At 34.8% G+C, this 57,671-nt stretch carries 58 protein-coding genes, 1 tRNA gene and 1 pseudogene (2 of these 60 running past the window's edge); 19 read left to right on the top strand and 41 right to left on the bottom strand.

All coding sequences use genetic code 11. The features are described 5' to 3' along the window. Window positions 1-278, bottom strand: the 5' portion of a protein-coding gene (locus E7Z81_RS04225; protein ID WP_292744655.1) for an FprA family A-type flavoprotein. It extends 946 nt beyond the left edge of the window; only the first 278 of its 1,224 coding nucleotides appear in the window; it begins with the start codon at window positions 276-278; its stop codon lies off the left edge, out of view. A 66-nt stretch (window positions 279-344) separates the two neighbouring features. On the opposite strand from E7Z81_RS04225, the gene E7Z81_RS04220 reads away from it, so the two are divergent. Then, complete coding sequence (locus E7Z81_RS04220) at window positions 345-1,010, top strand: histidinol phosphate phosphatase domain-containing protein (RefSeq protein WP_292744653.1); 666 nt, start codon at window positions 345-347, stop codon at window positions 1,008-1,010. A 153-nt stretch (window positions 1,011-1,163) separates the two neighbouring features. Then, entirely contained in the window at window positions 1,164-4,007 is a 2,844-nt protein-coding gene (locus tag E7Z81_RS04215) for an Ig-like domain repeat protein (protein WP_292744651.1), read from the top strand. A gap of 46 nt (window positions 4,008-4,053) precedes the next feature. On the opposite strand, the gene E7Z81_RS04210 is transcribed toward E7Z81_RS04215, so the two are convergent. The 4 genes from E7Z81_RS04210 to E7Z81_RS04195 form a co-directional block, all read right to left on the bottom strand. Then, the gene (locus E7Z81_RS04210) at window positions 4,054-4,719 is read right to left on the bottom strand and encodes a 2,5-diamino-6-(ribosylamino)-4(3H)-pyrimidinone 5'-phosphate reductase (RefSeq protein ID WP_292744649.1); all 666 of its coding nucleotides are present in this window, start codon (window positions 4,717-4,719) and stop codon (window positions 4,054-4,056) included. A 4-nt stretch (window positions 4,720-4,723) separates the two neighbouring features. Beyond that, window positions 4,724-5,740, bottom strand: coding sequence for a glycosyltransferase 4 family protein (locus E7Z81_RS04205; protein WP_292744647.1), 1,017 nt, complete (start codon window positions 5,738-5,740; stop codon window positions 4,724-4,726). A 547-nt stretch (window positions 5,741-6,287) separates the two neighbouring features. Then, window positions 6,288-7,430, bottom strand: a complete 1,143-nt coding sequence (locus E7Z81_RS04200) for a transposase (RefSeq protein WP_292744645.1) — start codon at window positions 7,428-7,430, stop codon at window positions 6,288-6,290. Between the two features lie 753 nt (window positions 7,431-8,183). Further along, a complete protein-coding gene (locus tag E7Z81_RS04195; RefSeq protein WP_292744643.1) occupies window positions 8,184-9,011 on the bottom strand; it encodes a DUF4013 domain-containing protein in 828 nt (275 codons plus the stop codon). 249 nt (window positions 9,012-9,260) lie between these two features. On the opposite strand from E7Z81_RS04195, the gene E7Z81_RS04190 reads away from it, so the two are divergent. Both E7Z81_RS04190 and E7Z81_RS04185 read left to right on the top strand, forming a co-directional pair. Further along, window positions 9,261-9,962 carry a hypothetical protein gene (locus E7Z81_RS04190; protein WP_292744641.1) on the top strand — a complete coding sequence of 234 codons (702 nt, stop codon included), beginning with the start codon at window positions 9,261-9,263 and terminating at the stop codon, window positions 9,960-9,962. A gap of 29 nt (window positions 9,963-9,991) precedes the next feature. Further along, a complete protein-coding gene (locus tag E7Z81_RS04185; RefSeq protein WP_292744639.1) occupies window positions 9,992-11,956 on the top strand; it encodes a phage holin family protein in 1,965 nt (654 codons plus the stop codon). Between the two features lie 49 nt (window positions 11,957-12,005). Here E7Z81_RS04185 and E7Z81_RS04180 read toward each other — a convergent pair whose 3' ends face one another. Beyond that, window positions 12,006-12,416: a hypothetical protein gene (locus E7Z81_RS04180; protein ID WP_292744637.1), complete on the bottom strand. Its 411-nt coding sequence runs from the start codon at window positions 12,414-12,416 to the stop codon at window positions 12,006-12,008. A 450-nt stretch (window positions 12,417-12,866) separates the two neighbouring features. Here E7Z81_RS04180 and E7Z81_RS04175 point away from each other — a divergent pair, with 450 nt between their 5' ends. Next, window positions 12,867-14,006, top strand: coding sequence for a transposase (locus E7Z81_RS04175; RefSeq protein ID WP_292744635.1), 1,140 nt, complete (start codon window positions 12,867-12,869; stop codon window positions 14,004-14,006). A gap of 46 nt (window positions 14,007-14,052) precedes the next feature. On the opposite strand, the gene E7Z81_RS04170 is transcribed toward E7Z81_RS04175, so the two are convergent. After that, window positions 14,053-14,385 (bottom strand): hypothetical protein, encoded by a 333-nt coding sequence (locus E7Z81_RS04170; protein ID WP_292744633.1) that lies wholly within the window; start codon window positions 14,383-14,385, stop codon window positions 14,053-14,055. Between the two features lie 960 nt (window positions 14,386-15,345). Here E7Z81_RS04170 and E7Z81_RS04165 point away from each other — a divergent pair. Further along, a complete protein-coding gene (locus tag E7Z81_RS04165; protein ID WP_292744631.1) occupies window positions 15,346-16,869 on the top strand; it encodes an MFS transporter in 1,524 nt (507 codons plus the stop codon). Window positions 16,870-17,054: 185 nt separating this feature from the next. Here E7Z81_RS04165 and E7Z81_RS04160 read toward each other — a convergent pair whose 3' ends face one another. The 5 genes from E7Z81_RS04160 to metG form a co-directional block, all read right to left on the bottom strand. Further along, window positions 17,055-17,507: a DUF308 domain-containing protein gene (locus tag E7Z81_RS04160; protein WP_292744629.1), complete on the bottom strand. Its 453-nt coding sequence runs from the start codon at window positions 17,505-17,507 to the stop codon at window positions 17,055-17,057. Window positions 17,508-17,977: 470 nt separating this feature from the next. Next, the gene (locus E7Z81_RS04155) at window positions 17,978-18,136 is read right to left on the bottom strand and encodes a hypothetical protein (protein ID WP_292744627.1); all 159 of its coding nucleotides are present in this window, start codon (window positions 18,134-18,136) and stop codon (window positions 17,978-17,980) included. A gap of 615 nt (window positions 18,137-18,751) precedes the next feature. Next, a complete protein-coding gene (locus E7Z81_RS04150; RefSeq protein WP_292744625.1) occupies window positions 18,752-19,216 on the bottom strand; it encodes a hypothetical protein in 465 nt (154 codons plus the stop codon). Between the two features lie 7 nt (window positions 19,217-19,223). Then, on the bottom strand, window positions 19,224-20,801 hold the full coding sequence (locus E7Z81_RS04145; protein ID WP_292744623.1) for a DUF530 domain-containing protein: 1,578 nt from the start codon (window positions 20,799-20,801) through the stop codon (window positions 19,224-19,226). A gap of 11 nt (window positions 20,802-20,812) precedes the next feature. Beyond that, window positions 20,813-22,801, bottom strand: coding sequence for a methionine--tRNA ligase (gene metG / locus E7Z81_RS04140; RefSeq protein ID WP_292744621.1), 1,989 nt, complete (start codon window positions 22,799-22,801; stop codon window positions 20,813-20,815). A 202-nt stretch (window positions 22,802-23,003) separates the two neighbouring features. Between metG and priL the strand changes: the two genes are divergently transcribed. Next, complete coding sequence (gene priL / locus E7Z81_RS04135; RefSeq protein WP_292744619.1) at window positions 23,004-24,338, top strand: DNA primase large subunit PriL; 1,335 nt, start codon at window positions 23,004-23,006, stop codon at window positions 24,336-24,338. Between the two features lie 67 nt (window positions 24,339-24,405). On the opposite strand, the gene E7Z81_RS04130 is transcribed toward priL, so the two are convergent. From E7Z81_RS04130 to E7Z81_RS04120, 3 genes are all read right to left on the bottom strand, one after another. Beyond that, complete coding sequence (locus tag E7Z81_RS04130; RefSeq protein ID WP_292744617.1) at window positions 24,406-24,603, bottom strand: zinc ribbon domain-containing protein; 198 nt, start codon at window positions 24,601-24,603, stop codon at window positions 24,406-24,408. Further along, window positions 24,603-25,145, bottom strand: a complete 543-nt coding sequence (locus E7Z81_RS04125; protein ID WP_292744615.1) for a hypothetical protein — start codon at window positions 25,143-25,145, stop codon at window positions 24,603-24,605. Before E7Z81_RS04125 ends, E7Z81_RS04130 begins: the two co-directional genes overlap by 1 nt. 72 nt (window positions 25,146-25,217) lie before the next feature. Further along, window positions 25,218-25,733: a hypothetical protein gene (locus tag E7Z81_RS04120; RefSeq protein WP_292744613.1), complete on the bottom strand. Its 516-nt coding sequence runs from the start codon at window positions 25,731-25,733 to the stop codon at window positions 25,218-25,220. An 87-nt stretch (window positions 25,734-25,820) separates the two neighbouring features. Here E7Z81_RS04120 and priS point away from each other — a divergent pair, with 87 nt between their 5' ends. Further along, window positions 25,821-26,798, top strand: coding sequence for a DNA primase catalytic subunit PriS (gene priS / locus E7Z81_RS04115; protein ID WP_292744611.1), 978 nt, complete (start codon window positions 25,821-25,823; stop codon window positions 26,796-26,798). Between the two features lies 1 nt (window position 26,799). Continuing rightward, complete coding sequence (locus E7Z81_RS04110; RefSeq protein ID WP_292744609.1) at window positions 26,800-27,057, top strand: hypothetical protein; 258 nt, start codon at window positions 26,800-26,802, stop codon at window positions 27,055-27,057. A 2-nt stretch (window positions 27,058-27,059) separates the two neighbouring features. Here E7Z81_RS04110 and E7Z81_RS04105 read toward each other — a convergent pair whose 3' ends face one another. Then, window positions 27,060-27,632 carry a thymidylate kinase gene (locus E7Z81_RS04105; RefSeq protein WP_292744608.1) on the bottom strand — a complete coding sequence of 191 codons (573 nt, stop codon included), beginning with the start codon at window positions 27,630-27,632 and terminating at the stop codon, window positions 27,060-27,062. Between the two features lie 14 nt (window positions 27,633-27,646). Beyond that, a complete protein-coding gene (cofH, locus tag E7Z81_RS04100) occupies window positions 27,647-28,789 on the bottom strand; it encodes a 5-amino-6-(D-ribitylamino)uracil--L-tyrosine 4-hydroxyphenyl transferase CofH (protein ID WP_292744606.1) in 1,143 nt (380 codons plus the stop codon). A gap of 183 nt (window positions 28,790-28,972) precedes the next feature. On the opposite strand from cofH, the gene comD reads away from it, so the two are divergent. The 3 genes from comD (at window position 28,973) to E7Z81_RS04085 (ending at window position 30,434) form a co-directional block, all read left to right on the top strand. Beyond that, window positions 28,973-29,464 carry a sulfopyruvate decarboxylase subunit alpha gene (gene comD, locus E7Z81_RS04095; RefSeq protein ID WP_292744604.1) on the top strand — a complete coding sequence of 164 codons (492 nt, stop codon included), beginning with the start codon at window positions 28,973-28,975 and terminating at the stop codon, window positions 29,462-29,464. 4 nt (window positions 29,465-29,468) lie between these two features. Continuing rightward, on the top strand, window positions 29,469-30,008 hold the full coding sequence (comE, locus tag E7Z81_RS04090) for a sulfopyruvate decarboxylase subunit beta (RefSeq protein ID WP_292744602.1): 540 nt from the start codon (window positions 29,469-29,471) through the stop codon (window positions 30,006-30,008). Between the two features lie 150 nt (window positions 30,009-30,158). After that, entirely contained in the window at window positions 30,159-30,434 is a 276-nt protein-coding gene (locus E7Z81_RS04085) for a helix-turn-helix domain-containing protein (RefSeq protein ID WP_292744600.1), read from the top strand. Between the two features lie 71 nt (window positions 30,435-30,505). Here E7Z81_RS04085 and hdrA read toward each other — a convergent pair whose 3' ends face one another. The 7 genes from hdrA to E7Z81_RS04050 all read right to left on the bottom strand — a co-directional run bounded on the left by hdrA (window position 30,506) and on the right by E7Z81_RS04050 (window position 37,843). After that, a complete protein-coding gene (gene hdrA, locus E7Z81_RS04080; RefSeq protein ID WP_292744598.1) occupies window positions 30,506-32,815 on the bottom strand; it encodes a ferredoxin:CoB-CoM heterodisulfide reductase subunit HdrA in 2,310 nt (769 codons plus the stop codon). Then, window positions 32,812-33,753, bottom strand: a complete 942-nt coding sequence (hdrB, locus tag E7Z81_RS04075; protein ID WP_292744596.1) for a ferredoxin:CoB-CoM heterodisulfide reductase subunit HdrB — start codon at window positions 33,751-33,753, stop codon at window positions 32,812-32,814. Before hdrB ends, hdrA begins: the two co-directional genes overlap by 4 nt. Beyond that, complete coding sequence (hdrC, locus tag E7Z81_RS04070) at window positions 33,750-34,352, bottom strand: ferredoxin:CoB-CoM heterodisulfide reductase subunit HdrC (RefSeq protein ID WP_292744594.1); 603 nt, start codon at window positions 34,350-34,352, stop codon at window positions 33,750-33,752. The genes hdrB and hdrC overlap by 4 nt, the downstream gene beginning before the upstream one ends. 14 nt (window positions 34,353-34,366) lie before the next feature. Beyond that, window positions 34,367-35,620: a methanogenesis marker 16 metalloprotein gene (locus E7Z81_RS04065; protein ID WP_292744592.1), complete on the bottom strand. Its 1,254-nt coding sequence runs from the start codon at window positions 35,618-35,620 to the stop codon at window positions 34,367-34,369. 11 nt (window positions 35,621-35,631) lie between these two features. Then, a complete protein-coding gene (gene comA, locus E7Z81_RS04060) occupies window positions 35,632-36,402 on the bottom strand; it encodes a phosphosulfolactate synthase (RefSeq protein ID WP_292744590.1) in 771 nt (256 codons plus the stop codon). Between the two features lie 117 nt (window positions 36,403-36,519). After that, entirely contained in the window at window positions 36,520-36,804 is a 285-nt protein-coding gene (locus E7Z81_RS04055; RefSeq protein ID WP_292744588.1) for a UPF0058 family protein, read from the bottom strand. A gap of 322 nt (window positions 36,805-37,126) precedes the next feature. Further along, a complete protein-coding gene (locus E7Z81_RS04050; protein WP_292744586.1) occupies window positions 37,127-37,843 on the bottom strand; it encodes a UPF0280 family protein in 717 nt (238 codons plus the stop codon). Between the two features lie 45 nt (window positions 37,844-37,888). Here E7Z81_RS04050 and E7Z81_RS04045 point away from each other — a divergent pair, with 45 nt between their 5' ends. After that, window positions 37,889-39,265 (top strand): 2,3-diphosphoglycerate synthetase, encoded by a 1,377-nt coding sequence (locus E7Z81_RS04045; protein WP_292744584.1) that lies wholly within the window; start codon window positions 37,889-37,891, stop codon window positions 39,263-39,265. Window positions 39,266-39,389: 124 nt separating this feature from the next. Here the strand turns inward: E7Z81_RS04045 and E7Z81_RS04040 are convergent, their stop codons facing one another. Further along, a complete protein-coding gene (locus tag E7Z81_RS04040) occupies window positions 39,390-39,653 on the bottom strand; it encodes a transcriptional regulator (protein ID WP_292744582.1) in 264 nt (87 codons plus the stop codon). Window positions 39,654-39,781: 128 nt separating this feature from the next. On the opposite strand from E7Z81_RS04040, the gene mtxX reads away from it, so the two are divergent. From mtxX to E7Z81_RS04025, 3 genes are read left to right on the top strand one after another with little or no spacing between them, the layout of a single operon-like run. After that, window positions 39,782-40,495: a methanogenesis marker protein Mmp4/MtxX gene (gene mtxX / locus E7Z81_RS04035; protein ID WP_292744580.1), complete on the top strand. Its 714-nt coding sequence runs from the start codon at window positions 39,782-39,784 to the stop codon at window positions 40,493-40,495. 52 nt (window positions 40,496-40,547) lie between these two features. Next, window positions 40,548-41,312 (top strand): polyprenyl diphosphate synthase, encoded by a 765-nt coding sequence (gene uppS, locus E7Z81_RS04030; RefSeq protein ID WP_292744578.1) that lies wholly within the window; start codon window positions 40,548-40,550, stop codon window positions 41,310-41,312. 4 nt (window positions 41,313-41,316) lie between these two features. Then, window positions 41,317-42,078, top strand: coding sequence for a TatD family hydrolase (locus E7Z81_RS04025; RefSeq protein WP_292744576.1), 762 nt, complete (start codon window positions 41,317-41,319; stop codon window positions 42,076-42,078). Here the strand turns inward: E7Z81_RS04025 and E7Z81_RS04020 are convergent. The 5 genes from E7Z81_RS04020 to E7Z81_RS04000 form a co-directional block, all read right to left on the bottom strand. Continuing rightward, on the bottom strand, window positions 42,075-42,443 hold the full coding sequence (locus E7Z81_RS04020; RefSeq protein WP_292744574.1) for a hypothetical protein: 369 nt from the start codon (window positions 42,441-42,443) through the stop codon (window positions 42,075-42,077). The two genes, E7Z81_RS04025 and E7Z81_RS04020, sit on opposite strands and share 4 nt — an antisense overlap. Beyond that, window positions 42,444-42,668: a hypothetical protein gene (locus tag E7Z81_RS04015; protein WP_292744572.1), complete on the bottom strand. Its 225-nt coding sequence runs from the start codon at window positions 42,666-42,668 to the stop codon at window positions 42,444-42,446. A 94-nt stretch (window positions 42,669-42,762) separates the two neighbouring features. Next, window positions 42,763-43,146: a carboxymuconolactone decarboxylase family protein gene (locus tag E7Z81_RS04010; protein WP_292744570.1), complete on the bottom strand. Its 384-nt coding sequence runs from the start codon at window positions 43,144-43,146 to the stop codon at window positions 42,763-42,765. A gap of 16 nt (window positions 43,147-43,162) precedes the next feature. Beyond that, window positions 43,163-43,660 (bottom strand): hypothetical protein, encoded by a 498-nt coding sequence (locus E7Z81_RS04005; RefSeq protein ID WP_292744568.1) that lies wholly within the window; start codon window positions 43,658-43,660, stop codon window positions 43,163-43,165. Then, complete coding sequence (locus E7Z81_RS04000; protein ID WP_292744566.1) at window positions 43,657-44,052, bottom strand: hypothetical protein; 396 nt, start codon at window positions 44,050-44,052, stop codon at window positions 43,657-43,659. The genes E7Z81_RS04005 and E7Z81_RS04000 overlap by 4 nt, the downstream gene beginning before the upstream one ends. Window positions 44,053-44,150: 98 nt before the next feature. Here E7Z81_RS04000 and cobM point away from each other — a divergent pair, with 98 nt between their 5' ends. After that, the gene (gene cobM / locus E7Z81_RS03995; RefSeq protein WP_292744564.1) at window positions 44,151-44,903 is read left to right on the top strand and encodes a precorrin-4 C(11)-methyltransferase; all 753 of its coding nucleotides are present in this window, start codon (window positions 44,151-44,153) and stop codon (window positions 44,901-44,903) included. Window positions 44,904-44,976: 73 nt separating this feature from the next. On the opposite strand, the gene E7Z81_RS03990 is transcribed toward cobM, so the two are convergent. From E7Z81_RS03990 to hypA, 10 genes are all read right to left on the bottom strand, one after another. After that, window positions 44,977-45,099, bottom strand: a complete 123-nt coding sequence (locus tag E7Z81_RS03990; protein WP_292744562.1) for a hypothetical protein — start codon at window positions 45,097-45,099, stop codon at window positions 44,977-44,979. A 161-nt stretch (window positions 45,100-45,260) separates the two neighbouring features. Then, entirely contained in the window at window positions 45,261-45,770 is a 510-nt protein-coding gene (locus E7Z81_RS03985) for a transposase (protein ID WP_292744560.1), read from the bottom strand. A 370-nt stretch (window positions 45,771-46,140) separates the two neighbouring features. Next, a complete protein-coding gene (locus E7Z81_RS03980; RefSeq protein WP_292744558.1) occupies window positions 46,141-47,085 on the bottom strand; it encodes a methionine synthase in 945 nt (314 codons plus the stop codon). Next, complete coding sequence (locus E7Z81_RS03975) at window positions 47,082-47,396, bottom strand: DUF1894 domain-containing protein (protein ID WP_292603436.1); 315 nt, start codon at window positions 47,394-47,396, stop codon at window positions 47,082-47,084. Before E7Z81_RS03975 ends, E7Z81_RS03980 begins: the two co-directional genes overlap by 4 nt. Beyond that, window positions 47,397-47,855, bottom strand: a complete 459-nt coding sequence (locus E7Z81_RS03970; protein WP_292744556.1) for a DUF1890 domain-containing protein — start codon at window positions 47,853-47,855, stop codon at window positions 47,397-47,399. 13 nt (window positions 47,856-47,868) lie between these two features. Further along, on the bottom strand, window positions 47,869-48,951 hold the full coding sequence (locus E7Z81_RS03965) for a hypothetical protein (RefSeq protein ID WP_292744554.1): 1,083 nt from the start codon (window positions 48,949-48,951) through the stop codon (window positions 47,869-47,871). A 39-nt stretch (window positions 48,952-48,990) separates the two neighbouring features. Further along, window positions 48,991-49,063, bottom strand: a tRNA-Ala gene (locus tag E7Z81_RS03960). Between the two features lie 55 nt (window positions 49,064-49,118). Further along, on the bottom strand, window positions 49,119-50,159 hold the full coding sequence (locus E7Z81_RS03955; protein ID WP_292744552.1) for a DUF354 domain-containing protein: 1,041 nt from the start codon (window positions 50,157-50,159) through the stop codon (window positions 49,119-49,121). Between the two features lie 11 nt (window positions 50,160-50,170). Further along, the gene (gene hypB / locus E7Z81_RS03950; RefSeq protein ID WP_292744550.1) at window positions 50,171-50,824 is read right to left on the bottom strand and encodes a hydrogenase nickel incorporation protein HypB; all 654 of its coding nucleotides are present in this window, start codon (window positions 50,822-50,824) and stop codon (window positions 50,171-50,173) included. Between the two features lie 17 nt (window positions 50,825-50,841). After that, window positions 50,842-51,219, bottom strand: a complete 378-nt coding sequence (gene hypA, locus E7Z81_RS03945; RefSeq protein WP_292744548.1) for a hydrogenase maturation nickel metallochaperone HypA — start codon at window positions 51,217-51,219, stop codon at window positions 50,842-50,844. A gap of 189 nt (window positions 51,220-51,408) precedes the next feature. Here hypA and E7Z81_RS03940 point away from each other — a divergent pair, with 189 nt between their 5' ends. Next, entirely contained in the window at window positions 51,409-52,557 is a 1,149-nt protein-coding gene (locus E7Z81_RS03940; protein WP_292744545.1) for an aldo/keto reductase, read from the top strand. Between the two features lie 299 nt (window positions 52,558-52,856). Here E7Z81_RS03940 and E7Z81_RS03935 read toward each other — a convergent pair. Continuing rightward, window positions 52,857-55,427, bottom strand: a pseudogene (locus tag E7Z81_RS03935) (DEAD/DEAH box helicase); the annotation flags it as partial. A 323-nt stretch (window positions 55,428-55,750) separates the two neighbouring features. On the opposite strand from E7Z81_RS03935, the gene E7Z81_RS03930 reads away from it, so the two are divergent. Beyond that, on the top strand, window positions 55,751-57,671 hold the 5' portion of the coding sequence (locus tag E7Z81_RS03930) for a DEAD/DEAH box helicase (protein WP_292744540.1). 548 nt of this gene lie beyond the right edge of the window; the window shows 1,921 of its 2,469 coding nt (coding positions 1-1,921); it begins with the start codon at window positions 55,751-55,753; the stop codon falls past the right edge of the window.

Raw genomic sequence — 57,671 nt, 5'->3', positions numbered from 1 at the left:
AAGAAAGTGGAATGGTCCATTTCTGAGTGGTTTTGAACGAATACATCAATCTTGAATTCTTTTCCTTCCTGTTCAAATGCGTCATGCACTCTTGCATCGAACTGTTCAAACATTCCTCTGTAAACATTATCGATTAATACAGTTTTTTCTTCACCAAATACAAGGTATGCGTTGTATGTGGTACCTGGAATTCCATATCCATGGAAAGTTCTGCTGTGCCAATGGATTACACCAACCCAATAGACACCGTCTGCCATTTTTACAGCTTTTGCTTTCATAATTATAACCTCAAAATAATTTAAGTTATATAAATATATATTCTACGTATTATATAAATTATTAATATGAACAAAAGAATCGATTTACATATGCACAGTCTCTTCAGTGACGGGGAACTTCTGCCGTCAGAACTTGCAAGAAGAGCGTTAAAACTGAATCATGAAGCTATAGCGATTACCGACCATGTTGACTGGTCCAATGTTGATACAATTCCAGCAATTCAGGATGCAATCGATGACATCAATGCAAACTGGGACATTACTGTTGTATTGGGTGCTGAGGTAACCCATGCCCCATGCGAATCCATTGACGGAATTGCTGCAAGGGCAAAGGAATTAGGTGCAAAGATTGTAGTTGTCCACGGTGAGACATTGAATGAACCGGTAACTCCCGGAACAAATCGTGCTGCAGTTGAATCAGAACATGTTGATATTTTAGGCCATCCGGGCCTCATTACAAAAGAGGAAGCTGAAATAGCTTTGGAAAATGATATCTATCTGGAGATTTCAGCACGTAAAGGTCACTGCCTCGGTAACGGTCATGTTGCAAACATTGCCCGTGAGGTTGGAAACAAACTGCTGGTTGACACCGATACACACTCTCCGGACGATTTGATTACCTTTGAAAAATCATATGAAATAGCTTTAGGTGCAGGCCTTACACATGATGAAGCAATGAAGGCCATTGTTGACAATCCCCGTGAATTGTTAAAATCCAAAGGAATTTTTTAAACCACACCCATACAAAGTCTTATCCAAATGTGGCGTCAAGTCACAATTTTTTTAATTTTAGTTTTTTATTGCCGAAACAATCTTTTTTTAAAAAATGTTAAATAAAGCAAAAAACAAAAATAGTTATCGTTTATAAACATTTGGTGTTAATATATGAAATTTAAAAAAATATTCATTTTTATATGTTTAATCATTTGCCTATTCAGCATTGCAAGCGTTTGCGCAAGTGATGCTAATCAAACGGCAGTTGCAAGTGATGAACTTAATCAAGAATTAAACTTAGTCAATGCAGACACATCATCTGCATCACCCAACAACATTAATCATGATGATTGCCTTAAAGTATCATCTGAAAACTATACAAATGCTGGTGAAAATAAGAAAAGCACGGTTATAGTTGCATCTGATTTGACTACAGATTATAAAAAAGGAGATACTTTAACAGTGACTTTAAAAGACAGCGATAACAATCCAATCAGCGGCGCTGTTTTATCTGTTGAATTGAACGGAGCTGAAAGATATACTACAAATGCAAACGGACAAATTAAAGTACCTACAGTCAATTTAAATGCAAAAACATATGACGTGAGCATTAATTTTGCGGGAAATGATAACTACACACAGTCATCCGCTGCAGTAAAGATTACTGTAAACAGAATAGATTCCTTTTTGAGAAATGTTGGAGATCTGACCATGGACAGTGACAGCAAAGCAGAATTCACTGTTGGAATCGAAGGAGCAACAGGTATTACAGCTAAAATTGATGATTCAGACATTGAAGTAAACGGCCTTACAGTTTCAATTCCTCAGCTTGATGCGGGAACACATACCCTGACCGTTACAACCATTCCTGATGAAAATCACAATGCAGTTTCCAAAACAACAACAATAACAGTAGAAAAAGCTGAATGTTCAATCACTGTTAATGATGTAAGCATGTACTATAACGGAACTTCAAGGGTGAAAGTATCACCTCACGGAGCTGTCAGGGTTACCGCTAAAATTGATGACAAATTCGTTAATGTCGATGAGAACAATGAAATTTTAATTTCAGGCCTGAATGCCGGAACCCACACTTTAACTGTAACTGCAGTTCCTGATGACAACCACGTATCCGTTACAAAAACAGCTACAATAACAGTTAGCAAAATCGATTCAGTAATTGGCGTTGATAATATTAATGTAAAATACGGAAGCGATTCAAACATAACCGTGCAAACTTCCGGAGCAAAAGGATTCACTGCAAAAATTGACGGAGAAACTGCAGAAATAGTTGGAAATGTAGTGATTATTCCAAAACTTGATGTAGGAACCCATACATTAACAGTTACAACAATTCCTGATTCCAATCACAATCCGGTAACTAAATCATCTACAATAACCGTTATTAAAAATGATTATCTAAGCGATATACGTGATGTTACCTTAAGATACGGTGATTCATACAACATGACCGTGAACACAAACGGTCCTAAGTTCACCGCAAAAATTGACGGTAAATCTGTTGAAGTAAGCGGAAATAAAATAATATTTCCTAAATTGGATGTTGGAACCCATACTTTAACTGTAACTACAGTTAAGGATGCTAATCATGACAGCATGACAAAAACAGCTACAATACTTATCAATAAAGCCAAAACCAAAGTAATAACCGCCAATTTAAATGGAACCGAAGGTAAAGCAATGACATTGATTGCCGGAACCGGAAGTGTTGATCAGGTCAGCGAAGGAGTTATTATTTTCTATGAAGGAGAGACAAAAATAGGTGAGGCAAATGTGGACAAAGGTATTGCAAGATTATCCTACACTCCATCAAAAGCCGGAGTTTATTCCCTTTTAGTTGTTTACGCAGGAACATCAAGATTTGAATCTTCAAGTGCTACAATGAAATTAACAGTTTTCGAAAAATCTGATGACGATAATGAATCCTCAAATATCAAATATTCACTCATTGTTCCATCCGGCAATTCCACAATCGAGATTAATATGTCCAGCGATGCCACAGGTACCCTCACATTGATTATTGAAGGCGTTGAATATAAAGCTGATGTGGTAAACGGAATCTGTAAAATTCCACTAAAGGATTTGGATGATGGAAATTATACATATACACTAACCTACACTGGAGACAGCAAGTACAAATCATTCAACGATATCGGTACTTTAACTGTGAATAAAACTAAATCCACTACCAATAAAACAACTTCCAAAACTGAAATTAAATTCCCACAAATTGGCACAATTTCAGCTGGAAACAGCCTGAAATTCGATTTACCTGATGATGCAACAGGAAACATTACATTAACAGTCAATGGTGAAACCTATGTCTATCCTCTTGATGAAAATGGAAAAGCTATTGTTAAAATACCTAATATAAATGCTGAAACCAGCCCATATACAATAACATACTCAGGAGACGACAAATATAATTCATTTACAAGAAGCGGAACATTAAAATCCACTCCTACATATGAGCCTAAAATAATTGCAGGTAACGTTAATGTCATTTACTCCAGCGGTTCATACTATACCATTAAGGTTTACGGAACTGACGGAAAACTTAAAAACGGCGCAACCGTCAAAATTACCGGTAAGATATCAAAAACACTAACCACAAAAAACGGCGCTGCAACATTCAAAATAACACAAGTTCCTGGAACCTATAAAATCAAAATTACCTCATTAGGCAAGACCGTTACAAAAACAATAACAGTAAAACATGTTGTCAGCCTTAAAAAGGTAACTGTTAAAAAATCCGCTAAAAAACTTGTACTGCAGGCAACCTTAAGTAAAATAAATGGAAAATACCTCAGCAAAAAAACAGTGACCTTTAAATTCAACGGTAAAGCATACAAGGCAAAAACAGATTCCAAAGGTATTGCAAAGGTAACAATCAAATCAAGTGTTCTTAAAAAGCTTAAAGTAGGTAAAAAAGTAACCTATCAGGCTACATACCTCAAGGACACCGTTAAAAATACAGCACAAATTAAAAAATAGAAGAATTATTATTCTTCTCTTTCTTTTTTTATTAAAAAAATAATTATTATAAAACTTTATATTTTAAAATCAGATCTTTTCCTAATGTAAATGAATCAACCAGCTCCAGTTTAACTGATTCATCCATTGTATCAAAGCCTTCACCGTCAAAGAATGTCTTGGCGTTTGCCCCTCCGACAACCATCGGAGCAATACATATATTTATCTCATCAATTAGACCTGATTTAATCATGGAAAAGTTTAAAGTTGATCCTCCCTCAAGCATTAGCTTTTCAATTCCTTCCTCATGCAGATAACTCATTAGGGATGTCAAATCCACCCTTTCATCACCGCTCCATAAGAATTTAACGCCACGTTGTTTAAAGGTTTCATACTTATCTGTTTTTATCAGTTCATCCTTGTATTCATTGGCACATGCTATGATGGTTTTTGCATCGCTGTTTGTTATTCTTGCATTTGCGGGAGTCCTGCATTTGCTGTCCACTACTACACGGACAGGATTGTCTTCAGGATTGGCATTGATTTTGTGAACTGTAAGCCTTGGGTCATCAGCTAGAACAGTGCCTATTCCAACCATTATGGCATCGCAGTCCTTTCTGATTTCATGAACCCTTTTAAGGTCTTCCTCACCGGAAATATTTGAGCTTCCGGTGGCTGTTGCGATTTTACCGTCCAGTGTCATTGCCGCATTCAATATTACATATGGCCTCATGTTATCATCCTATATGATAGAACATTTCCTTAATCTGTAAGAAATTGATCAGTGTCTTGTTTTCAAGCATTCCAGGCATTGTCAAAGCTACGATAATACCCAGTATTCCAAATACTATACCTATTGCCCAGATTATTTTTACCGCATTCTTTTCGGCAATTGGTTTTCTTAAAATCAGCCTTATTAATGATTTGAATCCCACATCAGGCCTTACCAGTTTACCTTCATCATTAATTTGGGTAGGCTTTTGCTGGGAACGGTTCATGACACCTGCGGAATAGAATTTCAGTGCCGCATCGATGATATTAGGCATCAGTACAATAATAGCTATTAATTTTACCCTTCCGATAAATGCAATACATACAATTGCCGCTCCGATAATAAGTGTACCGGTATCCCCCGGAAATATTTTAGCAGGATATCTGTTGAAGTACAGGAATGCAAGGAGCGCTCCGAGCATACTCATGGATATGATTGTAACATCGTATTTTCCCAAAATGATACATGCTATTGTCAGTGATGCCATTGAAATAACACCCAGACCTGATTCGATTCCGTTCAAACCTGCAAGCATGTTGGTCAGGTTGGATCCGATTGACAGTGCAATAGGTATTGTAATGAGATATAATATACCCACATTAGGTGGTGCCGCCCACATAAGTGGCAGACCTGCAATGAAAAGCAAAAAGAACTTGGACTTTGATGAAAGCGCAAGCAAGTCATCCAGAATACCTATCATTCCAACAAGAAGTATTACAACAAGCACTATGACCAGCGGAAATGCCAGAATGTCGTGCATGTAAATTCCGGAAAACATTCCAATGACAAATCCGAATATGATACCGAATCCACCCATTTCAGCAACAACAGGTTTCCAGGATTTATGGATATCTTTTCCAACAATATCAGCATCCTCCATCTTCTGAATAATTTTCGGCATGAATAATCTGGTCATTGAAAAAGACAGTAATCCACAGATTATTGCTATTACATATAAAGGAAGTTGTGGTAAAATCATCATATTTAAATATATAATGCTCATTATTAAAAAAAGTAATTATTTAATATTTTATATATTATCTTCCTTAAAAAAATTTAATTAATGAAATTAGTAAAATCAATGCCTACAACATGATTTAATCATGCTTGAACAGGTAGACATTGAACTAAAACTATTTATTCAAATATCAGAATTTAAGTACCCAAAAGTGGACATAAACTCTAATAGTAATATGAAATAAATCATATATAAAGTTTATTATTTTATAATAAAATGTAGGAAGTGTCAATTATAAATAAACAAACCCAAACATAGCCCCATTAAGCTATCGCAAAACAATCATTATAATATTGAATATTCCTACAATTTAAAGGCAAAATCAATTATGACATCGGATTAATTATAAATAATCCATATGATGAATAATGCTAAACACCACGTGATAATGGTGTATATGAGTATTACTATCCGAAATTTCTTTCGGTTACTCATAATGATTCCCCCATTCGATTGAACCACCCCATCCTATAGAGGATGGGGATTCCTGAATTATTTTCACTTAATAAGGTTAATTTAAGTATTTTATCAGGCCATCCCCGTTGAACCAGCGGTTTAGAATATTAATTGCTGCGTTTGTGTCCCTATCAAGTATTTTTCCGCATTTTGGACATTTCCAGTTGCGTTTTTTGACTTTTAACTCTTTGTTTATGTGTCCGCAGTGGTGGCATGTTCTGCTTGTGTTGTGTGGTTTTACGAATTGTACACCGTCTGCTCCGGGTTTGTAGAGTTGGAATTTGTCTTTTAATCTTTTTATGAATCGCGATAGAGGAAATATCATGTTTTCCTCCCCTCCAATTAAAATCTTGATAGTAGAGTAGTTTTCTTCAAAGACTATTGTATCATATTTTTTGACTAGATTGTAGGTTAATTTTTCAATGTAGTCATTTAATTGGTTTGTTCTTTTGTTGTACCATTTTTGTAGTCTTTTTTCTAGTTTTTTCCATCGCCTGCTCATGTTTCTGCATTTGGACATTAATCTGTTGATGTGCTTGATCATTTGGTTATCATGGTCAACATCAAAGAATTCCTTTTGTCCTTCGCTTGTGACTAGCCATCCGTTTTTGTTGGAATTGATATCACATCCAATGTGCTCTCCGGTTAATGGTAGTTGTTCTGGTGCATCAGTTTCAATGTTGAATGATGCATAGTGGTTCAATCCATCATAATATACTGTGATGTTGTTGAATTTAGTGTCTGGACTGTTTAATAAATCCAGGTATTCTACGCTTGTGCTGAAGGTTACTTTTCCGTGTTTTCTTAAAGTTAGTGTGTTTTTTTCTACTGGTCTTTTGTCTTTACGGATAGTTTGTCTGAAGCTAGGTCGTGTTTTCTTTTTAGAGTGAAATTTTGGAGGATTATGCCTTTTGCTTTTAAAACTGTTTTTAAACGCTTTATGCAAATCATCACGTGCCTGTTGAAGACTGGTGGACTCTGTTTCCTTCAGGTATGGTAACTCTTTTTTAGATTCGTTTAAAAATTGATTTAACTCATTTTTAGTTGGAATTTTATTACAATCACCATATTTGGCTTTATATTTATTTAAAAGTTCATTATGGGTTTTACGAGTACAACCATAGTTTTGTTTAAACATGACTTCTTGTTCGGGAGTTACATGAAGCTTAACAACCACACCTCGAATATACTCATCCATAAATCTCATTCCTCCAGTCCAATATATATAATATTTTTATTTCATTATCTAAAAAAAATGAAAAAACATCTACTCTTTTTTAAAACAACAATTAAAATCACATTTAATTGAATAATATCTCATTTATAATTACCCATATATAAAAAATAAGAGAGAGCATTTGAAAAGTAATCGAATAACGAATTCAGAGCAATTTTTCAAAACCAAAACAATTTTTCATAATCAAAGCAATTATTTAATAATCCAATAACAAAAAAGTATACTGAATAAAAATTCATGTCATAAAATAGCCTCAAAAAAACGCAAATAAAATAAAACACAATAAAATTAATTAAAAAAGACAGTACACCCAATAGTGCAATTCATCCACAACTTGCAGAAGTTGTGGTATTCTTGCATTTTAAAGATAAATAGTTTTGCCAAGAGGAGAGTTCATTAAAATCAATGTTTTAAATCCCATCATAGGCAATATTATTCTGTTCAAAATAAATATCACCCCCTTTTGGATCAAGAGTTTGATTAGCTATAAATTTGAGTTTTATAATATAAATATTTTTTATTTAGTTCATACTGAAGTAAAAATTGTTTTTAGATTAAAATAAAGAGTTATATAATAATATTATATAAAAAAACAATTATAAACTAAAAAAAAACAGACACAATATGAAAAAGAAATTATTTATTCTATTTTTAAGAATTGAAATTCAAATCCACAATTTAAAAAAAAAGAAAAAATAATATAGCTTAAAAATATTAAGCTATATCAGAATATAATAATCCGATAGCTCTTTGACCAAATAATACAAGGTACGGAGTTATTATAACTGAAAGAATTGATAAAATCGGTACATAGCTAAATATAGCTGATAAAATTACATTAATAACACCAACAACGATTATAACCAATAGTATTAATGCTATTACTTTACCTATACCAATTCTTCTTATGTCTTTTGCAGATTCATAGATGTTTAAAGCTTCACCTAAACTGCCGGTATTTGCTAATCTTGCCTGTGCCATGGTTTCAAGGAATGAAAAGATTATAAATACTATTATGGCAACTGTCATAGTGATAGCTAAAGAAACTATTAATTGGGATAATGCCTGAGCTATTAAGTCATATGCAAAACTTGAAGAATATCCTGATGCAACACTTAAAATCTGTTTAACAATTTCATCAATAACCGCCCAGATATTGCCGTAGATATTTGTCATCAATCCTACAATTGCAACAATTATAGCTGGAATTAAATAGTAAACGATTGTAGTGGCGAAACTGTAAAATCCTGTGATGAAATTTTCCCACCAGTCAAATGCAGGAACTTCATCATTTTGTTCAATACCTGATTTAATAACACTGATTGAATAACCGGACATTACCCATCCGATTAACATTGCAAGTACAACTGCCATTCCACCCCACATGAAACATTCAGGGATTAAAAATCCAAATACATATACTGCTGATCCCATTGTGGCAAAAAATGCTGCCAATATTGAAAGGATAACATATATTAACAATATTTTCACATCTTTGGATGGAAATACAAATGCATCCTTAATTATTTCTATTATATCCATATTTACACTCCATAAACTTTTATTAATACTCTCTTAAGAGTTATTAATTATTTATAAAAAAAGTAATATTTAAAAGTTATTTACAAAAAACAGGAATGCGTTAAAACAAATGAAGAATCCTGATTATTTTCATCTATAATATATACTATTAAATACAAACTTTATACATAAGTGTAATTGTTAAACTGAAAATGAAATTTTGGTTGCAAGTTAACTTAGTACTGACTAAAAGATAATGAGGGTGTGTTAATGGATAATAAAAAAATAATTATAATAGCAATAATAATTTTAATAATTGCCGCAGGCATTATTTTTGTAATGTTAACCACCGTAAATTATGAAAAAATTGAAATAACACCAAATGGGACAACCATAGATGTTCCAGCCAACCAGACCAAATATAAAGGCGAATTTGAAAGTGCTAAAGTTTGGAATTGGGACAATGGAATACTTGTTACATATAACAGCAATGCTGATGACAGTCTCATCAAAGTATCCGAACTGGGTTTCAATACACTGAATGAACTGATAAAAAAAGGAGAAAAACAGGATATTGACGGATTTACAGGTTATGTTATAAATGCTGAGGAACTGGTGAACAACCCAATATTCAAAGCCGTTAAAGGAGATTTCAACGGCAAGTTCTACTGCCTATCCCTAACCAATGAAACAACACACGACAGCATTATAATCTGCTGCAACAACAAGGACATTGCTGTGCATATGGCAAAATCAGTACAGTACAAAAACGTTTATCCCAACAAAACAAAATTAGACAATACCATTTCCACAGTTAAAAATGTAACTGGAGATTTGCAGTCAAAGGCAAGTGATTTTGTAAACAATACCAATTTAAGCAGTATCAAATCAACAGTTGAAAATAAAACAGGAATAAGTTTAGATGATGCCAAATCTATAATTGAGGAATACACCGGAAAATTGCCCATTTAAATTAAGATAATTAAGGAACCGTGATTGACATGGAAATTATTAAGGAAAAACAAACCCCGAAAAAAAGCTTGAAAAGAAGCTTAATCGTATTTATCGGAAATATCATAGGAATATATTTGATAAGTATTTTAGGATTAGGAGTTGAAATCAGCCACTCTGGTGACATACTGCTATTAGTGCTGTTCATCGGTTTGGTTAATGCAATACTCTGGCCGATTTTAACAAGAATAGCCATGCCGTTTTTGGTTTTAACCTTCGGTGTAGGAACACTGATATTGAACGGACTCCTGCTTCAGATTTTCGCACCTATGTTTGGAATAGAAATTAAAGGCGCAGCACTTATTCTCGCCCCATTGGGAATGGCAGCCGTTACAACAATACTCTCCTCATTAATAACAATTGAGGATGACAGTTCATATTACAGGGCTGTTTTAAATGATGCGGAAAAGAAAAGAAAATCAGATGTAAAGAATTATCCGGGAGTGATAATTGTTGAAATTGACGGACTTGCTTATGAAGTTTTACGTGAAGCGGTCGACAGAGGCGAAATGCCTACCATGAAAAAAATGATTGAAAGCAACGATTACAATCTCAGAATGTGGGAAACTGATCTGTCTTCCCAGACCGGTGCAAGCCAGGCAGGAATTCTTCACGGAAACAATGAAGGCATTGTTGCATTCAGATGGATTGAAAAGAGCAACGGCAATCAGATGATGCAATGTTCCGGAATCACCAAAGTGCCTGAATTAGAACAGAGAATCTCTAATGGTGACGGATTGCTTGTGGACAACGGAGCAAGCAGATCAAATTTATTCTCAGGAGATACCGACAACGTCATATTTACATTCAGTAAGATAATGGACTTCGGTAAACTCTACAATAAGGCATGGTATTCAGTATTCTCCAATCCGAGCAACTTTGCACGTATTGTAGCTCTGTTTCTTGCAGATATAGTTCGTGAAATCTGGTCACAGTTCACACATTCCGTGAAAAATGTCAGGCCAAGAATAAGACGTGGAATAATGTACATTCCAACAAGAGCGGCTACAAATGTATTCATGAGAGAAATCAACACTTCCACCTTAATCGGAGACATGATGGTCGGTGATGTTGATGTTGCATACTCAACATATCTCGGTTATGATGAAATAGCTCACCACTCAGGAGTAAGGGACAGTGACGCATGGATTGCATTAAGGGAAATGGACAAACAGATTAAGCATTTAACCGATGCGAATAAGTACAGTCCTAGGGATTATCAGTTCGTGATTCAGTCAGACCACGGTCAGACAAACGGTGCTACATTTACCCAGAGATACGGCCAGACCTTTGAGGACTTTGTAAAATCACTTCTTCCGGATGACATGACCATGTTTGCAAAAATGACATCAAATGATGATCACTTTGTAGGTGACTACACTCCATTTTCTAGAAAAAACAAGAAAATAGAAAAAGAGAAAAAAGAAGCACAGGAATTAAGTGACTCCGAAGTCATTGTACTGGCTTCAGGTAACCTTGCTATGATTTATCTGACACAATGGAGCAAAAGGTTAACATATGAGGAACTTAACAGCTATTTCCCTGAGCTCATACCGGGCATTGTAAACAACGAGTATGTCGGTTTTATCTTAGTAAAATCCCAGAAACACGGAGACCTTGCCATTGGTAAAAACGGAACATACTACCTTGACAGCGATAAAATTGAAGGTGAAAACCCTCTTGAAGGATTTGGAGACAATATCGCAAGACATCTGAAAAGAACAAGTTCATTCGAACATACTCCTGATATCCTTGTAAACAGTTTCTATGATGAGGAAGCTGATGAGGTATGTGCTTTTGAAGAACTGGTCGGAAGCCATGGAGGAGCAGGTGGAGATCAATCCAAACCATTCATATTGTACCCTTCAAGCTGGAAGGTCAGCGATGATGATATCATCGGTGCAGAAAACATCTATAAGCTGATTAAAGAGAATTTAGCTGAATTAAAAAAATAAGATTTAAAAAAGCCAAGAATAGAAAAATATATGGGAAAACTTCCATATTCTATTCTTTACTATTTTTAATTAATGATTCCAACTCATCCAAACGTTCATTCAATTCTTTTTCTCGTTTTTGGTTATGTCTCAATAGAATTGCGGCAGTCAATGTTGCAGTACCTACACCTGATATGACATATCCTCCCCAAACTAAAATCATACTTGTCAATTTACCCATGCCAGAGTCACCAAGCACTGCATAACCGTTACTTGTAAATGCATTTGAAACCATTACAGCGGCATTTAAAGGGTCAGCACCCTCTGCAAATAATGTGACAAGAAAACTGAAAAATACTATGGCAAATAACAGTATGATTGTAATTCCAAGGCCATTTGTCTCCGTATATTTTCTGAATTTGGTGAAATATACCAAAATAAAATATACATAAACAATTACGTGAATAAAGAAAATCGGCATATCATAAGCTCAACATTTAAAACAAGCCATACTATTGATTCATAAGGCACCAGAAGGAAAAACATTATTTTATCTTTATAATGCAAGAATACCACGACCTCTTTAGGTCGTGGATGAATTGCACTGTTGTGTGTACTATCTTTTTTTAATAACTTTTATCATTTTTATTTATTTTGTGTTTTTATGGATGTTATTTTTTTTCAGTATACATTTTTTTATGTTGATTGTAATATTGTTTTGAGTGTGAAAAATTGTTCTGAGTGCGTTACTTGATTACTTTCCAAATGCTCTTACTCTTTTTTTATATATAACTAATTTACAAAGAATATGTTGTGCAATATTAATTGTGGGTTTAAAAAAAGAGTCAAAAAGAAAAAAAAATTTCTTTTAGTTTCTTTTTTTTAGATTATGAATAATCAATAATGTAAACTGAGAAGAGGATGTGGATTTATGGGTGATTTTATTCGAGGATTGATTGTTAAACTTCATGTAACTCCCGAACAAGAAGTAGAATTTAAAAAGAACTATGGTTGTACTCGTAAAACATATAATGAACTTTTAAGCAAATACAAAGCCGAACATGGTGAGGATTCTACTGAAATTCCAACTCAAAAAGAATTAAATCAATTCTTAAAAGAAACTAAAAAAGAATTACCCTACCTAAACGATACAGAGTCCACCAGTCTTCAGCAGGCACGTGATGATTTGCATAAATCTTTTAAAAATTGTCATAAAAGCAAAAGGCATAATCCTCCAGTTTATCATTCTAAAAAGAAAACACGACCTAGCTTCAGACAAACCGTGCGAAAAGATAAAAGACCAGTAGAAAACAACACACTAACATTAAGAAAACATGGAAAAGTAACATTCAGCACAAGCATAGAATATCTGGATTTACTAAACCACCCAGACACTAAATTCAACAGCATAACAGTATACTATGATGGATTAAATCACTATGCATCATTCAACATAGAAACAAATCCACCAGAACATCTAGAATTAACTGAAAAATACATTGGGTGTGATATTAATTCCAATAAAAATGGATGGTTAGTCACAAGCGAAATGCAGAAGGAATTTTTTGATGTTGATCATGAAAACCAAATGATCAAACACATCAACAAATTAATGTCACGATGCAGAAAAGGAAGCAGGCGATGGAAAAAACTACAAAAAAGACTACTAAAATGGTACAATAAAAGAACAAACAAACTAAAAGACTATATTGAAAAATTAACCTTTCAACTAGTTCAAGAATACGATACCATAGTCTTTGAAAAAAACTACTCAACTATCAAAATTTTAATTGGGGGAGAGCAGAATATGATATTTCCACTATCAAGATTCATACAAAGACTAAAAGACAAATTCCTACTCTACAAACCCGAAGCAGACGGTGTACAATTCGTAAAAAGCCATAACACAAGCAGGACATGTCACCACTGCGGACACATAAAAAAAGAGTTAAAAGTCAAAACACGCAAATGGAAATGCACAAACTGCGGAAAAACACATGATAGAGACATAAACGCCGCAATTAATATACTAAACCGCTGGTTCAACGGGGATAGCCTGAAAAAACATTAAAATTAACCAATCAAATGAAAAAAAAATTCAGGAATCCCCACCCTCTTTAAGGGTGGGGTGGTTCAATGTTCCAAGAACCATAATCCAAAGTTAAAGCAACATATACTGATATAAGAATTTGTAAAACAGCAATCGGAATATAATCATTTCCGTCAAATATCAGGATGTACAATATGAAAACAAAGAAAATCAGCATCATGACCAAATAATAAACCTGTTTCAATGTTTCAAGTTCCTGTTCTGGGAAATATTCCCTCGGATTTAAAATTCTACTGTTACTATTAATTAATTTATTATGAATAATCTTTCCAACTGCAAAAAGCACCCCAAACACTAAAATTGGAATAATCAATTCACAGGCCATCTCAAAAATTTCCATGAAACTACTTTTATCAATTCTTATATTTTAATCTTTAATGTTTTCATATTTCCATTGATATATATGTACAGTTCAAATTAAGAATAATTTTCAAATCTGTGCAGTTAAAGTGGAAAATGAATTCATTAAAATCATAGTTAGGGGAATATTTTTTTGTTTTAATTAACAGTATTTTTAATATTATAAAGTCAAATTTTACACTGACATATCAATTTTACATCAGCTTTCATTTCCGGTTTGAATTATTCAATAAGGCCAAAGAGTGCAGAAGGATAATAATTTATATATTAAAACAGTTATAAATTAAATATAGATACCAAAAAAGTTTATTTAATCTTTATAGTAAGGATTATGAAAAATGAGGTTGAATTTAAAAGAAATATTTCCAAATAGGGAACAATAACAATACCTGAGGGAGGCCATATAATATGATGGAAAATATGATAATGAACTTTATTAGGATATTCATAATTGTTTTTATAATTTATGCCGTTTTTAAAGGCTTAAAAACAGTTTTAAAAATAGCAATAGTCCTATTTATCATTTCTTTAATATTAGGATTTTTAGGATTCTAAATCCTACTTCCTAAACTTTTTTTTCAATTATACTTCATGAATTCATCATTAAATACTTAATAGAATAACAAAATTAAAAATCTCATTTTTATATAAACCGACTAATAATACAAAACCCTTTTTAATTGATTTTTTAACCTTGATTCAAAACAAACGTCAAATCTTATTTCAAAATATAAACCCCTTGAATTTTTATATCATTCACAATTCAGAAAAAATATGGAATATAAACATGAAAAATAAGTCTTAAAACATTAATTGTTCAAAAGATTAACACAAAAACTATATTAAAAAGCAAGAGTAAATAATAATAACAAGAGATGAAATTTAATGAAATATCTCTAAAATTACTTATTATTAAATTGAAAAATATGGAGGATAATAAATGAATGAAACAGTTAAGGAAGCTTCATGGATGGCACTAATAGTTATAGCCTTAGCTTCCTTTATTATAGCTTTGGACGCTACATTCATGAATGTGAGTATTTCTCAGGTTGTTGCTGATTTGAATACTGATGTGAGTACCATTCAAATGATCATGTCATTTTATACTCTCATTACTGCTGCATTCATGCTGCTCAGTGCAAAGCTTCAGGACATAGTCGGTAAAAAGAAACTGTTCTTAATCGGTACTGCACTTTACGGTCTCGGTACCTTTACTGCATCAGTAAGTACAAGTTCTACAATGTTATTTATCGGATGGTCAGTAATTGAAGGAGTTGCCGGAGCATTAATGTTACCTGCTACCGTTTCTCTAATAAGCGGAACATATTCAGGCGAAAAACGTACAGTTGCTTTGGCAATTGTAGGTGTAATGGGTGCAGTTGCAGCAGCTATAGGCCCTCTCTTCGGAGGTATAATGACAACATTCCTCTCCTGGAGATACGGATTTGCAACCGAATTAATAATCGTTTTCATAATTTTAGTATTCAGAAATAAAATACCTGATTTCACACCTACTGAATCCAGAAAAGATTTGGATACTACTGGTGCTATAATTTCATTTATAGGTCTTGTATTGTTGGTTCTAGGTATTTTATCATTATCCAAAGATTTCACAACCAGCATAATTGTAATTGTTTTAGGATTAGTTGCATTAGTAATCTTTGCATTATTTGAAACCAGAAGAAAAAGAAACGGCGATGTGCCATTACTTGATATAGACTTATTCAAAGACAGAAATTTAAGAACTGGAACTATTATTTTGTTATTAAGTTACCTTTCAATGGGAGGGGCATTATTTGCAATATCCCTGTATCTGCAAAGCGTATTGCAGTTAAATGCATTTGATACAGGTCTTACCACACTTCCAATGACTATAGGTCTGCTTATTTTTGCAATTTTGGCTCCAAGTTTAACCGGAAAATTGAACCACAAGATAATCATAGCAATTGGATGTATAATGGCAATTATCGGATGTCTGATTTTAAGCTATCAATTCAGACTGGACACCTCAATAATGACTTTAATGCCTGGACTCTTTGTTTTAGGAGCCGGACTTGGTTTTATCATGGCATTATGTACTGATATTTCATTATCCAATGTTCCTGCGGAAAGTCAGAACAACGCATCCGGTGTTAATTCAACCGGTCAGTCATTAGGTGAATCAATGGGTACAGCAATTATCGGAATAATTCTAATTCTTGGTGTAATGGGTGGTATTTCTCATGCAGTAGATGTATATGCACCGGATCACTCAGGAGACGAACACTTCCAACAAGTTGTCATTGATCAGTTCCAAAAAGTAAATAATATAAACGACCTTAAATCAGACCATACTGTTGTTGAAATTGTTAACATTATAATTCAGGATACTATGGCATTCGTAATGCAGATTACAGCTGTAATAATGGGCATAGTATTCTTGTTAACGTTACGGCTGCAGAATGCAAATATTAAAAAACAATGAGAAATCATCTCTCATTTACTTTCTTTTTTTTTAAATTTTCTTTTTGGTTTTTTTATTGCAATTTTTAGCTATTATAAAAAAAGTATTAATCAACGATTAATTTTACCAACTCAATTTTTACTAAAAAAAAGTATAAATTTAAAAAATAAAAAATAAAAGCAATCGTAAAGATTGCTTATCGACTTCTATTCAAGATATAAACTTACACCTTTGACAATTAAACTTACTCCAATAAGGATTGCAGCAAATAATGGCTGATCGATTGAAAGTCCTCCAAGAGCACATGAAATAATACCGAATATTATTATCAAGATAGAAGCAATTTTTGACATTTGTGGACCTGAGAAAAGGCCAACAATACCTGCTAAAATCAGTAGGATACCGATTACATAGAACTGCAATGAGAAAAGAATCGCCAATGCGGCAATGTTAAATGTAAATGCAGCCCCAACTATAATAGCAAGAATACCAATAATAATATTGAATGCTGTAAATCCGCTTAATATCAATACAATACCAAGGAATATTAAACTTAATCCGATAAGAACAGTCAATGCTAATGTACTAAAAACAGGACAAATTATAAAAATTAATCCTAAAATTATGGATAATATTCCTGCTGCCTGATTTCTTTCCATGTTTTTTCCTCCCTTAAATTAATTACCCACTTTTTCAAGTGAAACTTGAAAAAAGCAAAATGCTTTTTACATTAATTATTATCTTTTTTAGAGTATTTAATTATTATTACAAAATGACTCTCAAAAAGCACAATATCAGATATTAATTTTTAGTACTTATTAATGAGCATTGTAAAAAAAAATAAGGTTTGTAGATGAATTTTCCATCTACCTAACAGTAATTTTTGCAGTTACAGATTTTGATTTGTAATACTTACTTCCTGCATACTTGATGGTTGCGGTGAACTTACCTTTTTTAGTCAATTTGGTAATTTTAAAGGTAACCTTACCCTGGAATTAGTTTTACATAGTATATCTTACCTTTGACTTTCAAGGTAACTTTAGTAATGCCATAAACATCCCAATAGTGACAGTCAGGTATTTGCCTCCATTGTAAACAGTATTTACATTAGCTGCTTTAATCTGTACAGTCAAATTAGATATGTTCCAACAGCACTTATAAAATCATCTTCAATTGCTGTATACTGATTTTTATATGCATCATATGTGCCATTAACAATATTCACCACACATGAAATGTCAGTCTGATAATTTTTATTGTAGTTTTGAGTGTTTTCAAAAAAGTTCAATTTAATGTCTTATTGCAGAGAAAAACTCCACAATATTCCATACAGACATTAAATAATTTCATCTCTCAGAAGTTTACTGAAAAGTAAATTTCTATGTAATAATTTATGGAATGTCCTATATAAACTTGATTATTTTTTTAAAAAGGCAATTAAATAATGATATCTAAGGGAAAAAGCCTCCACGAAATCATTAATGATTTCAAATGACTATCATTGATATTTTGATAATATTTAATTGCCTAAACTGGAGGTGAAACTGAGATATTATCTTCAATCAACAATAACATTAATAGCTTTAATTACTGAAACAAAATTAAAACTATATGTTGCAATCATGAAGATAATTAACTCCACCTTTCTCACCTCCAAGAGATGAAATGAGGGAACACCGTAGAAGCGTATGGAAAAACTGCTACAATTAGCAAATAAATATCTGTTAAATTTAACAAAAATCATATTTATCTACCCCCTAATAATATTAAAGGCTTTTTAACTACGAATATATTATTTAATATAGAATTTAAAGCTTGTTGAAGTCAATTAGTAAAATTGTAATGATTAAAACATAATATATAATCTTTACTGTGAAAAAAATAGAATATGATTAAATCACAATTATTTTTTATTTAATATATAATAAACGCTTCTTAAAGGAATATTCAGTTTATCTGAAATTTCTTTTGCAGATAAGCCTTCATCTTTAAGGTTTTTAACATCTTCATGATTATTTTTACGTTTTCTGTTATCAAAATTAGCATTGCATTTTCTAAGCAAATAATAAACACGATTAAGGGTGATGTCTAACTTTTCGGATATTTCTTTTGGTTTCAAACCCTGGTTTGACAATTCAAGAACTTCAAACTCGGCCCCATTGGTCTTTGATTTGGCACCCCAGTTATATTCCTTAACCACTTCAATATCCAATTGGCTTAATGCATCGATATATGTCTGGGAAGTTCTATTATAAACGCTTGGAGAACAGGTGATCTCATTTAAATTAGGGTATTTCTCTATCAGCTCAACAATCATTGATGATGATAGGGCCTTTGTTATATGAATTGTGGTTAAATCTTCATCCATATAATCACTATTTCTTAATTAAATCCAGGAATTTCTTGGACTTATCGCTTTTCGGATTTCTGATCTGTTCAATATGTTTAATTTCCTTTTTAACACGGGATTCATTGATATTGAATGCATTACTGATTTCTTCAAGTTCAATATCTGAGTTCTGGTGTATCAGTGCAGCTCCAAGAGCGGTATAATTGAATTTGATGTTTGAATTGCGGGACTGCTTTTCGAATTTGAACTTTTCATAAAGAAGCAAATCCATTTCAGGAACAGGAATAATCTTAAGGTCTGTGAAACTGGTGAGTGTTTCTATTACCTTTTTGTAGGTTGTCTGAAATACTTTTCTCTGCTCACGGTCAAGCTCTACACGTATATACGGGAAAGGACCTGTTGTGATTTTACGGGCATTGTTTGATGTGGTCATATAATATCTGAAAATATCCCACATTATAATAGCTGATGCGATGTTTTTTAAGTTGTTGTTATATATTGACTCCCTGATTTTCAAATCACGACTCAAAGACCTTTTGATGTTGCCGAACCGGTCTACATAATTCAATTTCTGAAGTTCTTTCTGTATTTTGGATTGTCTCCAGGCATCTATTGCATTGAGGTCATACTTGTCTAAAAAATCAGGAGTTTCATTTTCATACTTTGCATTGATTTCAAAGTATTTGTTCATTCGCTTGAAGTCAGCCAGTCTTCTTTTCAATATGTCATCTTTTATTTCATGGATGATTGACTCTGCATACTTTACGTATGCAAGTGCAAGAGCTGTTCTTGCATGCTTGTCGTCGATTATTGCAGGTTTAGTTCTATGGAACCTTAAAGCTTCTATCCTTACATTTCGACCATAAATCCGCCTTAATTCCTCTTCATAATTGTTGACATGCTCTGAGCCAAGTGAAACGTTTTTTCTGATTAGGCGATTGTTCTTATCCCTGAATCTGATGACAAGAGAAATTGTCTTTACGACACCTTTACGCTCCTGTTTGAGCATGTTTAAAACCTGCTTAAATGAATCACGACCATAATTAGACAATCCACTCATCAGAACCATGTAATTTCCTGACAACGGCAGGAACGGAATGATATCAATACGGTGAGTTGCCTCCTTGTTGATTTTGAATGTAAATCCTTTGCTTGAGCATGTGCATGTTGCATCCCTTTTTCTGTACTCTTCAATGGAGTATTTCTTATAGCAGTTGTTGCACTTTACATATCCGAACTGCTCAAGGTTTCCAATGGCGATTTTATGTGAATCGATTGCGGATTTGACTCTGTCAAGAATATTCTTTTTGGAGTTTGCCTTCATTCTGAAAATCTGGTTGTGACGGCTGTTTTCACCAACTTCTTCAAGAGATACTTCGTTTACTGCTTTTGTTCCGTATCTGTTTAAGGATGTGAAAGGGGTGGTGTATCCCTGTGCATCCATGTCGTCTTTCAATCTTTGAAGATAGTCCAATCTGTCAACTAGCTTAAAATAAAGATTTTTGAAATTGTCAAAATCTTCAATCTTATCCAAACTAATTGAATCATTTGCAATTTCTTTCAGGTAGTTCTCGGCTTTATTTACCAGGACAGATTCTTCCATTTAAATCAAATTTATTGAATTCTTTCACCGACTTCAGCATTTTCATCCGGTGAGAGCAATGCTCCTGATGCACCGGTTGCCAAAATCATTCCTTCGGATAATGTTCCGAATAGTTTTGCAGGCTGAAGGTTAGCTACAACACATACTTTTCTTCCGATTAGCTCTTCAGCATCATAGAATTTAGCAAGTCCTGCAACGATTTGTCTAGGTTTTTCTTCACCCAAGTCCACTTGCAGTTTTAATAATTTATCGGATTTTTCGATTTTTTCCGCTTCTTTAACTTCACCTATTTTTATTACAAATTCGTCAAATTGATCTATTGTTACTAAATCACTCATAGTTTCATCCTCATTTTCTTTTAAGTTTTCTTTTAGTTTAGCTTTTTGAGCTTCTATTTCTTTATCTTCAATCTTTTTGAATAATGGTTTTGCCTTGTTTATTTCATGGCCTGTAGGCAATGCAACTTTTGCATCTTCCCAATTATCCAAGCTTCCAAGATTCATTATTTCAGCTATTTTATCCGCTTTTGTTGGAAGGAACGGTTTTAACATGTAGGCCAATGTTTTTGCCAATTGATTGGATAAGTATAGGCAGTTTGCGGCTTTGACTTTGTCTTCCTTAACTGCTTTCCATGGTTCAGCGTCGTTGAAATACTTGTTTCCTTTTTTAGCTACCTTAAATATTTCAAGCAATGCTTCTCTGAATTCATAGTTTGCAATGTATTGGCCGGCTTTGTCAGGCAGTTCTTCTATTGCAAGTCTGAATTCTTCATCCTCTTCAGTAGGATTTGCGTATTCCGGGATTTTGCTGTCGAACTGCTTTTTGGTGAAAACAAATGTCCTGTGCAGGAAGTTTCCGATTACATCTGCAAGTTCATCGTTGTTTCTTCTCTGGAAATCATCCCATGAAAAGTCTGAATCCTTGTTTAGAGGAGCGTTAATTGTCAGGTAATATCTGAGCAAATCAGGTTCATAGTCTTTTACGAAATCAGCTATCCATATAACCCAATTTTTACTTGTTGACATCTTTTCGCCTTCCAGTGACAGGAATTCCCCTGCATAAATCATGTCAGGGAGTTTGCATCCGTATGCTTTAAGAAGTCCCGGCCAGAATATTGAGTGGTGGTAGATGATGTCCTTACCGATAAAGTGAACGACATAGTCATTCCAGTATTCCTCCCATTTACTGCCGGATTGCTTTGACCATTGTGATGCAGATGAGATATAACCCAGGAATGCTTCAATCCAAACGTACAATACTTTACCTTTCGCTTCATCCAACGGTACCGGAATACCCCAATCCATATCACGGGTTAAAATCCAGTCGGTAAGTCCTTCTTCAAGCCAGTTGGACGCATAGTTTTTAACGTTTGCAGGCAGGTTTTCGTTATTGTTAATGTAGTCTTTTAACTCATCTTCAAATTCGGACAATTTGAATGCATATTGGAAAGTGTCCTTGATTATAGGAGTTGTTCCGCATGTGATACAGTGTGGCTCGTCAAGTTCTGTAGGATTCAGTGCCTTACCACATTTTTCACAGTGATCTCCTCTAGCTTCGGAACCGCATACAGGACATAATCCTTCAACATACCTGTCCGGAAGGAACTTGTTACAGTTCGGACAGTATAACTGCTGGATGTCCTCCCTGTAGATATATCCGTCATCGTATAACTTTTTAAAGAAATTCTTAGCAATTTCATAGTGAGCTTCATCAGTAGTTCTTGTGAAATTATCCAAAGAGATGTTCATTGATTCTACATCGCTGACAATCATGTCATGATATCTTTTGGAAATTTCAATAGGTTTTTTATTCTCTTTATCCGCCTTAACTGCAATTGGAGTTCCATGTTCATCGGTAGCACAAACCATCAGCACGTCATTTCCAATCATTCTGTTGTACCTTGCAAAGATATCTGCAGGCAAATATGTAGAACGTATATGGCCTAAATGACATGGACCATTTGCATAAGGAAGTGCACATGAAATAAAAATTTTAGACATTTAACTTTTCTCCTTAATTATTTTAAACATGATATAATTATGTAATTTATATATAATAAAGTATTATTTTTAACAGTGTTATATATACCAGAAATAAAATTTTGAAAAATAAAATCAAAACAAGCCAAATTTAAAAAGAAAAATCAATATTGCTTTTTAAAATGAGTTAGCTATTTAAAACATGAAATAAAAAGTTAAAAACATGGCTGAAGTTTCATATATCAACCCGTTGTCAAATGAAGGAAGACAAATCGTAAGGCAATACGGTGATTTAAACCAGATTTTTGAAGAAGACGAATCAATGATTGATACCATTACCCACACCACAAACCAGAGAATATCCGATGATTCCCTGATTCCTAAATCATATGCTGATTATGCCATGAAACGCATACAGTGGGCAATTGAAAAAAAGAACAACAAAAACTACACACAAGCCGAATTTGAATTTTTAACCAATTCAGATCTGTTCATGCAGGACGTTGTTATTTTTCACATCTTATGCCAGGCCATAGCTATTCAGTTCAATACAGGTTCACGCGAAACCAGGCTTTTCGTTGAATCACAGGGAACACTCATTTTAGAAAGACTTGCAAAAATACCTCCAATGTCAAGAGCTGAAATCATTGACGAGGTTATGGATGAAGTCAAAGTCGACGGGTCAATCAACTGGAAATCCCTGAGAGACGTTGTTTCAACAAAAAAATTAAAGCTCACAGATTTACTTATCGACAACGGCGAAATAATTCTTCAGCAGGATGATTTTCTTGAACGTTTCAGTGACAAATTTACAGACAGAAGTCCTGAGAGAATGTATTCCATATTAATCGGAGACAGTGTAAAGGAACAAATCCTTTCAAGACTGATAATGCAGAAAACAGAAGAATACATTGCAAGAATCAAGGAAATGTCAGCCAGAATCGAAATACATCCTGCAATCATAGAAATCGGAGAGAATCTTAAGGACTTCATACCTGAAGAAATCAGCAAATACAACCAGTATTATGCCGGAAGCGGAGGAATCTACGGTACCGTTCAGGCTGGAAAACTTAATCCTGACGCATTTCCACCATGCATACAGGCAACCGTTGACGGAGTATCTTCAGGAGGTCGTAACGATGCAATTGTACTTCTTTTAACATCATTTGCTTCATATGCAAGATTATATCCCAGAATTTTCGCATCAGATGAAAGCGTTAAGGTTTCAGATATGGATCCTGATTTAAGCATTACTGAAAATGAGATTTTACCATTGATTTTTGATGCTGCAGACAACTGTACACCACCATTATTTGAAGACCAACCTCAGGAAAAAATCAATATCATTTCAAAACTTGGCTTTGGAATGCACGACAGGGTAGACATCAACCACGAAGGAGAAACCAAATGGTATACTCCAATGAGCTGTGAGAAAATAAAAATACACCTTCCGCAACTGTGCCATCCCGACAAGTCATGTAAAGGAATAAACAATCCTTTATCATGCTATGGGCGTAAAAAATTCCAGCTTGATAAGGAAGCTCCAAAAGAGGAATAAATTGTCCAAAAATTGAACCACCCCATCCTATAAAGGATGAGGATTCCTAGAGTTTTATTTTTATTACTCAATCGTTTATTGAGTGCTTTCTAGGCAATCCCCCGGGGTTCCACCGGTTAAGTATGTTAATAGCAGCATTGACATCCCTATCTAATTTTTCACCGCATTTCGGGCAAATCCAATCTCGTGTTTTCACATCTAAATTTTCATTTATATGGCCGCATTTGTGGCATGTTTTACTGGTATTTTTGGCATCAACAAACACTACTCCTTCAGCTTCTGGCTTGTACCATTCAATATCTTTTTAATGCTTCGTGAAAAAGAATGAATATAGGAATAAGTATACTTATTGGCATCAAATTTTAATTTTAATGAATATAACTGTGAATGTTCACAAATCATTAAGGACATGTGTTTTTCATCTTCTAAATAATCATTGAAAACATGGTTGAAATGGAGCTCCTGAATTAAGGAGTCTTGTGATGAGTCGGATATGTTTTCGCTTAATTTATTTATGTAGTCATAAACAGTTATATTCCTGTTTTTTTCAGCAAAGTGCAATGAAACATGTTTTGATTCTCTATCAGTTGTAAATTTGGTATTTATGAAAATATCTGATGTGTTAGTGAATTTGGTTAATGCAATGCAGGTAGCTGCTAAGAATAACAGATTTGAATCGAAACCCTCTCTTAACGATAATGTGTGAATTTTTGATTTTGAAAAATTTAAACTGGAATATACAACATTTAAAGAAGAATCCTTATTTTTGTTATAAGGAATTAAAGTAGGTTCCAAAGAAATTTTCATAGTTATATTTTGTTAAAATAGTTATAATAATTTTTTTAAAAAACAAGAATACATATTTGATTTAATTAAAAATCAGATGCTTGAGTGTGAAAACTTGAAAGGATTGTGGTCTTCAATTATCGCATCATAATATTTGTTTAATATTTTAGATTCCCACATGTTATAGTTTGCCTGCTCATTTTTTTCAAAATTATAGGCTAAAAGTCCGATTTTACGTTCATGCTCATCAATTCCCTTCATTTCACAAAAATCAGATATGATATCCGGAATGTACTCGCACGGATCGTCGCTGCTGAACTCCAGAAACTCCTCATATTCATGGGGTGAAAAGAGCTCCTGCTCATCAATAGGATATTCACTGGACTTGATTGTAAATATTTCAATATACATTTCTGTTACGAAATGAAGCTCGTTCAAATCCACAGAGATACCGTAAACGTTGCCTGTTTCAAGATTCACGATGGTATGACCTGTTTTTATGCCCGGCATCCAGTTTTCATAAGCCGGTTTTACAATATCTTCAGGAGACAAACTTGACAGGACAGTTTTCAAATGTTCCACACCTATAACTTCAACAAACTCTTCCATGTGATTATATTAATTTACATAATTTATAAAAGTGTGCAAAATCACACTTAGCCAAATAATAAATACTTTAAAAATAAACTATTAATCATGTTTTCAAAAGCTACAATCAAAGAGCGAAGGCAATATTATCGTGAAGAATGGGACCCTTCAGACTTACCTGAATTCATCGCCAAAGACATTAAAAAAAGAGAATTCGGTTTTGACCACAACGGAAGAGGACCTAACGACAGATACAAAGTCTTCAGAGGAACAGAATCCTTAAGGAAATTCCTCAGATACAAGGCGCCTTTTGCAGCATACATATCAGTAGCTTTTTACAACAATCCCCGAAGAAGGGAAGACTGGCTGAAGGCCGAATACATTTTTGACGTTGATGCAAAGGACATTCCAATCAGGTCATGTCAATGTGACGGAGTCTGTGAAACCTGTCTTGGTGAAGCTTTGGAAATTGTTAATTCTCTAATTGATACTCTTGAAGGTGATTTGGGTCTTAAAAACATACATCTGATATATTCCGGAAGAGGATATCACATCAGAATACTAGATGATGAAATGATGCTTGCAAACAGTGAACTGAGATCAGAAGTATTGAAGTATGTTGCAGGAGCAGAAGTTCCGAAATCCCAGTTCATCAACTCTGAAATTTCAAACAAGAGCTTTAACTTCGAGCATTTCTCAATTCCTATAGGATACTCAAAGATATTCACCGATAAAGTCAAATTCAATGTTCAGCATCTGGTCGGTAATGAAAAGCTGGACGGAATCAATCCCAAACTTATGAAAGACATTATGGCATCAAGACACCACCTTGAAGAGGATAACTGGGGATTGTTCAAAAGAGATATCGGTCCAAGAAGATATAAAAACTTTGTTGAAGCTATGGCTCGAGTAAATCTTGCAACAATTGATGCAAAGGTATCAATTGACTTGAAAAGGATTTTAAGACTTCCTTCATCATTACACTCAAAGGTAAGCATGAAATGCATGGAAGTTAAAAACAGAGAAACCTTTGACCCATTCGACAAGGCAGTTCCTAAATTCGTTTATGAAAGAAAAGGTGTTTAATATGGATAAAGTATTAAGAGAAACTTTAAGAAAAAACCAATACTTTGAAGAGATTAATGAAAACAGATTCGTGCCTGAATATCTGGGCCTGATTGTAAATGGAATTGTAGTCTATCATGTAAACTGGATTGATATAATTGACCAGGAGCTAATTTTCATGCACAAGGACATCCAAACCCATCCAATCATTTCAGTTGTCCTTAAAAATCTTAATTCATTGATGATTATTACAAGCGACGGCATAAAAGAAGTATTGTAAGATTAATCTGTCTGGAAACATTTGGCCACTATTTTTTCGGAAATGACATCCGGAGCGTCATCTGCTGAAACCACATTCCAGTTATATGTGAACTTACGTGATTTTTCCCTGTTTTCCCTAAGTGAATCTATATTTTCAAACATTTCAGTTTCCTCATCACGTGAGCCGATACGCCTTAAGGATTCTTCAGGAGTGATGTCCAAAAAGAACATGCAGTCAGATGTCGGAAGAATAAAAGCAACTATTTTATAGACAATTGTGTTGACAACATTTGGAAGATACATTACAGCCAGAATATATCTTGAAAAGATTACTACATCAACATCCTTGTTATAGTAATACATCTGAACTGACCTGATTGCATCAAGACCGAAATAGACTGTAGCTTTAATTTTATTATATTTTCCTGTTTTTAAAAGCGCCTGTTTTGATTTTCTACCAAATTTATTGTCACTGCAGGGATGGGATCTGACAGTAACCTCACGTCCTTTCTTCTGATATGCTTCAGCAAGCAGATTAACCTGAGTGTCTTTTCCAGACCCATCCAAACCGTCAATAACAATAAATTTCTTCATAACATCACTAAAAATTATTTTGAAGGCATTTTAATGCCTGAATCAATAGGATAAAATTCAGTATATTTGGAATTTCTCTCAATAGGATTTCTTCCTAAATCTTCAACCATTCTTGCCAAAGTTCCTATTGATGCTTCAACACCGTCAGGAGCACCAGAAGCTGCAGACAGTTCATCCCCACCTAAAGTACCACCCAAATCATTTGCACCTGCAGTCAGTGATACCTGTGCGAATCTGAATCCCATTTTCACCCAGGACACCTGAATGTTTGGAATTAAATCTCTAAGCATCAGTCTTGAAACTGCATATAACTTTAAATCCTGTGTTCCTGTAGCTCCAAGGTCTGATTGACCTTCTAAAAAGATTGGAGAGTATTCATGCATAAATGTCATAGGAATGAACTCGGTAAATCCATGAGTGTCTTCCTGCAATTGTCTGATAACATCAATATGTTCCACCCTTTCCTCCAAGGTCTCAACATGTCCGTACATTATTGTTGCAGAACCTGGAATTCCGACTTCATGTGCTGTTTTAACTATATCCACCCATTCGCTTACGCTTACCTTTTCAGGACAAATTATCTCCCTTGAGCGGTCGGTCAATATTTCTGCAGCTGTACCAGGTAAAGTGTCCAAACCTACGCTTTTCAATCTTTCACAGCCTTCAGCAACATCAATTCCTGAAACCTTGCATGCATCACTAATCATTGTTGGTGAAAATCCGTGTATCATAACGTCAGGATGTGCATCCTTAAGAAGTGTCAGAAGATGTTCATAGTATTCTATGTCTGCATCAGGAAGTACACCTCCCATTAATGTAAATTCACGAGCGCCGTTGGCTACAGCTCCCCTGGCCTTTTCCAAAATCTGTTCATCATTCAGGATATATGCTTCAGGGTCATCAGCATCTTTTCCAAATGCGCAAAAACCACATCTGACCTTGCAGACATTGGTAAAATTGATATTACAGTTATTAATGAATGTTACGTTGTCTCCAACGATTTCTTGCCGTAAATAATCGGCTGTTGCTAGTAAAGGATACAAATCATGTCCTTTAATATTCATTAAATGATTTGCCTCTTCAACACTGATAGGTTCATCCAATGCTTTGGAGAGAATCCTTTCTGTTTTGGAAGAAATAGGTAGTTTATCAAACATGATTGTATATAAGTTTAAAGTTAAATAAAAAGGTTACTATTAATTAAACCAAATGTATTAAAATGTACATTAATTAAAAAGAAAATATACCATTAATACTAACATAAACTAAAAATTACTGAATGAAAATAATTTAAATATATTTTTATAATATTAAAATATACTATTTAATGAAGTGATAAAATGGATAGTAGTGAAGCTATTTATAACGGACTTAAAGATGCGGGAATCGACTTTATCGTTAGTGTTCCATGCGTAAACCTATCAAAATTATTAAATATGATTGATGAGGATGAAGAAATCACACACATCCCGGTTACACGTGAAGAGGAAGGTATCGGAATATGTGCCGGGGCTTTTCTTGGAGGTAAAAGAACAGCCATATTAATGCAGAATTCCGGTCTTGGAAACTCAATCAATGCACTGAAATCATTGACAGAACTGTATGAGTTTCCTTTGCTTATGATAATGAGCCATAGGGGAACAGAAGGGGAAAACATCTGCGGACAGGTTCCGATGGGAGAGTCAACACCATTGATTCTTGAGGCCATGAATTTTAAATTCTTTAAACCTGCAACACCTGATGCGGCATATGTGGACGTGAGAAATTCCTGGGATTTATCCGTTGAAGAAGGAAAACCAGTAAGCATACTTTTGGAAATTAAATATTGGTGATAACATGGCAAGATTTGAAGCAATCTATGAAATTATGGAATACATTGATGACGAAATTGTTGTATGCAACATAGGATTTCCATCAAGAGAGTTATATGAAATCAACGACCGTGACAAAAACTTCTATATGATCGGGTCAATGGGTCTTGCCTCATCAATAGGATTCGGTCTTGCATTGTCAAAACCGGATGAAAATGTTGTCGTTATTGATGGAGACGGGTCTCTTTTAATGAATATGGGTTCAATGGTAACCATTTTTGCAAACAATCCAAAAAACCTTACATGGATTGTTATTGACAATGGTGCCTACGGTTCAACAGGCAATCAGGATACTTACGCTCAAAAGATTGATTTATGCAAAATAGCTGAAAGCGTTGGCTTTAAAAACAGCTACAATTTTGAAGACATCAATCTAAAGGACATTATTAAAAGTGATGATGCAAGCTTTATTGTTTTTAAAACTGAAGCAGGCAATTCATCTGCACCGATTATTGATTTGACACCTGTTGAAATCAAAGAAAGATTTATGAACGCCATTAAATAGATTAATATCTATTTTTTACTTTTTTTAAAACAACATCACCAAAAAAAAATAACTTAGACTCAAGTGTTATTAAAGTTAATAACACCTTATTAAAATCATATAAATTAATTATATAAAAATTTTAGTAATTAATATGCACAATTACATTTTATGAACGAAAAACAATTTTTTTATTACCTTGGATATGTGAAGGTATCCACATGTAAAATAAAAATATTGAAAAGTTTGGAAAAAGGAATAAAAATGCCCACAGAAATTGCAAAAGATACTAATTTAGGAGAGACACAAGTATCAAATACATTATCTAATTTGAAAAAGAACAATTTAGTCGTGTGTCTAAATGAAGAACTCTCTAAAGGGAGACTATATCAAATTACAGATAATGGCAAAGAAATTGTGGATTATTTAAACAAAGAAAATAAATAAATTTTTTGGGGATTAATCATCCCCATTATTTTTTTAAAATAAAGAAGTTGCAGAAAGTATAATTCAAAAAATTATAATTCTGCTTCATCCAGCTCGGCAATCCTTTTATCAAAGTCTGTTAGTTTACGGGCAAGGCCTGAGAAATATGGAATATATACTTTGGAAAATTCTATTCTTTCAGGGTCTTCACCTAACTCTTCAATTCTGTTTTTAACACCTTTGATTTTGCGCTCGACATCATCATACATCAAATCACCAGGAAACTCGCCGATGAATATGCCGTCAGCACCGTTATCAAGAGCATACCTGATATGATTTGGCCTTACACGATTTACAGAGATTACCTTAATAATATGGATGGATTCCGGATAGGAAAGTCTGTTTACACCAATATTGTCGGCGGCAGTATAACCGATATTGTCCAGGAATACCAAAATCATACGCTCATCTTTCTGTTTTTTGGACAATACCCCTTTAATTGTCGCCATGATTTTTTCGTCAATGTTACCGTTTACCTTAATGGCCCTTTGTGAACATCCTACCAGACATTTTCCACAACCTGTGCAGCTCATAGGGTCAATGTAGACTTCATCATTTTGAATGCTCATTGACTTGTATTTGCAGCGTTTAATACATTCACCGCATAAATTACATTTTTCAGTGTCGATTTCAGCAATGAAAGGTTCTATTTCAACTCCTCCATAATTGTATTCTGAAACCTTTGATGCAGCGGCTGTGGCCTGCATGATTGAATCAGTAATGTCTTTTGGATCCTGTGCTGTTCCGCAGACGAATATTCCCTGAACATCAGTAGCTACCGGTTTGATTTTTGGATGGGATTCCTTAATGAAACCGTCCTCTGTTGTTCCGATATTTAATGTTTCAGCTATCTCACGGGTACCCAGTGAAGGTTCCATAGCTGTTGAAAGCACAACCATATCCGCTTCGATTTCAACAAATTCTCCTTTAAGAGTATCTTCTGTTCTGACTATGAAGTTATCTCCTTTTTTAACGACTTCACCTGGTCTTCCGCGCAGGAATCTCACTTCATTTTCCTGAGTATGCTTATAGTATTTTTCAAACATTCCCGGTGTTCTCACATCGGTATAACAAATCAGAACGTCAGTGTCGGGATATTTGTGCTTGATGATATTTGCATTTTTTAGAGCCACTGTACAGCATATCTTGGAGCAGTATTTATGTCCGTCAGGCTTTTCATCACGTGAACCCACACACTGTATCATCACGACACGTTTTGGAACTTCACCATTGGACTTTAAGAGTTTTCCTTTGGTCGGACCGTTTACGCCAGTTATGCGTCCAAGTTCAGATTGGGTAATAACATCATCGTATCTTGTATATCCGTATTCAGGACGTTTTTCCATGTCAAAGAGCTTGTGGCCTGTTGCTACAATGATTGAACCTACCTGCAGAGGAATCCTTTCAGGTTTTCCCCTGAGTTTAATTGCCCTCATGCTGCATGCCTTGACACAGTTGCTGCATTTGGTACAGTTGTCCATGTCAATGACATAGGCTTCAGGATATGACTGGCCGAATGGCCTGTAAATAGCTTTTCTTAAAGACAAATTGTCATTCCAGTCATTTGGAACTTCCACTTCACATTCTTCGGCGCATTTTCCGCATGCAATGCATTTTGTAGTGTCAACATAGCGGGGAGATTTTTCCAAAATCAAATTGTAGGTTCCTGCCCTTCTTTCAGATTCGATGACCTTGGTGTTTGTCATCACTTCAATGTTTTCATTCCAGACAAGCTCGTTTAAAATAGGGTTTAAAAGACACATTCCACATTCTTCAGCGATTTTGACAGGAGAAAACACTTTACCTATTTTGGCCATATGCCCTCCGATTGAAGGTGATTGCTCTATCAGAGTGACTTTGGTTCCCTGTTTTGCAAGAGACAGTGCCGCATTCATTCCGGCTATTCCCCCTCCGATTACTGCAACTTCATCAGGTGTCTGGCAGTAAATCGGGTCGACAGCATCGGACTGCTTTACCTTCTCAATGGAAGCGTTGATTAAAGTTATGGCTTTTTGAGTTGCTTTCTTTTTATCGGAATGCACCCATGAACATTGTTCCCGGACATTGGCCATGTCCATAAGATAAGGATTGAGAGGCTTTACATAATCCTGGAATGTTTTTTCGTGACTTATCGGTGAACATGCTGCAACAACAACCCTGTCCAAATCATAGTCAAATATGGCATCACGAATAATTTTACGTCCGTTCAGTGAACATAAATTTTCGAATTGCCCTATAAATTCAACATCAAGGGAGGCTCTTACTTCATCCAAATTTATTACGTCCGAAATATTTCCTCCGCATTCACATAAAAACACGCCAACTTTTAAATCATCCCTCATTTTTCAATCTCCTTCAACTCTTTAATGACTGAGTCTATAGGTACCGTATGTGCCTTGACACCAATAACCTTATCAAAATCACCGCCCATCGCCAGTGCAATAAACTGTGCTATGTTCAAATGAATAGCTTTAAAGTTTCTGCCTTCTCTCTCGCTTATCAGATGCTGATATCTGTCAAATTGAATATGGCAATTCGGACATAAATGAACTAAAATATCAACGTCTTCATCTGCTATTGCATTCATTTTATCTGCTGTTGCGGTAAAAGACAAGTCAGGATTTGAATATCTCTGCCTGAATCCTGTTCCGCAGGTAGCTCTCTTGTGGTCATACCATCCAATTGTTTTGCATCCGCATTCTTCAATTATCTCATCCATTATATTCGGGTCCCTTACTCCTCCGATAGTATCTTCATAATGGACCTTACAGTAATGGCAGCCGTGATGGGTTGCTATTGTATAGTCACTTAAATCATATTTTATATGTTTTTTAATCTCATCTTTTTTATTATAGATAATGTCAACCACGTGGAATATGTTTTCAGTTGGTTTAAGGTCATCCTTCTCATATTTCAGGTGTGACAATCCGTTATCCTCAAATAACTTGTTAATGTGATTTCTCAAATCGTCCTTTTTATTGAGCAGTTTGACTGATTTTTTATTGATTGCATAACATGTCGCACACATCATCACAAGATTTGGTCTTCCCATATCCTTTGCAATCCTGAAATTTCTTGCACCTATGGCGGAAGTATCAATCTGGTTGAAGACATCTGAATAATGTCCCAAGCCAGTGCAGCAGGTTTGTTTTTCTGAAATTGCATAGTCAATTCCCAGTTTATCGAAAACAAATTTTGTTGAAGCCTCGACTCCCGGATATTCCACACTTACAAGACAGCTTCTAAAAAGCAATATGTCCTTGTCGGGAACCTGTTTCATTGTTCATCCTCCTGTGAAGATCTTATTTTATCTATTTTATCTTTAAAACCTGTTATTGTAAGTATTGTACTTACCTCATCAATTACCTCTTCTGATGGCATTAATGGCGGGTCAAGTTCCAGTTCGTCTCTTATTTCATCCAGGTGCTGTCTGAAATCCCACCAGCCAGGCACGTCACGGTCAATGTCTGTGAAAAATATTTCAGGAATTGCTCCGATAGCTGCGGTGAAATAGGAGTCTGCAAATCCCAGATATTCATAAAGCTTTTCATAGCCTATTCTGTTTTCTATGGCAATCTGTTTTAAAATCTGATTGACCTCGCAGACGCTGTTTCCGACAGGACATACGCTGTGGCAGGTATAACAATAGAAACAGTTCCATATATTGTCGTCCTTTAGCAGTTCCTCGTCACCGTCAAGTACACGTTCGATTATTTCACGGGGATTATAGTCTGAATGTCTTGCAGCCGGACATGTTGATGTGCACATTCCGCATTGCACACACTTTAAAACCCCTTCTTCCTTAGAGTTTTTTACGTCATTGATTATCTCAACTGCAAAATCAATTGGTGAGTCAGTAATCTTTTGCTGATTTGACATGTTATCACCCTTTTTTACAATCTAAACTCTCTTTTTTCAATCATTTTCTTTAATGTTAATGATAATTTATTTGCCCTTAATCTGTCGGATTGCCTGCAGATTATAGGAACATTGACATTGCTGCCGTTAATATTTAAATCAACACTTCCGGTGTCCATTTCAAATGCTGAGTTTGTGCAGTAGCTTGCACACATTCCACAGCCGAAACAGTATGCCAGATTTAGTCTTTCATTTCTGAATGCATTTGTAGGGCAAATCTCCTCCACTACACATTTATCGCATTTTGCGCAATTCTGTCTGTTGTATTGTGGTCTCAAATCATGGTCTGCCCATAATTTTGCGTAGTTTGTTTCATCCAAAGGCAGATGACGTCCCTTGATATCCGCTACCGGAATATCTACCATATCGTCTGTTACAAGCAGGTTATCATAGATTTCCTGTGACAATACAGGTATCGGTATGGCTACGGTATCGTAAATTTCTCCGCCTTGACCTGTTTTGAATCCTCCGATATAGTAAGGGTCCATCTTACATAAGTCTGCTGAAAGCATCAGGTTTGGTTTTTCTGGACTTGACCTTGTTCCATCTCCTAAAATATAGCCCTGAGCCCCGTTGATTAAAACCTTTGAACCTTCTCTGATTACATTGTGGGGAATGTCATTTTGAAGGGGGTTTAGGTCTCCGCAGCCTGAAAATGTTAGTCCCCTTAAATTTCCTTCAAGAGGAGTGGCTGCAAAAATTGATGAAACTGCGTCATTGTTCGGGTTTGTGAATGCAGTATAGTTTTTAAATGCCATTCTTGCACCGATTAGCTGTGCACGGGTGATATCTTCCATGGTTATTGTATTTTCTATTGTTTTGCCGTCTGCGCTTTCAACCCTGACATTAACTTCCTTGCCTTCTAGAAGTTCCTTAAGTAAAAATCCTCCGCCATAGCTTTCATCATAAATTGAATGTGCTGTTCCGTGAAGTATAACGTCGACTGAGCCTAGCCATTCGTTTGGACATGGTCCTGCATATGCAGGCACACCGTTTATATAGACTTCTGATGCCCTGATGAACTCTCCCGGTTCTGAAATAATGAAGTTGAGGATTGCCGCTGTTCCGCTCATTACACCGCATGTACCGCAGGTTACAACATCCACCTCATCGAAACTTGGTGCATCACCTTTTTTTATGAGTTTTTTGAATTCTTCTGCTGTGTAGATGTTTGCTTCGCCTTTATCGATTTTTTCATTTATTTTATCGATTGTTCTATTATTAGTCAATTAATACACCTTTATATTTTGCCTAATGTATCTCCCCTTAAACCTTGTCTTAATGTTTCAAGGGATGTGATGTCATCTGAGGAAATATTACCCAGATTGACTGTGTTTCCTAATTTTAATATGAAAAAGACCTGTTGGTCTTTGTTTGGTGCTTCCCAGAGGATTTTGCTGCCGTCAAAATTCTCGAGAATATAATCTATTTCGTCTTCTTTTGCATTTCCTGACTTATCGAATATTCCTATATTTTTTCCACCTTCCCTTGCCTCTACAATGACAAGTGATGATCCACTGTCAAGTTCATCCTGCATGAATTCAATTCGCTCATCCAAGGTGAGTTCCTCATCCAGAACAGGGTTCTTTTTACCTACTTCAGACAGTACTTCGAATCCGTTTTCCTTTGCCAGCTGAATGCAGTTTAATTTGTCTTCATGGGCAATTTCGGTTGAACCGTCTGAAATTTCAATGGCCGGAAATCCCAGTTCATGTGCTTCTGAAAAAAATTCCTCGAGTTTATCTGCTTTGTATGCCAGTTCGAACAGTGTTCCTCCTGTATAAGGAGTTATGTCATGTGATTTGTACATTTCCACTTTGGATTTGATTATTTCCTGTTCATGAACTATTGATGTTCCCCATCCGAATTTTAGATAATCCACATAGTCTCCTGAGATGTTCATTAAGCTTTCTGCTGTTTCAAGGCCTAAACCTTTATCCAAAACCATTGTAATTCCACAATTTCTAGGCTTTTCTTCTCTCTTTTTTGATAAAAATTCAAAGGATTTCAAAATATCACACGTGTTAATTTTTTTAATGGTTAATAATACTAATATCTAATTGTATATAAAACTTTTTAAGATTTTGCCTTTTGAAAAAAAAATAATAATATAAAAAAAGTAAAAAAATTATGCATTAATTTCACTTTCAGATCTAGCTACCAAATCTGCTAATGAATTGCGAACATTTTCCGGAATGGATTCATTTTCCTTTTCCGCAATTAACTGAGAAATAATCTTGCATAAAACAAAAATAGCATGCTTATGCTCTGCCTTTGTCTTATGAATATGGTGTGGGCTGATTTTAAGAGTGATATATTCACTGCAATCGTTGGTAATTTGGTCATCTTCTGCTAAATATTTTAAAACATATACTAAAAATTGATGTAATTGTATCATTTCGTCTTTGTACATAGATATCTAACCCAATTAACTAATTTTATTTTAGTTAAAATTTTAACTCCTTATTCTATACAATAATATTGTATATTAATCATATTTAAATATTGCATTAAAAAATACTTTACAATTACCAAATAATGAGGTAAATCATAGCCAAACTATGAAGTTACCATGAAAATTGTAAAACATCACAAGTTCATGTAGATTACTTAATTCAAAAAATATATTTGGAAAAATCAAATGAAATATCTGAAAGATTTGATGAATTTAAATGAAAAAAATGTTTAAAACCATTATTAAATTAAACATTTCTTCAAGAATATAGCATGTAAATTCAATGCTTGATATCGAATTCATTTGTTTCAACAATCTTTGGCAGTTTTCCAACAGTTGCAACATTTTCATCACAAATTATTAAACCACCATCAAAATATTCGCGATAATCTTCACAAAATTCCAATGCATTCATCACCTTATCCTCACTGGTGATGCCTGTGACCCTATTGGCAATTGCAGTTGCAAGCCCGTCACAGACAGAAGTGGATTTGCCAATTACAGTGACACTGTCGGAATCGCCAAAACTTATTGAATGGCCAACTTTTCCCGAAGAAGTGCAGATACCAAGGGGTCTTTTTCTTTTCCTGATTTCAAAGGCAATGCCATTTCCTAAAACCCTGTTGTTTGAATAGATTCCGCAAAGAAGCTTTTTGTCATTGACAATTGAAATGTCCCCTCCGTTTTCCACAATCGAATATGAAGATCCCCTTCGAATCAGATATTCCAGTGCCATTTCAGAGATTGTTCCTGCAACACATGCCATAGGTCCAACATCACAGATGATTGATGATTTAAACATCCTATAAACAATTTCTGAGAGATTTTCATCAGGAATGTCCAACGGAGTAATTGACAGAAGAAAGTCATTGTCTTTTAAAATATAATCCTTCAGGTCCTGCCTAATGGAAAAGATATATTCATTCAGATTATGACTTGCCAAATCACTAGTCAATCTGATGTGGGTTTCGCCTATGTTGATTTGATTGAATTGCATATTTAATACTTTAACTTATTATATATAAAAATTATATTTAATAACATGAAAGCCTTAAACAGAATGCTTTGTTTGGTTGACGGTGAACACTACCTGCCAGTCACTCAAGAAGCAATTGATACCCTGAATAATTTAGAACACATTGATATTGTAGGTGCTGTTTTTATAGGTGGAACAGAAAAGCTCAGGGATGACTCAGAAGAGTCATACTCAGAAAAACTAGGTGTTCCAGTTCAGTTTGCAAAGGATAAAGACATCCCTTACGACATCATTGTCGATATGATCCGCAAATACGATGCAGATACCGTATTTGACTTAAGCGACGAACCCATACTTGATTATCCGAAAAGATTCAAAATCGCCTGCAAGGTTTTAAACGAAGGAATAACCTATGAAGGACCTGATTTCAAATTTGAACCTACCTCCCAGTATGATGTTATGGAAAAACCTTCAATAACCATTCTCGGAACCGGAAAACGTATCGGTAAAACTGCAGTATCCGGATTCGTATCAAGGTTGATTGACAAAAACGATTATGAACCTTGCGTCATTGCAATGGGAAGAGGAGGACCTGAAGAGCCTGAAATAGTGCACGGTGAAAAACTGGAAATCAATGCAGAATTCCTGCTCGAACAATCAGAAAAGGGCGTGCATGCAGCCAGTGACCATTGGGAAGATGCTTTAATGAGCAGAATTTTAACCATCGGATGCAGACGCTGCGGAGGAGGAATGGCAGGTGAAGTATTCCTTACAAACATGAAAAAAGGAGCTAAACTTGCAAATGAAGTTGATTCCAAATTTGCAATTTTTGAAGGAAGCGGTGCCGCAATCCCCCCTATTAAAACAGACAAGAAAATCGTACTTATTGGAGCAAACCAGCCGATTGAAAACCTAACAACATATTTCGGACCATACAGAATAGGCCTTGGAGATCTTGTAATACTGACAATGTGTGAAGAGCCAATGTGTTCCAGTGAAAAGATAACTGAAATCGAAAAATTCGTTAATGAGATAAATCCTGAGGCAATCGTAATATCAACAGTATTCAGACCAAAACCTTTGGAAAAAATAGATGGAAAAAAAGTTTTATTTGCAACAACTGCACCTGAAGAAGTTAAAGATAAATTAGTAGAATACTTAGAAAACAACTACAATTGCGAAGTTGTCGGAACAACCTCACATTTATCCAATAGACCTCTTTTACGCCAGGACATGCAAAAGTACATGGACAAAGCTGACGTAATGCTTACTGAACTTAAAGCAGCAGCTGTAGATGTTGCAACAAAAGACGCAATATCCCATGGTCTGGAAGTAGTGTACTGTGACAACATACCTGTAGCACTAAATGACTCATACCCCAAACTAGACCAGTCCGTTTTGAAAATAGTAGATTGTGCAATTGACGAGTTTAACAAGTCATAATTGACAATCGAAATATTGAAATTAATTCTGCAATAATGATGATTATACTAATCATCATAATTTACTTTTTTGTATAAATTATTAAAACTATTTTTAATAATCCCTTTTTAAGATAAAAAAGATTTTATAAATATTTTAAAATTTTAAGACCTAAATCAGTATTTTTGTACAATCTGCCTTTACGTGCTTCTTCATTTAAACATACAACAATACCCTGTTCCTTTAAATCTTTTAATACATTAGATACATGATTTGTTCTCAAACCAATATCCTCAGCGATTGCAGATGGGATTTTTATACTTTCACCAATGCTTTTTATAATATTGCATCTATACTCTGAGGCCATTACATAGCCCACAATATCAAAAATCTCATCATCATTACTCATAGTATATAATAGATAACATTAATTTAAAAAATGTTTCTATAAAATATGCATTTTTAGATACACTATAAGAATTTTTGAAAATTTTTTAATAGAAACATTAATAAAAAAATATCTATAAAATATACATAATGATAAGAATTGCAATTGGAACTGGAAAAAATTTAAACATATTTGATGCAATAAAAATTTTTGAAAAAAACCATCATGCGGAAATAATTTTAATCGACAACGATGATGATTTGGCAAAAGCAATATTAAACAGCGATATTGATGCAGTTGTAAGGGGTTCACTTCCGGCATCAGGAGTTATTAAAAAAGTCAAAAAGGATTTTCCTGAAATATCAAGAGCCACATATGTAAATGGTAACGGCCATGAGTTTTTACTGACCCCTGTCGGCATTGATGAAGGAAACACAGTTGGTGAAAAATTAAATATGGCCATAAACTGCGGAGAATTTTTAGAAAAACTTGGAAAAGATCCGAAAATTGCAGTACTTGCGGATGGAAGGAAAGGAGATTACGGAAGAAGCGAAAGAATATCCTCCTCCATTGATGAAAGCGAAAAGCTCACCCAACTAATTGAAGAGAATACCAACTTTGAAGTTAAAAACTATTACATATTAATTGAACAGGCAATAAAAGACAACTGCAACGTTATCATCGCCCCTGACGGAATTATCGGAAATATTATTTTTAGAACACTGATTTTAGTAAATTCTTGGCCCAGCTGTGGTGCCATTACCTTCGGAATCAATGGAATATACATAGACACCAGCCGTGACCAAAGTGTTGAAGGATACCTTAGAAGTTTAAAATTTGCATACAAATTAGCCAACCTTTAAAAACATTAAGCAACATAATATAAATTAATATAAACTTTTAAGGGATAATAAAATGGCAGAAAATATACTTTATAGAATATATGAATGGTATATATCAAGAGACCTGGTTCCTGAGAAAATGCCAAAGCATGTAGCTATAATCATGGATGGAAACAGAAGATTCTCCAAACTTCAGGGAAATATCGATGTTGTCAAAGGACATGAACTCGGAGTTGACACATTGGAAAAAGTTCTTGACTGGAGTATCGAACTTGGAATTGAAATCATCACTGCCTATGCATTTTCAACAGAAAACTTCAACAGACCGCAACACGAAGTTGAAGGCCTTATGAGATTATTCGTCATCAACTTCAAACGATTAGTAAACCACGAAAAGATTCATAAAAACGAAGTTAAAGTTCAGGTTGTAGGAAGAACCGAACTGCTGCCTGATGATGTGCGTGAAGCAATCAGAGAGGCTGAAGAGGCAACAAAACACTATAACAAAAGATTTTTCAACCTTGCTATAGGATATGACGGTCGTTTGGAAATAGTCGATTCCATAAAAAAAATTGTTGAAGATGTTGAGGCGGGAGATATTTCAATCGATGACATCGATGAGGAACTTGTAAGCAAAAACCTATATACTGCAGGACTTGATGATCCTAACCTGATTATCAGAACAAGCGGTGAGGAAAGATTAAGCGGATTTTTACTATGGCAATCATCATATTCAGAACTCTATTTCTGTGAAACATTATGGCCGGAATTAAGAAAAGTTGACTTTATTAGAGCTATAAGGTCATATCAGGCAAGAGACAGACGATTCGGAGTATAATACCATGATTGATACACATTGCCATATAGATTTTGAGGATTTTGATGAAGACCGCAAGGAAGTAATCCAGAGAGCGAAGGATAAACTTGATTATGTTGTTGCATCAGGTTACAGCATCGACAGCAACCGCGCAGTTTTAAAGCTTTCGGAAGAATACAAAGGTTTTATTTATCCTACTTTTGGTTTTCATCCTGTCAGTTCTCAAAACTGCACAAATGAAGAACTTGAAGCTGCTCACAAGTATCTGATTGAAAATCTTGACAAGATTGTTGCAATCGGAGAAGTGGGAATGGATTACTACTATGTGACAGACAAGGAACTTCGTGAAAGACAGCAGGAAATCTTTAGAAGCTTTCTCGACATAGCCAACAGCTACCAGGTTCCTATAGTTATGCATGTCAGGGACTGTGAAAAAAAGGCAGTGAATATTATTGAGGATTATGAGAATATCCCATATTTCATTTTCCATTGTTATGGCGGAAGCCTTAAAACAGCAAAAAGAATCATGAATAGGGACGATTCATACATGAGCTTTTCAACAATGCTCTGCTATTCAAAACATCACCAGGACCTGATTGAAAAAATAGATCTCAACTATGTTTTAACAGAAACAGACAGTCCGTATTTAGCTATGACAAAAGAAGAGCGAAATGAACCTGTCAATGTTGTTAATGCAGTTCATAAAATAGCTGAAATCAAGGACATGGACGTTAATGTTGTTGATGAAATAACCACCAACAACGCAAAAAAAATTTTCAAAATTTAGTAATGAAGTGTGAAATTCAAATTAATTAACACATCATTTTCTTCTTTAACTGCTTCAATTACCAGTTCAAAATCAGTTAAATCTTTTTTTACCAAATCAACTAAATGCCAGTCTAAAAGAGAATCATTGAAATAGATTATGAATTGGTTTCTATCTATTTTCACAGGTTTTCTGCAAAACAATTTAAAAGCATAGAAATACATTTCTATTCTGAAAATCAGGTCTTGTTCATCCCCGTTTCCATTGATAAAAAAGTCCTTCAAGTCTTCCTGCAATATTTTCCCTTCATCGCCGGTATCCGCTCGGAATGTTTCCATCTCTTTTAAATCTTCCATCAATTGCTTTTTTTCATCTTCACTATACATTCAATCATCCTCAAGTAAAAACCTTAACTTCAATATATTATAATCATTAGGCATGAAACTAACCTTAAATTTGTCAAAGACATCATCCAATTTTCTTAATATATCCAATTCCAAACCATCAGGAATAATATAAAGAATAAAAGAATCTTCAGTTATCTCAACACCCAAATCCTCCAAAAGAGGAATCTTAAGTTCACTGATAAACACATATTTGTAAACAATCAACTCATAGTCATTTACATCCTTGCCGCTTTTAATGATATCGGCCAGTTCATCCTGGAGTTTAGAAGCTATTGCTTCAAATGTGTCTTCACTAATCCTAATCCCTCACCGGCAACAAATCCCTTTCAGCAAATACTTCCTTTGCAGCCACTATTCCATTGATTGCCTTTGGAAATCCGCAGTAAGCACTCATCTGCATGATGATTTCAACTATTTCCGCAGGACTGTTTCCCACATTTAAAGCTGCATTGATATGGTCTTTAAGCTGGGGAATTGCACCCAGAACAGTGATTGCTGCAACAGTGCATAGTTCACGGGTTTTTAAATCGACTTCATCTCTTGTGTATATTTCGGAATATGGAAATTCAACTACAAACCTTGACAAATCAGGAGCGACATCTTCCAGTTCCTTGAATATCTCTTCAACAGGCCTTTGCTGAATATCCTCCAAAATCTTTTTACCTTTTTCATATCTGGACATACTATAAAATATATACTTAAACCCATTTAACATTAGCTGTTGTAAACACATAATGGGGTGAAAACACAGGGTTATATAATTTGTTTGTAGATGAAGTGGAATTGAAGCTTAAAGCAATGGATTTTCGCAGATTATAATTAATCCTGTCTCCGATTGAATCCAATTGTGTTTTGGACAAATCCTTTGATGAGGTTGCATAAACCTTAAACTGGATTTTTTTCTTGTCGAAATTCCTGTCAATTCCCATCTCAGTATATGAAACATTGACAATTTCAACGGAATTCGGAATCAGCAAATCGCTTTTTGTTTTTGAATAATCATTATATGCCTGTTTTGTATATATTGCACTTGATGATGATGCAATTCCATCATTGATGCCGTTTCGGGCTGCACTCATTGCGATATTCAGTTCCTGTTCGGAGTAAATGAAAACAGCTGACATCATCAAGATCAATATCATTACACCTGCTAGAAGCAGATATTCTCCACTGATTTGGCCTGCATCATCAATCATGTTATCACAATCTTTCCTTCATCGCCTTTTGAAATCATATAACTTTTTCCGCTATGCAGCTTATATTTGGAATCAACATTGGACGGGAAAAGCAATGTTTCTCCTTTTTTGCCATCATATTCTATTGTTAATTTCTTATTTTCAACTGTTATTTCATAATAGCCAACATCTGAAGGCAATTTAATTGATTTTGAATAACCTTCACCATTTGAATTCACCTGACTTATCTCGATTGCCACGGTATCCAGAATAAGCCTGTGTGCAATATTATCATCAATATTGAAACTTGATTCCATAATGGATTGTGATAAAAATAACAATGGAATAGCTATCAATAATATAACGAAGATTGAAAATAAATATTCTATTGAAATAAAACCTTTATTATCCATATTTTTAAATTATCTTGAAAATAAATAAAGTTTTCTCAAATCAAAAGTCAATATTGATGCAAAATAATTAAATAATAATTGAGCTAAAAAATTAAACTATGAAAGGAAAAGTAATTTTCATTGGTGCCGGTCCGGGTGACCCTGATTTAATAACCGTCAAAGGTAGAAATGTAATTGAAAATGCTGACGTCATCATTTATGCAGGTTCACTTGTAAATAAAGAGGTTTTAAACCCTGCAAAAGATGAATGTGAAATTCACAACAGTGCATATCTGAATTTAGAAGAAACAGATGCAATAATAACCGAAGCAGTCAATGAGGGAAAACTGGTTGCTCGAGTACATACCGGTGATCCTTCAATTTATGGAGCAATAGCTGAACAGATTCGTGAACTTAAAAAGCATGACATAGAATATGAAATCATTCCTGGGGTAAGTTCTCTTTTTGGAACTGCAAGCGTTCTTGAAGCTGAATTGACCTTGCCTGAAATTTCACAAAGTGTCATCATCACACGTCCTGAAGGAAGAACTCCTAAGCCTGCCGGTGAAAGTTTAGCCAGTTTTTCAAAACATCATGCCACAATGTGCATATTTTTAGGAATTGGTATGATTGACAAGGTAGTTGAAGAATTGCTTGAAGGTTATGAAAAAACCACTCCTGTTGCTGTTGTCAAAAAGGCTACCTGGCCAGACCAGCAAATAATCAGAGGAACCCTCGAGGATATTTCACAAAAAGTTAAAGATGCCAATATTACAAAGACTGCAATGATTGTGGTGGGAGATGTCTTAGACCCTGGCGACTTTAATGCATCCAAGCTATATGACAAAAACTTTAAACATGAATATAGATAAAAATTAATTTCCCAAAAATCATTCAATATGAGTTTTGGGAAATCAACTCTTTTTTTAAAAAATAGATATAAAATTATTTGTTTTTACAGCATCCGAAAAAGAAATTTCTGATTTTTTTGGTTTTGGTTTTGCTTTCGGCTTTTTTTCTTTCTTCCGCTTCATGCATGTGCCTTCTTGCTTCGGCCATGTTATCCATAATATCACCTCTAAATTTAGTTATGCCTAAATAATATTATGGAATGAAAAATATATAAACTTTACTTTAAAAGAGTTTAAAAATTTTAGAAAAGCTTATTTAAAATTCCATATTTTGTGCAACTTTGCCATACAATCACAATTCATTTGATTTGAAATTTTTTAATATTGAGACATTACCTCAACGTTCTTAAACATTTTTCTTTTCATTATCATTTGTGGACTGGTACGGTAATGTACTTTTCCTAATTTTGGTAAAACAATTGTATTGCTGGTTATTTTGATATTATTATTGTTTTGTATTCTAAATCCATTTTTGGGATTCTTTTTGGATTTAAATCTTGGATAATTGGAATTTTTTTTAAAAAATCCATTAAATGAACGTATTAAGTCATGATAGACCTGCTGCAATGTGCTAGATTCACTGTCATATAAAAATGGATATTCCTTTTTCAACATTGTTAACATTGTATTGAATGTTGTTTGATTGCATTTTAGCTTTGTATAACCATGTTGTTTAAATAATTCAAAGGTTTCCTGGTATTCTGTTAATAAATTATTCCAAACAAATCTAGCATTACCCAGACTCCGATTAAATTTATCCTTCATAACCTTATCAGGATACAACTTAACCTTCAAACCTTCATTAACAATAATACACTCATCTAACATGAAAAAACACATCAAATATCTATTTTATATTCCAATTAATTTTGAACACAAAATATAATATATCAACCGACAACATATAAAGAATTTCCAAAAGCATTTGATAACTAATGCCCTTTTTTATGCAATTCATCCTCGACTTGAAGAAGTCAAGGTATTCTTGCACCATTAGATAAAATTTCTAAAAAAACATGCCCCATAATGCAACTTCAAAAGAAATTACACAAAAAACAGGTAGAAAATTGAATCTTAAATGAATGCAGCAAGTTCACTTGCTCAAAAGACATTTAAAAAATTCTAATGGAGCCAAACTTTTCACTGCTAACTTAAAGAAATGATTTGAAAAATTTAATTGTAAAAAAGTAAAAAGAAGTTAGTTATATTTGTCTTTTATCTGATTCATCAGCTGCAATTTTTTAAATGCAACATCCTTCGGTGCCCTTCTAAGTCCGCAGTCAGGATCCAAAAGAAGATTATCCTTTCCAACAATATCAATAGCTTTCAAAACCAGACTATCAATGTCGTTAATGTCATCCACTTCATTGACTGATGAATCCACACATCCGAAACCTATCTTTTTATTGTTTAAAAGAGAGGCATTTTGTTCTAGAACGTCCAGATTAACATTATTTCCTGCAAATTCAAAATCCAATATGTCAACGTTGAATCTTGCAATATCCTTAAAAGCATCCTTTAAAATGCCGCACACATGCATGGCCAATGGAACTTCCAGACCGTCATGTAAAATGTCAATGGCTTCACGTGCGGTTTTCATCTCCACCATTCCTGTGGATAAAAACGGTTCATCAATTTGAATATATACCGGGTCAACTTTTTTGGCTATGGCATCAACTTCATATTTAAGGCTGTGGGCCAAATCTATAATTGCATCTTCCTTATTTTTATAGAATGATTGAATTCTGGAGGAATATACCATTGTATTCGGTCCTGTGATTATTCCCTTAACTCCTTTGCCTTCAGGAATTTTACCGCCATAATAATCCTTCATGACCTGCTTTGCATATTTCAAATCCTTGATGGAAATTTCCTGAGCAGGCCTCATTATTTTAGAGACAATTACAGTGTTTCCCTCATCGATAACCATTCCAGGAATATGTTTTGAAAAAATAGAAACCATATCTCCCCTTACCTGACCGTCAGATATGATGTCCACACCGGCATCAAGCTGAGAAATGACACTACTTTTAATAGCGTCCTTATATGGGTCATATGCTCCAAGAGCGCTTAAAAGCTTGTCTTTTGCTGAGTGAGATTCCTTTATCTCAACGGGAAAACTTCCGACTACTGTAGATTTCATTTTTTGTTACCGGTATCCAATTTTCTAATCTTTTCAACTTCTTCTTCATCAATTGGCAATTCCACAACTGATGTTCCGTGGCATGGTTTTGTATAAGGCAGGAAAACAGTTCCCTTTTCATGGTCAAATCCGATTGGAATTGGTGGAATTCCAATAACTCTAACACCTAATACTTCATCACCAGGTTTAATGTAAACCAAATCATCAGCTTTGAAACGGATAATCATTGCACAATCTTTAAAACCTGCTTTTGAAGCATGAATTTCATAGTTATCTGATTGTTGAAGATAAGTATCTAAACAGAATGACATTTATTCAAACTCCTTAATTGCTTTGTCAAATTTAACTTTGATTGGTGAAGGATTATGGAATGCGCGAACAGCGGTAATTTTAGCATCACTTCCGCTTTCCTCTATCATGTTTACGAATTCCGCAACCTCATCAGCATCCCTTGAGAAAACAAGTGCAAGTGATTTGGTTTGCAATATCTGGTCGAATGTTACGAAAAATGATGCAGCTGCATCCTTGTGAACAAAACCAACCAGCAAATCAAAATCACCAGGATTTATATCTCCCAGCAATCTTTCCAAATCGACAAGTTTGAGATTATAGAATCCTTCAGGGTCAGAAATCTTTACCAATTTTGATGCTGCCGGATTTGCAGCTATTGTAACGTCATAACCCATCTTTGTTAATTTATTAAAAACATAAACTGCCAATGGAGTCTGTGATGGAGTCTCAGGACATCCAAGTAAAACTAAAGCTTTCATATATACACCCTCTTTATGATCTGGATTTAAGTGAGACGACATTGGCCAAAATCAATGCGCCTATAAAAATGAATGTTAAAAGAGCCATACCGTTGATAGTCCTGTTGAATACAAACATACCGATTAAAGCCTGTGAACAGAATGCAGCCAATGCACCTGTCAGTAAAACTTCTCTTCCAAGGTATTTCTTATTGTTTTTCTCTCTTTTTTCACGGTACATGGTTAATACTTTAAAACCGACCAGTATTGTACCCAATACAAATACCATCAGTCCTATAAGACCCAGATAACCGAAATCAAATCCGTAACCAAAGATACCTGGAAGCATATAATCGATTGTATCCTTCTGGTTTACAAGCACACCGAAAAACATCGGGAAAGGCAAACCAAAGAACAGAACAAATTGCATAGGTAATGTGATATATCCTTCAGCAAATGCAGTTCCTTCAGCACCCCAATAAGAAGCGTTAGCATTGTGTCCTATCAGCTGAATGTTATTTAATACAGTTTTAATACTTGATAAGGAATATTGCTCAATCCTTGTTAATCTCAACATAGGGGAGAAAATAGTCATTCCGGAAACTCTTGCAATAGCTTCCAACAGAAGAAAACCTGCTCCCGCAGCTCCCAGAAGTATTAAAATTCTTTTACCTGTAATGAAAGATTTTTCTCTGAAAGATTTTGAAATAATCAAATATCCCAAGAATAAACCTAAAATCCATAAGATTAAAAAGGATCTGTGCATTAACCCACCGAAGACTGTAATTCCAACAATGAATAAAATTACAAATCTCCTTAGTGGCCTAATATCCACACCCGATTCCTTCATCACCTTCAGCGATGCTAAGGCAGCCACTGCTCCCAAAAGTGCAATCGGCCCAAAAGGGTGAGTGAATTCTGCTTGACTTGAAGAAATAAATAACAGAAGAATATCTGCTCCGAAAATAACTGTAAAACCACCTATAATAAAAAGTGATAAAAATGTCACAACACTTAATGACAATGGAATTAAGTTAAGAGCAAATACCATTGAGACGAATAACATTAGTCCCACTTCTACAATTAATTGTAAATGATTTTGAGCAATTAATAACATATTATAATCACAAATTCTCTTTATTTAAAAATTAAAAAATGGACTGACCGGGATTTGAACCCGGGGCCTCCGCCATGCCAAGGCGACGATCTACCATCTGAGCTACCAGCCCAAAAAAATATTAATCAAATATCATATTTAATATATGATATTTTTAATATAAAAAGCTATTTACCATTTTTAGCCAAATCATATAAATTATCAATTATGACCTGGAACAAATCATCAGTTTTCAAATCAATTTTTTCATGAGGATTGACAATATAGTCAAGGGCTTTATTAATCACCACATCATTGTCAATTGACCTGAACATTAATCCTTTGTTAATGTAATACTGATCTACAGACAATGTTTCTCCAGGATAACATGAAATAACAGGAGTTTGCAATATTGCAGCTTCCCTGTTCATTGTTCCACCAGCACCTATGACCAAATCACATTTTTTAATAATGCTGGAAGTGTCAACAGGAGGTTTTAAAATTGAAACATTTTCGATTCCATCAAATATCTCTGCCTGTTCCTTGAATCTTGGTAAAATTAAGATATTGGCAACATTCTTCAATTCATCAACAATAGGGGACAGAACAGATTTTCTACAGTCAGTATCAAGATATGATGCAAGTGAAGGTTCAGGCCTCATTAGAATAGTTTTTTGGTGATTCAACTCCAAGTTCAAATCATCAAACACATTATCATTATATTTGAAACTTTTGAAATGCATTAATTCAGATGTTCCATCATAGGAAATAATTGTATTTGGGTCAGCTCCAAATTTCATTAGTTTCCACATGTCTATGATTTTTGGAGTGATAATTCTATCACATAACGGCAAGGTTAATTTATTAGCAGCAAGTGCATGTTCGTTGTCTAAAACGTACAAACTAGGGATCCCCAGACCAAAAGAAATTCTAGGAAGCTCTATAGAATGCTTGCTAAGGGCAACATCCACCTTTTCATCATGTATAATATCCACAAGATTATAAACCCTGGATGTGCTTTCCTTTAACTTGTCATATAAGCTCACACCATGTTTTCCCACAGATATAAAGTCAATGTCGTACATATCCATTAATTTATGGATATCCCCAAATTGTCTTGCTGTGACAATAACATCCTCACCCTCGGCTTCAAGATATTTTATAACATCTTTAAAAAACCTTACATGAGGAGCATTCGAAATATCAATCCATACTTTCACAAAAACCACCCGAATAAAATTTAGTTTTTCATAGCATCTTCAATTACTTCAATAATTTCATCCAATCCAGTACCTTCTTTTAAGCTGGATTTGATGACTTTAACATTAGGATTTAATTTTTGAGCATCAGCAACCATCTTGTCTGCATCCGCTCCGACAGCATCAGCAAGGTCCACTTTATTGATTACAACAACATCGGAAGTTTGGAAAATTATCGGATGTTTTTCTACGGTATCGTCACCTTCAGTGACACTTACAACAACGATTCTTAAGTGGGAACCTAATTCAAAGTCTACAGGACAGATTAAGTTTCCTACATTTTCAATAATTACCATATCCAAATCATCCAATGGCAAATCTTCAAGTCCATGACCTACCAGATGAGCATCCAAGTGACATTCTTTACCGGTGTTTAATCCGACTACCGGAACATCATGCTTTTCAATACGTCCTGCATCGAATTTGGAGATTACATCTCCGGCAAGAACACCTATTTTATAATCAGTATTATCAATAATTTCTTCTACGAGTGTTGTTTTACCGGATCCAATTGCACCTACAAAATCAACACAGAAGATTTCTTTTTCATCCAAGTTTTTCAAGTTTTTGTCAGCTAATTTCTTATTAGCGTCCATAATATTTTTTTCCATTTCTACATCTGCAATCATGTGCATTTAAATTCCTCCAAATATTATGTATCATCAGGTTTTTCGATTACAATATTTTTAACAATAATATCTTTACCATTTAAAACTTCTACTTTAAAACTGTCACATTCAGGACATTTTACAAGTGGAGCATAATGGTCACTGTCATCTAAAATAGCTTCACCATGGAAATTACAATCAGCACAATCAATTACAGCAGGAATTTCCTCGAAATTGATTTTTGCATCTTCCAATATGGTATTTTCAATTAAAACACCTAATATGAATTGTAATTGTTCAGGATTTATCATAGCTAGTCTTCCGACTTCAATAGTAATTTCAGTAACTTCAGTAGCATTATTCGCTTCGGCAGTTTCAAGAACTGCATTGATTATGCCTTGAGCCATAGATAATTCGTGCATTTTACTACTCCTCTACTATAAATATCAATATTATAAATTTATATTTTATATATTTATAAAGCTATTTAATATTTGAGTAATACCCCCGTAATACTTACCCCAAAGGATAAATTAAAAATAATGTTGTAAAATACAACAATTATAAATATTAATTTTGTTTATAAATAATACTAATTAGGAGATAGTATTATGAATTACAAATCTAAATTCGGTTTTGGATGCATGAGGCTTCCACAAACAGATGAAAATGACCCCACTAAAATCGACCAGGACCTGTTTAATGACATGGTTGACCTTTACATTGAACATGGCTTCAACTACTTCGACACTTCATATGCATATCATAACGGAGTCAGCGAAGTTGCCATCAGAAAAGCTATAGTTGAAAGGTATCCGAGGGAATCCTATCAGATATGTGATAAAATTCCTACATGGGCATTGACATGTGAAGAGGACAATGACAAATATGTAAATGAAATGCTTGAAAGACTTGGAATTGAATATTTTGATGTGCTTCTTATACACAATATCAATACTCCTTGGTTCAATTTAGCTGAAAACGCCAAATCCTTTGAATATGTTAAAAACATGAAAGAGAAAGGTATTGCGAAAAGGATTGGTTTCAGTTTCCATGACAAAGCTGAATTGCTTGAAAAGGTATTGGAAAAGTATGGTGACTTACTGGATGTTGTGCAAATCCAGTTGAATTACCTTGACTGGGAAGATCCCTCCATTGAATCCGGAAAATGTTATGAATTATGTGTAAAACATGGTTTGGACGTCATTGTGATGGAACCATTAAAAGGTGGAGTGCTCATCAATTCACCTGACAGTATACAAGATGAATTCAAGAAATTTAATCCAGACAAATCAATTGCAAGTTTTGCTTTAAGGTTTGCTGCATCACTTGACAATGTAAAAATTGTTTTAAGCGGAATGCGTAAGATGGATGATCTGGTGGACAACATTGACACTTTTGAAAACTTTGAAGTCCTAAGTGATGAGGAACATGAATTTTTAAAAAGAATGGCTAAAAAGTTGGATGAAAACGTTGCTGTTCCATGCAGCGAGTGCGGATACTGCATTGATGCATGTCCTGAAATGATTCCAATTCCTGAATACTTTACATTATATAACATAAGCAAAAACAGACCGGCCGAAGACATATATAGATTATATTTCGACAAACTGGCTGATGAAAAGGTTCATGCGGCGGAATGCACATATTGCGGAACCTGCCTTGATTTCTGTACCCAACAGATTGACATTCCTGAAGAGCTGGAAAAAGTTTGTGAACACTTTGAAACAGGTTTCAGCCCATATGCTGGAGCTCCTTAGGAAACCCTCATCTTCAATTCCCTAACCATTTCACCATTTTTATTTATTTTTGAAGCTTTTTTATAGTATTCAACTGCCTTTGGAAATATTCCTGACTGATAATAAATCAGACCCATCAATGCAAGGGCATCGGCGTTCATGTCATCAAAATCAATTATCTTTTCGAGAATTTCAGATGCAGTGCTTAAATCACCCTGATAGTATAGGTCGTATGCTTCCTCATACATCACGTCAATGTCATCCAATGTATCGATTTTTACGTCTTTTGTAACATCCTGAGGTTTTGACAGCAATACATCCAGTTCATTTGCCATTTCATTGGATTTATCGATTGCCAATGCTTTTTTTACAAAATAAGTTGATATGTCCTTTTGTTCCTGATTATAAAGTATCTGCGCCATTAATGCCAGGGAATCAACATGATTTTTATCTATAGCTAAAACGTTATTGAGAATGTCTTTGGCACTTGAATAATTTCCTTCATCATATAGGTTTAATGCTTCATTAAACATTGCCCCAACGTCATCTTCATCATTCTTATCTGTCGCATTTTCAATTATTTCATGAGATTCTTCCCTTTTTCTGGAAATCAGCTCGGACATGTAGTTGAGAATGTATTTTGTTGCATTTTTGTGAAGAGGTTTGTTATCGTTTCCGCATTTTGGAGAGTATATGCATGCAGGGCATCCGCTTTTACAGTTACAGTTTTCAAGCAGGTCAATTGTGGAATTAAGCAGGTCAACAAATACATCAACCGCCTTTTCACAAATTCCAATTCCCCCTTCATAACCGTCATAGATGAAAATAGTCGCTTCCTGAGTGTCTTCATGATAGTTTGTTGAAAGGCCCCCTATATCAAATCTGTCACACATTGTATGCAGAGGGAACAATCCTATCAGTGCATGTTCGGCTCCGTGAAGACCTCCTGCAAACACTTCCTCTTCTGAAAACATGTCCTCCAGTGTATCCTTAACCTGTTTTGGAATTGTAAACCATAACCCCTTTGTTTTGAATTTCAAAGGAGGCAAATCAAGAGGATATGTTCCAATAGCCTTTGAAAACTGCATCTTCTTATACTTGTAATAGTCTTCACTAACAGTGAGCTCACCGAAATGGATTGTCAAATTCCCGTATTTTGTTTTTGACAGTTTCTTCTCGATGTTGATTTCCGTTTTATTCAAAACCATTGTATGGTAGTCAACGGTTTTTTGAGCCACATTAACAAAGCCGCTTTTCAGATTAACACTATTGACGACATAAGTGTCTCCCTTGTTGATTAGAATAGCACCTTCATGGGCTTCACGATAAACCTGTGACCTTTCCATTGACTCCAAAAGCCTGCCGTTGTTCATCACTTTAAATTCCTGACCGGAAATCTGGTCTAGGGAATGGTCAAGTGCTGGATTGTCATCATAAGGATACATGTAATCTCCACGGATATTCTTATGCAAATCCTTTTTTAAAACCATCTCATCGAGAATGTCCTCGTTAAGGTTGAAGTATTTGTAGATCTCACCGCTTTTGATTGGCAACTCCTTTGCGGCGCATAATATATGAGCCTCCTGAAGAATCGGATTAGTCAGGTCAATGATTGCATTTTCATGGGGTTTGTCGAAAAAGAATTTCGGATTGTTCATGAAATACTGGTCAAGCTGATTTTCAAAAGCTATAAGAATAGCCAAAGATTTCTGATTGCTTCTTCCTGCCCTACCTGATTGCTGCCAGGTTGAAATCATGGTTCCAGGATATCCTGAAATTATAACCGCATCAAGAGATCCAATGTTTATTCCAAGCTCCAAAGCGTTTGTGCATGTAACACCCAAATATTTACCGCTTTTTAGGCCGTCTTCAATTTCACGCCGCTCTTCAGGCCGGTAACCTGCACGGTAAGCTGCTATCCTGTGGGCCAGTTTTCCCTTGATTTGGGTCATGTCCTTTTTTGCCCACATGGCAATCAGTTCTGTTGTTTTTCTGGATACTGTAAAGCATAATGTTTGAATTCCCTTAAGCATCATGTACATGAAAATATTTTCAGTCTCCATATGGACAGACGGGGCATTTTGCATGTTGACCTTATTTCTGCGGTAATTTTTAAATGGATTGTATAATATGAAATCCTTTTCACCGCTTGGAGATGCATCGTGGTCAACCAGAACAAATTCTTCACCTGTGAGTCTGTTTGCAAGCTCCAGTGGGTTTGCAAGTGTTGCAGAGGATAATATAAACTGAGGATATGAACCGTAAAAATTAGCAATTCTTTTAAGCCTTTTGATTAGAAATGCCACGTTTGATCCAAAAACTCCCTTATAGTAATGGGATTCGTCAATGACAATGTATTTCAGATTTTTGTAGAATCTTGTCCATTGATGGTGCCATGACAGGATAAGATGCAGCTGGTAGGGATTTGTAAGTACAATCCTTGACTTGTCCCTGATGCCTCTTTTTTCATCCCTGGGAGTGTCACCGTCATAAGTCCTCGGATTGATTTTTACATCAAGCTCACTTTCAAGATTTTCGAGAACATGAAGCTGGTCGTTTGAAAGTGCCTTTGCAGGATAAATGTAGAGGGCTGTTGCATCGCCGTCTTCAATCATGGTCTCCATTATGGGCAAATTGAAGGCCAAAGTTTTTCCGGATGCTGTTGGTGTTGTAATTATGACATTTTCATCATTTTTTATGGCTTCATATGCTTCTGCCTGATGAGTGTAAAGTTTTACACCCTTTTTATCCAAATAGGTGATGATTTTTTCATTTAAATTGTCCACTTTTTTAAAACTAGCTTTCTTTGCTGGAATTGTCTCAACATGTGCAATATTATCACGATAACGGACATCATTTTTAAACATATCAATATTGTTAGGCTCAGACATAATATCAGCAAAATTAAATTAACAAATATATTTTAAATCGAAATAATATTTAAATTATTTGCTTATTTTGAATATAATAGTCATTTAAAAACAGAAATATGAAAAAAGTTAGGAAAAATTAATTCCCAACTTATTCATGCATATTATGGAAAAAAATCTTTTCCAATGATTATATATTCGGTAATCTTCAAATAAATAATTTTTTGTTTAGTGAAAAACTAGAAACTATAAAAAATTTTTAAATACTTATCAAATGGTCTCTCATTGCTTTTATAAATAACTTTGACACATAGATTAAATTATAATACACTACGAGGGAAAAAATGATTTCATATGATGAATTTGAAGACATTATAGTAAATACACTTAAAAGAGATATTTCTTCAAATCAAGACCAAAAAAATGCAATAATGTCAGATTGCGACAAATCCCTTTTTATTGTAGCAGGACCCGGATCTGGGAAAACAACAGTAATGGTGCTTAAGATATTGAAATACATTTTTGTAGATGATATTGACCCCAGTGAAATTCTAGCTACAACATTTACTAAAAAAGCGGCTGCAGAACTGAATTCCAGAATTCTGGGATGGGGAGATGAGATTAAAAATCACCTCACAAGCAAACTGGATGAAGGAAATCTGGAAGATATAGGAAAGATTTTGGAAATTGAAAAAATAGATTTCAATCAGATTTATGTTGGAACAACCGACAGTGTGGCTGAGGAATTACTGAGGGATTTCAGAAAGCCGGGAGATACCCAGCCTGTTGTGATTGAAGATTTTGTTGCAAATTCCGCAATGATAAAGATACTGATTGAGGATGAAAAATATCTTGACAAGGAACTTGTACAATATCTCCTGGATTTGACAGGCAGGGCAAAACTCAGCGAACCTTCAAAGATGAGTGAAATACTCATTGAGATAAAAAACAGAATCTATTACGACAAAATAGATTTCAACGAATTATATGAAAAAAGCGAAGGCGGATTTCGCCTTGCACTTAACTGCATTAAGGAATATGAAGAGGTATTGAAAAACAGACACACAATTGACTTTGCGATGCTTGAGTCCAATTTCCTTGAAAAGCTTAAAAACAATGAAATGGACGAATTTCTTGATGAAATCAAAATTGTCCTGATTGACGAGTATCAGGACACCAATCTTATCCAGGAGGACATCTACTTTACCATAGCAAAAGCAGCCCTTGAAAATGGCGGTAGCATCACCGTCGTAGGTGATGACGACCAATCACTGTACCGCTTTAGAGGGGCAACAGTGGATTTGTTTACAAATTACCAGCAAAGGGTGAAGGACAGTCTGGGAATTGATGTTGAAGAAATTAACTTAAGGACAAATTATCGCTCAAGCGAAAATATTATTGAACACTGCAACAGATTTGCGGAGCTTGACAAGGAGTATCAGTTGGCAAGGGTTAAAAACAAGCCTAAAATCATAGCTCCTGATTTTGAAAAGGACAAGATGCCGGTTCTTGGAATGTTTAGAAACAATGTTGAGATGCTTGCAAATGATTTGTCCAGACTAATAAACGATTTGGTTAATAAAGGTGAAAGCGACATAAAAGTCCTGAAGGTGCTGGATGATGAGTATTTCAAAAAGATGAACGGTGAAATCAGCATAGCCCAAATGCAGCAGCTTCGACAAAAAAACATCCGGGAAGGAAAGAAAGTGGAAAACATTAAGCTTAAGCTGGATCCTGAATACGGGTCAGCTTCAGACATTGCAATACTGTCCTATTCCCCAAAAGAAAGGCAGTATAGTGCAAGGTCATTTCTGCACCATTTAAGAAAAAACCTGAAATATCTCAAAGAACCTATTGAAATGTTCAACCCTCGTGGAATAGACCTTCAGGATGTTGAAATAGTCGCCATATTCTGCGGACTGATTCTTGAATGCATTGACCCTGAAGGAACAATACAGAAAATGGACAAGACCATACCAAATCTTGCAAAAAGAAACATGATGCGATGGAGAGTTAAAGCCAAGGAGTATATCAAATCAGAACCGGAACCAAACGATTCGATTTCTCTAAATACATTTGTAACACGCTGGCAGATTAGACGCCCTTATCCTGAAACCGATCAGAACGGCAAGGAAATTAAATGGCCACAGACAGCTAGTCTTATGGAACTTGCATATAAACTTACAACATGGGTTGAGGATCTGCAGGGAGATGTTGAAGGGATAGTTTATCTTGAGGCGATTACAAAATCAATCACTCAAACAG

Origin of the sequence: Methanobrevibacter sp., assembly GCF_015062935.1 — an archaeon.
Lineage (GTDB): Archaea > Methanobacteriota > Methanobacteria > Methanobacteriales > Methanobacteriaceae > Methanocatella.
This window is presented reverse-complemented; position numbering and strand designations above follow the sequence as displayed.

Bases quoted from the DNA above. Each gene is read 5' to 3' on its own strand.
- E7Z81_RS04170 (WP_292744633.1), bottom strand. From the start codon at position 14,385: ATGGAAATTTTTGAGATGGCCTGTGAATTGATTATTCCAATTTTAGTG.
- hdrA (WP_292744598.1), bottom strand. From the start codon at position 32,815: ATGAGGGATGATTTAAAAGTTGGCGTGTTTTTATGTGAATGCGGAGGA.
- E7Z81_RS03985 (WP_292744560.1), bottom strand. From the start codon at position 45,770: ATGTTAGATGAGTGTATTATTGTTAATGAAGGTTTGAAGGTTAAGTTG.
- priL (WP_292744619.1), top strand. From the start codon at position 23,004: ATGGCTGAAGTTTCATATATCAACCCGTTGTCAAATGAAGGAAGACAA.
- E7Z81_RS04210 (WP_292744649.1), bottom strand. From the start codon at position 4,719: ATGAGGCCATATGTAATATTGAATGCGGCAATGACACTGGACGGTAAA.
- priS (WP_292744611.1), top strand. From the start codon at position 25,821: ATGTTTTCAAAAGCTACAATCAAAGAGCGAAGGCAATATTATCGTGAA.
- E7Z81_RS04180 (WP_292744637.1), bottom strand. From the start codon at position 12,416: ATGCCGATTTTCTTTATTCACGTAATTGTTTATGTATATTTTATTTTG.
- E7Z81_RS04005 (WP_292744568.1), bottom strand. From the start codon at position 43,660: ATGATTGATGATGCAGGCCAAATCAGTGGAGAATATCTGCTTCTAGCA.
- E7Z81_RS04165 (WP_292744631.1), top strand. From the start codon at position 15,346: ATGAATGAAACAGTTAAGGAAGCTTCATGGATGGCACTAATAGTTATA.
- E7Z81_RS04000 (WP_292744566.1), bottom strand. From the start codon at position 44,052: ATGGATAATAAAGGTTTTATTTCAATAGAATATTTATTTTCAATCTTC.
- E7Z81_RS04125 (WP_292744615.1), bottom strand. From the start codon at position 25,145: ATGAAAATTTCTTTGGAACCTACTTTAATTCCTTATAACAAAAATAAG.
- E7Z81_RS04195 (WP_292744643.1), bottom strand. From the start codon at position 9,011: ATGGATATAATAGAAATAATTAAGGATGCATTTGTATTTCCATCCAAA.
- E7Z81_RS04045 (WP_292744584.1), top strand. From the start codon at position 37,889: ATGAAAGCCTTAAACAGAATGCTTTGTTTGGTTGACGGTGAACACTAC.
- cofH (WP_292744606.1), bottom strand. From the start codon at position 28,789: ATGTTTGATAAACTACCTATTTCTTCCAAAACAGAAAGGATTCTCTCC.
- E7Z81_RS04105 (WP_292744608.1), bottom strand. From the start codon at position 27,632: ATGAAGAAATTTATTGTTATTGACGGTTTGGATGGGTCTGGAAAAGAC.
- E7Z81_RS03975 (WP_292603436.1), bottom strand. From the start codon at position 47,396: ATGTCATTCTGTTTAGATACTTATCTTCAACAATCAGATAACTATGAA.
- E7Z81_RS04020 (WP_292744574.1), bottom strand. From the start codon at position 42,443: ATGTATAGTGAAGATGAAAAAAAGCAATTGATGGAAGATTTAAAAGAG.
- E7Z81_RS04110 (WP_292744609.1), top strand. From the start codon at position 26,800: ATGGATAAAGTATTAAGAGAAACTTTAAGAAAAAACCAATACTTTGAA.
- E7Z81_RS04150 (WP_292744625.1), bottom strand. From the start codon at position 19,216: ATGGATGAAGATTTAACCACAATTCATATAACAAAGGCCCTATCATCA.
- comE (WP_292744602.1), top strand. From the start codon at position 29,469: ATGGCAAGATTTGAAGCAATCTATGAAATTATGGAATACATTGATGAC.
- E7Z81_RS04040 (WP_292744582.1), bottom strand. From the start codon at position 39,653: ATGAGTAATGATGATGAGATTTTTGATATTGTGGGCTATGTAATGGCC.
- E7Z81_RS03980 (WP_292744558.1), bottom strand. From the start codon at position 47,085: ATGAAATCTACAGTAGTCGGAAGTTTTCCCGTTGAGATAAAGGAATCT.
- E7Z81_RS04215 (WP_292744651.1), top strand. From the start codon at position 1,164: ATGAAATTTAAAAAAATATTCATTTTTATATGTTTAATCATTTGCCTA.
- E7Z81_RS04200 (WP_292744645.1), bottom strand. From the start codon at position 7,430: ATGGATGAGTATATTCGAGGTGTGGTTGTTAAGCTTCATGTAACTCCC.
- E7Z81_RS04175 (WP_292744635.1), top strand. From the start codon at position 12,867: ATGGGTGATTTTATTCGAGGATTGATTGTTAAACTTCATGTAACTCCC.
- E7Z81_RS03990 (WP_292744562.1), bottom strand. From the start codon at position 45,099: ATGGATAACATGGCCGAAGCAAGAAGGCACATGCATGAAGCGGAAGAA.
- hdrB (WP_292744596.1), bottom strand. From the start codon at position 33,753: ATGAAACAGGTTCCCGACAAGGACATATTGCTTTTTAGAAGCTGTCTT.
- hypA (WP_292744548.1), bottom strand. From the start codon at position 51,219: ATGCACGAATTATCTATGGCTCAAGGCATAATCAATGCAGTTCTTGAA.
- E7Z81_RS04160 (WP_292744629.1), bottom strand. From the start codon at position 17,507: ATGGAAAGAAATCAGGCAGCAGGAATATTATCCATAATTTTAGGATTA.
- E7Z81_RS04025 (WP_292744576.1), top strand. From the start codon at position 41,317: ATGATTGATACACATTGCCATATAGATTTTGAGGATTTTGATGAAGAC.
- cobM (WP_292744564.1), top strand. From the start codon at position 44,151: ATGAAAGGAAAAGTAATTTTCATTGGTGCCGGTCCGGGTGACCCTGAT.
- E7Z81_RS04205 (WP_292744647.1), bottom strand. From the start codon at position 5,740: ATGATGATTTTACCACAACTTCCTTTATATGTAATAGCAATAATCTGT.
- E7Z81_RS04120 (WP_292744613.1), bottom strand. From the start codon at position 25,733: ATGGAAGAGTTTGTTGAAGTTATAGGTGTGGAACATTTGAAAACTGTC.
- hypB (WP_292744550.1), bottom strand. From the start codon at position 50,824: ATGCACATGATTGCAGATGTAGAAATGGAAAAAAATATTATGGACGCT.
- hdrC (WP_292744594.1), bottom strand. From the start codon at position 34,352: ATGTCAAATCAGCAAAAGATTACTGACTCACCAATTGATTTTGCAGTT.
- E7Z81_RS03940 (WP_292744545.1), top strand. From the start codon at position 51,409: ATGAATTACAAATCTAAATTCGGTTTTGGATGCATGAGGCTTCCACAA.
- metG (WP_292744621.1), bottom strand. From the start codon at position 22,801: ATGTCTAAAATTTTTATTTCATGTGCACTTCCTTATGCAAATGGTCCA.
- E7Z81_RS04050 (WP_292744586.1), bottom strand. From the start codon at position 37,843: ATGCAATTCAATCAAATCAACATAGGCGAAACCCACATCAGATTGACT.
- E7Z81_RS03965 (WP_292744554.1), bottom strand. From the start codon at position 48,951: ATGTTATTAATTGCTCAAAATCATTTACAATTAATTGTAGAAGTGGGA.
- E7Z81_RS04085 (WP_292744600.1), top strand. From the start codon at position 30,159: ATGAACGAAAAACAATTTTTTTATTACCTTGGATATGTGAAGGTATCC.
- E7Z81_RS04010 (WP_292744570.1), bottom strand. From the start codon at position 43,146: ATGTCCAGATATGAAAAAGGTAAAAAGATTTTGGAGGATATTCAGCAA.
- mtxX (WP_292744580.1), top strand. From the start codon at position 39,782: ATGATAAGAATTGCAATTGGAACTGGAAAAAATTTAAACATATTTGAT.
- E7Z81_RS04220 (WP_292744653.1), top strand. From the start codon at position 345: ATGAACAAAAGAATCGATTTACATATGCACAGTCTCTTCAGTGACGGG.
- comD (WP_292744604.1), top strand. From the start codon at position 28,973: ATGGATAGTAGTGAAGCTATTTATAACGGACTTAAAGATGCGGGAATC.
- E7Z81_RS04145 (WP_292744623.1), bottom strand. From the start codon at position 20,801: ATGGAAGAATCTGTCCTGGTAAATAAAGCCGAGAACTACCTGAAAGAA.
- E7Z81_RS03970 (WP_292744556.1), bottom strand. From the start codon at position 47,855: ATGAAAGCTTTAGTTTTACTTGGATGTCCTGAGACTCCATCACAGACT.
- E7Z81_RS04185 (WP_292744639.1), top strand. From the start codon at position 9,992: ATGGAAATTATTAAGGAAAAACAAACCCCGAAAAAAAGCTTGAAAAGA.
- E7Z81_RS04055 (WP_292744588.1), bottom strand. From the start codon at position 36,804: ATGTACAAAGACGAAATGATACAATTACATCAATTTTTAGTATATGTT.
- E7Z81_RS04190 (WP_292744641.1), top strand. From the start codon at position 9,261: ATGGATAATAAAAAAATAATTATAATAGCAATAATAATTTTAATAATT.
- uppS (WP_292744578.1), top strand. From the start codon at position 40,548: ATGGCAGAAAATATACTTTATAGAATATATGAATGGTATATATCAAGA.